This is a genomic window from uncultured Thiodictyon sp. (assembly GCF_903946935.1).
Lineage (GTDB): Bacteria > Pseudomonadota > Gammaproteobacteria > Chromatiales > Chromatiaceae > Thiodictyon.
This window is the reverse complement of the sequence record NZ_CAJAXH010000158.1, coordinates 1-57,671: the sequence shown is the minus strand read 5'-3', so window position 1 is coordinate 57,671 and position 57,671 is coordinate 1. Positions and strand designations below refer to the sequence as shown.

At 65.8% G+C, this 57,671-nt stretch carries 46 protein-coding genes and 1 tRNA gene (1 of these 47 running past the window's edge); 24 read left to right on the top strand and 23 right to left on the bottom strand.

Annotated elements, in window-relative coordinates:
* A protein-coding gene (locus tag QZX93_RS14425) for a VWA domain-containing protein (RefSeq protein ID WP_295390904.1) crosses the window boundary here: on the bottom strand, nucleotides 1-1,753 show its 5' portion. Its footprint begins 302 nt before the window's first position; the window shows 1,753 of its 2,055 coding nt (coding positions 1-1,753); its start codon is at nucleotides 1,751-1,753; its stop codon lies off the left edge, out of view.
* Nucleotides 1,754-2,222: 469 nt separating this feature from the next.
* Complete coding sequence (locus QZX93_RS14420) at nucleotides 2,223-3,830, bottom strand: alpha/beta-hydrolase family protein (protein WP_295390906.1); 1,608 nt, start codon at nucleotides 3,828-3,830, stop codon at nucleotides 2,223-2,225.
* Between the two features lie 432 nt (nucleotides 3,831-4,262).
* Here QZX93_RS14420 and QZX93_RS14415 point away from each other — a divergent pair, with 432 nt between their 5' ends.
* From QZX93_RS14415 to QZX93_RS14380, 8 genes are all read left to right on the top strand, one after another.
* Entirely contained in the window at nucleotides 4,263-4,850 is a 588-nt protein-coding gene (locus tag QZX93_RS14415; protein ID WP_295390907.1) for a biotin/lipoyl-binding protein, read from the top strand.
* Nucleotides 4,851-4,856: 6 nt separating this feature from the next.
* Nucleotides 4,857-5,876 (top strand): hypothetical protein, encoded by a 1,020-nt coding sequence (locus QZX93_RS14410; protein WP_295390908.1) that lies wholly within the window; start codon nucleotides 4,857-4,859, stop codon nucleotides 5,874-5,876.
* A 122-nt stretch (nucleotides 5,877-5,998) separates the two neighbouring features.
* Nucleotides 5,999-7,036, top strand: coding sequence for an SUMF1/EgtB/PvdO family nonheme iron enzyme (locus QZX93_RS14405; protein WP_295390910.1), 1,038 nt, complete (start codon nucleotides 5,999-6,001; stop codon nucleotides 7,034-7,036).
* A gap of 311 nt (nucleotides 7,037-7,347) precedes the next feature.
* On the top strand, nucleotides 7,348-7,512 hold the full coding sequence (locus QZX93_RS14400) for a hypothetical protein (protein ID WP_295393584.1): 165 nt from the start codon (nucleotides 7,348-7,350) through the stop codon (nucleotides 7,510-7,512).
* Nucleotides 7,513-7,552: 40 nt separating this feature from the next.
* Nucleotides 7,553-8,296 (top strand): hypothetical protein, encoded by a 744-nt coding sequence (locus tag QZX93_RS14395; protein WP_295393583.1) that lies wholly within the window; start codon nucleotides 7,553-7,555, stop codon nucleotides 8,294-8,296.
* Between the two features lie 569 nt (nucleotides 8,297-8,865).
* Nucleotides 8,866-9,243, top strand: coding sequence for a hypothetical protein (locus QZX93_RS14390; RefSeq protein ID WP_295393581.1), 378 nt, complete (start codon nucleotides 8,866-8,868; stop codon nucleotides 9,241-9,243).
* On the top strand, nucleotides 9,212-9,688 hold the full coding sequence (locus QZX93_RS14385) for a mechanosensitive ion channel domain-containing protein (RefSeq protein WP_295393579.1): 477 nt from the start codon (nucleotides 9,212-9,214) through the stop codon (nucleotides 9,686-9,688). The genes QZX93_RS14390 and QZX93_RS14385 overlap by 32 nt, the downstream gene beginning before the upstream one ends.
* Before the next feature lie 386 nt (nucleotides 9,689-10,074).
* Entirely contained in the window at nucleotides 10,075-12,750 is a 2,676-nt protein-coding gene (locus QZX93_RS14380; RefSeq protein WP_295393590.1) for an HAD-IC family P-type ATPase, read from the top strand.
* A 115-nt stretch (nucleotides 12,751-12,865) separates the two neighbouring features.
* Here the strand turns inward: QZX93_RS14380 and QZX93_RS14375 are convergent, their stop codons facing one another.
* Nucleotides 12,866-13,072 carry a hypothetical protein gene (locus QZX93_RS14375; protein WP_295393577.1) on the bottom strand — a complete coding sequence of 69 codons (207 nt, stop codon included), beginning with the start codon at nucleotides 13,070-13,072 and terminating at the stop codon, nucleotides 12,866-12,868.
* A 26-nt stretch (nucleotides 13,073-13,098) separates the two neighbouring features.
* Nucleotides 13,099-14,499, bottom strand: a complete 1,401-nt coding sequence (gene nhaD, locus QZX93_RS14370) for a sodium:proton antiporter NhaD (protein ID WP_295393576.1) — start codon at nucleotides 14,497-14,499, stop codon at nucleotides 13,099-13,101.
* A 186-nt stretch (nucleotides 14,500-14,685) separates the two neighbouring features.
* On the opposite strand from nhaD, the gene QZX93_RS14365 reads away from it, so the two are divergent.
* The 5 genes from QZX93_RS14365 to QZX93_RS14345 all read left to right on the top strand — a co-directional run bounded on the left by QZX93_RS14365 (nucleotide 14,686) and on the right by QZX93_RS14345 (nucleotide 22,103).
* A complete protein-coding gene (locus QZX93_RS14365) occupies nucleotides 14,686-16,707 on the top strand; it encodes an ABC transporter ATP-binding protein (RefSeq protein ID WP_295393574.1) in 2,022 nt (673 codons plus the stop codon).
* 6 nt (nucleotides 16,708-16,713) lie between these two features.
* Entirely contained in the window at nucleotides 16,714-16,908 is a 195-nt protein-coding gene (locus QZX93_RS14360; RefSeq protein ID WP_295393572.1) for a hypothetical protein, read from the top strand.
* Between the two features lie 166 nt (nucleotides 16,909-17,074).
* A complete protein-coding gene (locus QZX93_RS14355; protein WP_295393571.1) occupies nucleotides 17,075-18,496 on the top strand; it encodes a hypothetical protein in 1,422 nt (473 codons plus the stop codon).
* Complete coding sequence (locus QZX93_RS14350) at nucleotides 18,493-19,980, top strand: hypothetical protein (protein ID WP_295393569.1); 1,488 nt, start codon at nucleotides 18,493-18,495, stop codon at nucleotides 19,978-19,980. The genes QZX93_RS14355 and QZX93_RS14350 overlap by 4 nt, the downstream gene beginning before the upstream one ends.
* Before the next feature lie 107 nt (nucleotides 19,981-20,087).
* Nucleotides 20,088-22,103 (top strand): vWA domain-containing protein, encoded by a 2,016-nt coding sequence (locus QZX93_RS14345; protein ID WP_295393567.1) that lies wholly within the window; start codon nucleotides 20,088-20,090, stop codon nucleotides 22,101-22,103.
* Between the two features lie 66 nt (nucleotides 22,104-22,169).
* On the opposite strand, the gene QZX93_RS14340 is transcribed toward QZX93_RS14345, so the two are convergent.
* The 7 genes from QZX93_RS14340 to rnr form a co-directional block, all read right to left on the bottom strand.
* Nucleotides 22,170-25,055, bottom strand: a complete 2,886-nt coding sequence (locus QZX93_RS14340; RefSeq protein WP_295393565.1) for a BPTD_3080 family restriction endonuclease — start codon at nucleotides 25,053-25,055, stop codon at nucleotides 22,170-22,172.
* A complete protein-coding gene (locus QZX93_RS14335) occupies nucleotides 25,052-25,258 on the bottom strand; it encodes a hypothetical protein (protein ID WP_295393563.1) in 207 nt (68 codons plus the stop codon). The genes QZX93_RS14340 and QZX93_RS14335 overlap by 4 nt, the downstream gene beginning before the upstream one ends.
* The gene (locus QZX93_RS14330; protein WP_295393561.1) at nucleotides 25,255-26,448 is read right to left on the bottom strand and encodes an AAA family ATPase; all 1,194 of its coding nucleotides are present in this window, start codon (nucleotides 26,446-26,448) and stop codon (nucleotides 25,255-25,257) included. Before QZX93_RS14330 ends, QZX93_RS14335 begins: the two co-directional genes overlap by 4 nt.
* Nucleotides 26,449-26,451: 3 nt before the next feature.
* On the bottom strand, nucleotides 26,452-29,700 hold the full coding sequence (locus QZX93_RS14325) for a DNA methyltransferase (protein WP_295393559.1): 3,249 nt from the start codon (nucleotides 29,698-29,700) through the stop codon (nucleotides 26,452-26,454).
* Entirely contained in the window at nucleotides 29,684-30,349 is a 666-nt protein-coding gene (locus tag QZX93_RS14320) for a DUF4276 family protein (RefSeq protein ID WP_295393557.1), read from the bottom strand. Before QZX93_RS14320 ends, QZX93_RS14325 begins: the two co-directional genes overlap by 17 nt.
* Nucleotides 30,346-31,416 carry an AAA family ATPase gene (locus QZX93_RS14315; RefSeq protein ID WP_295393555.1) on the bottom strand — a complete coding sequence of 357 codons (1,071 nt, stop codon included), beginning with the start codon at nucleotides 31,414-31,416 and terminating at the stop codon, nucleotides 30,346-30,348. The genes QZX93_RS14320 and QZX93_RS14315 overlap by 4 nt, the downstream gene beginning before the upstream one ends.
* A 313-nt stretch (nucleotides 31,417-31,729) precedes the next feature.
* Nucleotides 31,730-34,093, bottom strand: coding sequence for a ribonuclease R (gene rnr, locus QZX93_RS14310; protein ID WP_295393553.1), 2,364 nt, complete (start codon nucleotides 34,091-34,093; stop codon nucleotides 31,730-31,732).
* Between the two features lie 135 nt (nucleotides 34,094-34,228).
* On the opposite strand from rnr, the gene QZX93_RS14305 reads away from it, so the two are divergent.
* Nucleotides 34,229-34,313 (top strand) — tRNA-Leu (locus QZX93_RS14305).
* 1 nt (nucleotide 34,314) lies between these two features.
* On the top strand, nucleotides 34,315-34,857 hold the full coding sequence (locus QZX93_RS14300) for an integrase core domain-containing protein (RefSeq protein ID WP_366760411.1): 543 nt from the start codon (nucleotides 34,315-34,317) through the stop codon (nucleotides 34,855-34,857).
* Between the two features lie 374 nt (nucleotides 34,858-35,231).
* Here the strand turns inward: QZX93_RS14300 and QZX93_RS14295 are convergent, their stop codons facing one another.
* Nucleotides 35,232-35,987, bottom strand: a complete 756-nt coding sequence (locus QZX93_RS14295) for a carbonic anhydrase (RefSeq protein ID WP_295393551.1) — start codon at nucleotides 35,985-35,987, stop codon at nucleotides 35,232-35,234.
* A 177-nt stretch (nucleotides 35,988-36,164) separates the two neighbouring features.
* On the opposite strand from QZX93_RS14295, the gene QZX93_RS14290 reads away from it, so the two are divergent.
* The 3 genes from QZX93_RS14290 to QZX93_RS14280 all read left to right on the top strand — a co-directional run bounded on the left by QZX93_RS14290 (nucleotide 36,165) and on the right by QZX93_RS14280 (nucleotide 38,134).
* A complete protein-coding gene (locus QZX93_RS14290; protein ID WP_295393550.1) occupies nucleotides 36,165-36,797 on the top strand; it encodes a biliverdin-producing heme oxygenase in 633 nt (210 codons plus the stop codon).
* 48 nt (nucleotides 36,798-36,845) lie between these two features.
* A complete protein-coding gene (gene mtgA / locus QZX93_RS14285; protein WP_295393548.1) occupies nucleotides 36,846-37,607 on the top strand; it encodes a monofunctional biosynthetic peptidoglycan transglycosylase in 762 nt (253 codons plus the stop codon).
* Nucleotides 37,608-37,690: 83 nt separating this feature from the next.
* Nucleotides 37,691-38,134, top strand: coding sequence for a hypothetical protein (locus QZX93_RS14280; RefSeq protein ID WP_295394696.1), 444 nt, complete (start codon nucleotides 37,691-37,693; stop codon nucleotides 38,132-38,134).
* Here the strand turns inward: QZX93_RS14280 and QZX93_RS14275 are convergent.
* Both QZX93_RS14275 and QZX93_RS14270 read right to left on the bottom strand, forming a co-directional pair.
* On the bottom strand, nucleotides 38,131-38,601 hold the full coding sequence (locus tag QZX93_RS14275) for a hypothetical protein (RefSeq protein WP_295393544.1): 471 nt from the start codon (nucleotides 38,599-38,601) through the stop codon (nucleotides 38,131-38,133). The genes QZX93_RS14280 and QZX93_RS14275 overlap by 4 nt on opposite strands.
* Nucleotides 38,602-38,623: 22 nt before the next feature.
* Nucleotides 38,624-39,676, bottom strand: a complete 1,053-nt coding sequence (locus QZX93_RS14270) for a 3-deoxy-7-phosphoheptulonate synthase (protein WP_295393542.1) — start codon at nucleotides 39,674-39,676, stop codon at nucleotides 38,624-38,626.
* A gap of 250 nt (nucleotides 39,677-39,926) precedes the next feature.
* On the opposite strand from QZX93_RS14270, the gene QZX93_RS14265 reads away from it, so the two are divergent.
* The 4 genes from QZX93_RS14265 to QZX93_RS14250 all read left to right on the top strand — a co-directional run bounded on the left by QZX93_RS14265 (nucleotide 39,927) and on the right by QZX93_RS14250 (nucleotide 43,757).
* On the top strand, nucleotides 39,927-40,514 hold the full coding sequence (locus QZX93_RS14265; RefSeq protein ID WP_295393541.1) for a hemerythrin domain-containing protein: 588 nt from the start codon (nucleotides 39,927-39,929) through the stop codon (nucleotides 40,512-40,514).
* 83 nt (nucleotides 40,515-40,597) lie between these two features.
* Nucleotides 40,598-41,845: a hypothetical protein gene (locus QZX93_RS14260; RefSeq protein WP_295393539.1), complete on the top strand. Its 1,248-nt coding sequence runs from the start codon at nucleotides 40,598-40,600 to the stop codon at nucleotides 41,843-41,845.
* A gap of 174 nt (nucleotides 41,846-42,019) precedes the next feature.
* Nucleotides 42,020-42,694, top strand: coding sequence for an N-acetylmuramate alpha-1-phosphate uridylyltransferase MurU (gene murU / locus QZX93_RS14255; RefSeq protein ID WP_295393588.1), 675 nt, complete (start codon nucleotides 42,020-42,022; stop codon nucleotides 42,692-42,694).
* A gap of 25 nt (nucleotides 42,695-42,719) precedes the next feature.
* A complete protein-coding gene (locus QZX93_RS14250) occupies nucleotides 42,720-43,757 on the top strand; it encodes a M14 family metallopeptidase (RefSeq protein WP_295393538.1) in 1,038 nt (345 codons plus the stop codon).
* A 185-nt stretch (nucleotides 43,758-43,942) separates the two neighbouring features.
* On the opposite strand, the gene QZX93_RS14245 is transcribed toward QZX93_RS14250, so the two are convergent.
* The 8 genes from QZX93_RS14245 to QZX93_RS14210 all read right to left on the bottom strand — a co-directional run bounded on the left by QZX93_RS14245 (nucleotide 43,943) and on the right by QZX93_RS14210 (nucleotide 54,978).
* Nucleotides 43,943-47,698: a PAS domain S-box protein gene (locus tag QZX93_RS14245; RefSeq protein WP_295393536.1), complete on the bottom strand. Its 3,756-nt coding sequence runs from the start codon at nucleotides 47,696-47,698 to the stop codon at nucleotides 43,943-43,945.
* A 45-nt stretch (nucleotides 47,699-47,743) separates the two neighbouring features.
* Nucleotides 47,744-48,853 carry an HD domain-containing phosphohydrolase gene (locus tag QZX93_RS14240; RefSeq protein WP_295393534.1) on the bottom strand — a complete coding sequence of 370 codons (1,110 nt, stop codon included), beginning with the start codon at nucleotides 48,851-48,853 and terminating at the stop codon, nucleotides 47,744-47,746.
* Nucleotides 48,850-49,683 (bottom strand): YdcF family protein, encoded by an 834-nt coding sequence (locus tag QZX93_RS14235; RefSeq protein WP_295393533.1) that lies wholly within the window; start codon nucleotides 49,681-49,683, stop codon nucleotides 48,850-48,852. The genes QZX93_RS14240 and QZX93_RS14235 overlap by 4 nt, the downstream gene beginning before the upstream one ends.
* 57 nt (nucleotides 49,684-49,740) lie before the next feature.
* Entirely contained in the window at nucleotides 49,741-52,035 is a 2,295-nt protein-coding gene (locus QZX93_RS14230) for a type IV pilus secretin PilQ (RefSeq protein ID WP_295393586.1), read from the bottom strand.
* 101 nt (nucleotides 52,036-52,136) lie between these two features.
* Nucleotides 52,137-52,694, bottom strand: a complete 558-nt coding sequence (locus QZX93_RS14225; protein ID WP_295393531.1) for a pilus assembly protein PilP — start codon at nucleotides 52,692-52,694, stop codon at nucleotides 52,137-52,139.
* On the bottom strand, nucleotides 52,691-53,296 hold the full coding sequence (locus QZX93_RS14220) for a type 4a pilus biogenesis protein PilO (protein WP_295393529.1): 606 nt from the start codon (nucleotides 53,294-53,296) through the stop codon (nucleotides 52,691-52,693). Before QZX93_RS14220 ends, QZX93_RS14225 begins: the two co-directional genes overlap by 4 nt.
* A 30-nt stretch (nucleotides 53,297-53,326) precedes the next feature.
* Nucleotides 53,327-53,905: a PilN domain-containing protein gene (locus QZX93_RS14215; RefSeq protein WP_295393527.1), complete on the bottom strand. Its 579-nt coding sequence runs from the start codon at nucleotides 53,903-53,905 to the stop codon at nucleotides 53,327-53,329.
* Nucleotides 53,905-54,978 carry a pilus assembly protein PilM gene (locus tag QZX93_RS14210; RefSeq protein ID WP_295393525.1) on the bottom strand — a complete coding sequence of 358 codons (1,074 nt, stop codon included), beginning with the start codon at nucleotides 54,976-54,978 and terminating at the stop codon, nucleotides 53,905-53,907. The genes QZX93_RS14215 and QZX93_RS14210 overlap by 1 nt, the downstream gene beginning before the upstream one ends.
* A gap of 260 nt (nucleotides 54,979-55,238) precedes the next feature.
* Here QZX93_RS14210 and QZX93_RS14205 point away from each other — a divergent pair, with 260 nt between their 5' ends.
* Together QZX93_RS14205 and QZX93_RS14200 are read left to right on the top strand one after the other, a co-directional pair.
* A complete protein-coding gene (locus tag QZX93_RS14205; RefSeq protein WP_295393523.1) occupies nucleotides 55,239-55,853 on the top strand; it encodes a hypothetical protein in 615 nt (204 codons plus the stop codon).
* A 169-nt stretch (nucleotides 55,854-56,022) separates the two neighbouring features.
* The gene (locus QZX93_RS14200) at nucleotides 56,023-57,009 is read left to right on the top strand and encodes a malate dehydrogenase (protein WP_295393521.1); all 987 of its coding nucleotides are present in this window, start codon (nucleotides 56,023-56,025) and stop codon (nucleotides 57,007-57,009) included.
* Nucleotides 57,010-57,231: 222 nt separating this feature from the next.
* Here the strand turns inward: QZX93_RS14200 and rpmE are convergent, their stop codons facing one another.
* Complete coding sequence (rpmE, locus tag QZX93_RS14195) at nucleotides 57,232-57,432, bottom strand: 50S ribosomal protein L31 (RefSeq protein ID WP_295393519.1); 201 nt, start codon at nucleotides 57,430-57,432, stop codon at nucleotides 57,232-57,234.
* Between the last annotated feature and the right edge of the window lie 239 nt (nucleotides 57,433-57,671).

Below are 57,671 nucleotides of genomic sequence, written 5' to 3'. Positions count from 1 at the left end.
TGACCCTGATCGGCACGTCCACCAAGGGCGCCCGGTTTTCCGCCGCCCAGAGCACCCGGTAGTCCCCGGGGACGGCGGGCAGACGCAGGCGCGCGGGTTGGTAGCCGCCCTGCTTGGCCTGGCGGATCACGGCCGCCTCAATGGCCTTGTCCTTGCCCTGGGACACCAGCCGGACGTGACCGGTGAGCCCATCCGGACCTCGGGGCAACACCTCGATCTGGGTCCCCTTGGGCGCGCTGGCGGGGACCTCCAGCGATACCTCGGCCCCGTCGATACGCAGCGGCGACTCGGCCAGCACCTCCTTGCGGTCGCTGACCCACTTGAGTGTAAAGTCCCCGGGCTGGGTGGGCAGCCGCAGTTCCACCGGCTTGTAGCCCCCGACGGCGTCCGGATACACTCTGGCCTCGACGATGACGATGTCCTTGCCCTTGGCGAACAGCCGGACATAGCCCGCGAGGCCTTCGCTGGCCCGGATGCCCACCCGCAGCAGGGTCCCGGCCACCGCCGATTCCGGCACCGCGAGCCCCGCCTCGGCCGGGACCAGTGCCAGGGCCGCCTGCGCCAGCAGCTCCTTTCTGCCGCTCAACCATTTCAGGTCGTAATCGCCCGGGTCGGCCGGGAGTCGCAGCTCGCAGGGCTGGTAGCCCCCGGTACGGGCCGGACGGGCGCCGCAGAAGCCCAGGTCCTGGGTGCGACCCTTGGGGTAGAGATAGACATAGCCGTCCAGCCCCCCCGGGGCCTCAAGCCCCACCTTGAGCAGGGTGCCGGCGGTGGCGGATTCCGGGACGGAGAGGCGCACGTCCGACTCCACCACGGCCAGCGGCCGCTCCGTGTAGACCCGCTTGTCGTCTCCTATCCACTTGAGCACATAAGGACCCGGCTGGGCGGGCAGCCGGATCTCCACCGGCCGATAGCCGCCCATGGGCGCCGGCTTCACGCCACCGAACCCCAGGTCCCGGTCCCGCCCCTTGGGGAACAGATAGACATAGCCGGTGTGTCCCTCCTCGCCCTTGGGCTCCACCTTGACCAGGGTGCCCTTGAGGGCCGAGTCGGGGGCGACCAGTTCTACCATCGGCAGGGGCGGCGGCGCGGGCCTGGGCGGCGGCGGCGCGACGGGCTGGCTGACCTTGGCCGTCTCGCTCAACGCCTGGTTCAGCTCGGCCGCATCGGTGGCGGCGATGAAGCGCCCGCCGGTGGCCTGCGCCAGGCAGCGCAGGCCCTTCTGGTCCTCCAGCTTGGCCACGTCGAAGCCGATGACGTGGGCGGTAAAGTCCACACCCAGCTTTTCCAACTCGGCACCCAGCGCGCAGGGGTCCAGGTCGCAGGTCTCTTTGCCGTCGCTCAGGAGCACCACGGTCGCCTTGCGCTCGGTGAACTTGAGTGCCTCGGCGGCCTGCTTCACCGCCGCCGAGAGCGGGGTCATGCCCTTGGGCACCAAGCCGTCCACCCGCTGTCCCAGGGTGGTCGCATCCAGCGGTCCAACCGGTACCACCGTCTCGATGTCGTTGCAGTCCCCCTTGCTGCTGTGTCCATAGACCACCAGCCCCACCTCCCGATCCGCTGGCCAGTCCGCCAGTAGGTCCTTCAGGGCCTGTTTGGCGATGTCCATCTTGGACCGCCCATCCAGTCGGCCCCACATGCTGCCCGAGGCGTCCAGCACCAGCATGACCTGATCGGCGGCCTGGGCGATCTGGGCGGCCAGGGTGAGGGCGCAGAGCGCGACGGCCGCACGGTATTGGACTCCGAGCTTCATAGGGGACCTCGTCATCGGTTGGTCGGTTCTTTGGGGCGCGAGGATTTCAGCACCTTGCGGGTCGGAATGCCAGCCTGCACCGGGCCCGCAGAGAGCGGAGTGGCCGGATTTTTTGACTAAGAGCCGACGGACTGGACCCCCGCCAAGCACCCGTGTTAGGGCGGGGGCCTTGATCATAGCTCCGTCCGCCAGCGCTCCCGGCGCGGAGCGCCTGGGAGCGCCGACAGTCTGTCGGCCAACCGCCGCAGGCGGTTCGCGGTCTCGCAGTGAATCGCAAATGGCTTTGTTTTCGCTAGGATCCAACGGCGCTTCGCTCCGTCGCCGACAGAATGTCGGCGCTCCCAGGCGCGGCGATCACGCGCGGCTGGGTGGCCGGAGTTATGATCAACGCCAAGGCGGGATGCCGGCCTTCAATACGGCATACGCCTTGGTGCCTGAGCACCCGGGGTCCAACCTCGGGGTTCGCCGTTCATTTGAAGATCGTCTTTAGCCGGGCCACCTCGGCGTCATTCCAGCCGGGTGGTTCGGTCAGCGCCAGCCAGGCGTCGATGTAGTGGGCCGGCGCGAATTCGTGACCGAAGCCTTTCGGGCTGACGCCGGCTACCATGTCGGCAACCAATTGCAGCATCGTCACGAGCGGAAACCAGCGCAGGTCAGGCGATACGTCGGGGCCGCGGGGTGCCTTGAGCCAATCCGGCTCACGCCACGCCGACTGCGGACTGAAGAAGGTGATCGGATCGCTCGCGTATTGGAGGAAGGCGATCCGAAAGGCCCCCCAGGGTTGGTCGCCGCTGTCCAATCCGCCGTCCTGGTTCATGAACCGCACCACCGACCCGCCACGAAAGCGGGGCAGCCACGCGGGCGATCCAGGATCGCGCTGATCGGTCATCCGCCGCCAGGCGTCGTTGCGGAAGGGTGGGCCGCTCCAGAGTGCGCCGTTGAATGGGTCATCGATGATGTCGTACAGATCGAACGAGAGATCGGAGTTCAACGAACCCAAGCTCAATCCGTTGAGGTATAGCCGCGGCCGCGCGTCGCGGGGCAGGCTGCGCCAATAGCCATAGACCTCCGAGAACAGGGCGCGGGCCATCTCGGCGCCATACGCGCCCTCGGTCAGCAGTGCGAGCGGGCTGTTCAGATAGGAATATTGGGCCGCCACCGCGGCAATGTCGCCACGATGCAGGTACTCGACCGGGTCCTGCGCGGATGCATCGATCCAGCCGGTGCCGGTCGGTGTTACCAACAGCAGGACCGAGCGTTTGAAGCCGCCCACGCGCTTCAACTCATCCAGCGCCAACCGTGCCCGCTGCTCGGGACTGTCGGCGGAGTTCAAGCCGACATAGACGCGAATCGGCGCCGGCATCGGGGCCGAAAAAAAACGGCTCAGGTCGTCGGCGGTGGGCCCGCCGGCAACGAAACTGCGGCCCTGGTGGCCGAGGTCTTCCCAATTGATCAGGGACGCCTGACTTCCGGTCTGGTCGGGACGGGTCGGACGCGGTAAATCGTCCTGAATCAGCGCATCGAGTTGCTGAAACGAACGATCGGCCACACGCAGCAGACCGCTCACCAAGACGCCATCGATCACGGACCAGAACAGCGCCACGGCAGCAACGATACCCAGGAGATGTGACACCCGCGGCGGCACGAAACGCCGCAGTTTGACCGAAAGCATCCGCAACACCCAGCGGAACGCGCGCGCGAGCGCCAGCAGGACCACGAACACCAACACCGCGATCAGGCCGAGCATCACCGGTTGCAGGCCGGCGGACTCCTCCATGCCCATCAGCTCGCGAAGCGCGTTTTGCCAATGGGTTGCCTGCCACAGAAAACTCACCGCGACCAGTAGGCAGAGCAGCGCGGCGACGGACTTGATGACGATCGCGGTACGTTCGCGCCACACCGGCAATTGCAGCGAGTTCCATAGGGCGACCATGGCAACGCCCAGGCCATAGCCGGCCGAGAATGACAGGCCGGAAAGAATACCCTGAATGAAGAACGGTCGTGGCAGCAGCGAGGGCGCCAGAGAAAAGGCAAAGAAAACGGTCCCGACGAGTAGGCCCACAATGTTTAGATACATTTGCTTTGTCATCACCCTAAGTTATTCAAGACAGTTAAGCGGGACGGACACGCCATCCGCACCAACGTGGTTCGATGGCCGCCATGGGTTCCTCTTGCAAAGGATCGTCGCGAATGGCCCGGGGTTGGGTTGGTGGAGAAAGCCCCGACAACACTGTGCATGGTGCCACGACGGCGTTCCGGAGGGTGGTACCGACCGCATGTATGATGCCCCTTCGCAGGCGAAGACGCATCGAGTTGGCGCCGCTTCCAAGAGACTCAAGCGCGGTAGGCGCAGCGCTGCGCCCACCCGCCCCACGCAACGGAGAATCTCGATGGCTCAGGCCGAGGAAACGCAGAATACCAACCCGACCGCTGCGTGGCACGCCCAGGCCGTCACCGATCTTCACCCAGACGCCCCTGACGCCCCAGCCCCCCGAGTGACACGCCGCCCGTGGCGGATGCCGCACCCCCCGCCACGGCGGTCGAGGCGCCGGTCGCGAACGCGGCCGTGACCCCGCCGGCCCGCCGCCGCTTCACCGGCACGATCCTCTTCGGGCTACTCGTGGCGGCGATTGCCATGCACATCCTGGTCGATCAATTCACTCCCTATAGCTCCGAGGCGACGGTGCAGGCGCCCGTGATCGGCGTGGCCCCCAACATCTCGGGGACCATCGTCGAGGTGGCCGTCGAGGACAATCAAGTGGTGCGGGCCAACGATCCACTCTTCACCATCGACCCGGAGCGCTTTGCCGCGGCGGTCGCTGCCGCCCAGGCCGCGCTCGCCGACGCCGGCCAGCAGGTCGGGGCCAGCACCGCCGGCATCGGCACGGCCGAGGCGAAGCTCTCCGAGGCGCAGGCCCACCTCATCGACACGCGCGAGCAGTACGCCCGCACGCTGGAAATGGTGCGCCGCAACGTGCTGCCGAAGGCCCAGGGCGACACGGCCAAGTCCCAACTCGCCAGCGCCGAGGCGGGGCTGATGCGGCGGGTCGGCTGGGCCTGGATCCGCTTCGTCGCCTTCGCCCGCTTCGGCTACTAGGGTCCCATGTCCGATCGCCCGGCCCTGCGCATCGCCTTCGCCTTCGCCCTGGCGCTCACCATCGCCCAGGCCGCGGGCCTGGAGGCGACCTTCATCCGCCCCGCTGGTGGCGGGACCTTGGCCGCACTGCCGGCCCCGCCGCCGGCACTCCTGATCGGCCTGCCGCTCATCGCTTGGGGCATCATGATCGCCGTGGTGGCGGTCACCGGCCTGCTGGCCTCCTGGCCCCTGGCCCTGATGGTGGCGATGGTCGGCATCTTCCTGGTTGGATTCCGCCTGTCCAGGCGCCCGCCATTGGCGGTCATCACACTGCTGGTGCTCGTGCTGTTTGCCGTGGTCCCGGATCTCGTCATGCGCTACCCGGCGGCCGCGGGTGGCATGACGGATGCGGTCGTCCGCAACTGCCTGGCGGCCTCCGCGGCTGTCTTCCTCGCCACCCGTTTCTTTCCCACGCCGGCCACGGCGGTGCCCGCGCCCGCGCTGCCGACGGCCTTCGCGGCCCCGATCCCGCCGCTGGCCGCCGCCCTGGCGCTGACCGTCGCCGCCTGGGCCGTCTGGATCATCGGCCCGCCCGCCCCCGGGGCCGTGCTGGTCAGCGTGGTGATCGGGTTGCGTCCCGGCGGCGAGCCGCCGGAGCGCACGCTGCGCGACCGCTTCGATGCCGCCCTGCTTGGCGCCGGGCTCGCCATTGTCGGCACGGCGCTGATTGAGCTTGCGCACAGCCTGATCGTCCTGCCATTGGCGGTGATGGTGGCGACCTGGCCCTGGCCCGGCGCATCGCCGCGGGCGGCCCAAGCCGCGCCGTCGCCCAGAAGTCACTCAATGCGGTGGCGATCCTCTTGGGCCAGGGCTTGTCGACACTCTATGAGGACACCGACGAGCGCTTGGGCATCCGCATCGCCGGCGTCGTCATCGGCCTCATCTATGCGGCCCTGGTACTGCGGCTGGTGCGCGGGCGGTCTGTGGGGGCCGCTGCGTTGCCCGCGTCCAGGTAGCCGTGCGGCGGGCAGAGAAGAAATTCATTGAGCCTGGCCCATTGACTGCACCCTACGGCCCCGATTCCGCGTAGGGTGGATAAGCGTAGCGCATCCACCGCAGGTGCTGATGTATCCTCCCGGGTTTTCCTCGTCCGCAAGGAGTCCCCGCCCATGCCCCTGACCCCCGTTCCCACCCTGCGCGCAGCCCTCTGTGCGACGGTCCTGTTGATCGCCCTGCCCCTGCCCGCCCTGGCGGAGAAGGGCCTGCTGGAGGTCACTTCTAGCCCAGGCGGGGCGAAGATCTACCTGGACGGCCAGCGCAAAGGCAACACGCCCAAGCAACCGGGCAAGGCCCTGGTGCTGGAACTGGACGAAGGTGAATACCGCCTGGAGGCCAGGATCGACAACGGCGGCAAGGCCAGCGAGGAGGTCTTCGTCGCCGCTGGCGCCATCCAGCCGGTACACCTGGTGCCCTTTGCCGCGCCAGCGATGGTGCGCATCCCCGCCGGGCGCTTCCTGATGGGCTGCCAGCCCGGCGAGGCCGAATGCGAAGACGGCGAGAAGCCCGCCCACCAGGTCAGCGTGCCCGCCTTCGAGCTGGGCAAGACCGAGGTCACCTTCGCCGACTGGGACGCCTGCGTCGCCGACGGCGGCTGCAAGCAAGAGCCGGAAGACGCGGGCTGGGGCCGGGATGACCGCCCGGTCATCAACGTCTCCTGGGACGACGCCCAGGAATACCTCCGCTGGCTGAACCGCAAGACCGGCAAGGCCTATCGGTTGCCCACCGAGGCCGAGTGGGAATACGCCGCCCGCGCCGGCACTACCACCGCCTTCAGCACCGGGCGCTGCATCAGCACCCGCCAAGCCAACTACAACGGCAACTACGATTACAACAACTGCGGCGCCAAGACCGGCGTCTGGCTGGAGAAGACCCAACCCGTGGGCAGCTATCCGAGCAACCCCTGGGGGCTCTCTGACATGCACGGCAACGTCTGGGAATGGATCCAGGACTGCAGGAATCTCAGATACGGGGGCGCACCGACGAATGGCGATGCCTGGACTCGCGGAGACTGCACGATACGCTTGTCGCGGGGCGGTTCCTGGTACAGCGACCCGGCTTATCTGCGCTCGGGCTTCCGCAGCGGGGGCGGCACCGACTTCCGACACAGCGAACACGGTTTCCGCGTGGCCAGGACGCTTACACCTTGATGCTTTTCTTCTTTACCTCTTGGGGGTCCAGGGGGCGTAGGGTGGATAAGCGAAGCGCATCCACCAATCCCACCGGCCATGGCGCGGCCCCGGTGGATGCGGCGCGACCGAGGTCTGTGCCAAACCCCAGGCCCCGCGCCACGCGCCTTATCCACCCTACGCCCGTGACCTTGCGTAGGGTGGATAAGCGAAGCGCATCCACCAATCCCACCGGCCATGGCGCGGCCCCGGTGGATGCGGCGCGACCGAGGTCTGTGCCAATCCCCAAGCACCGCGCCACGCGCCTTATCCACCGAGAAGCTGGAACGTCGATGAGCAACTACCGTCGTGCTTTGATCCCGGGCGGGACCTATTTCTTCACGCTGGTGACCTGGCACCGCCAACCCCTGCTCGCCGGGGAGGAACGCATCGGGCACCTGCGCGAGTCATTCCGCCGTTGGAGCGCCTTATCCTGCGGGGTTGTAACGGACCTGTAGGGTGGATAAGCGCAGCGCATCCAGCATTTTCGAACCAGGTATGACGTTTATGAACTTACAGCGGATACAGTTGCTTGCCTTGTCGACTGGTGCAATCTATTGCGGCATTGCCGCCGCTGACACGGGGCTGCTACAGCGTTACCAGGGTTACAAGCAATACCAGGCACGCGGCCAGCAGGAGTTGCTGGAACAGATCCGGGAGGAGGCCAAGGACTGGAAGTTCGACCTGGCCGAGGAGCACCTGGCCGCGGCGCGCAACATGGCCTATGCGCCGGACGCGATCCGTGCCGTGGAGCGCCTGATCGCCGACAACCGCACGGCCAAGGCGGACAAGGAGCGGCGCGAGCGGGAAGAGGCGCAGCGCCAGCGCCGGGAGGCCGAGAAGCAGCGCCAGCGCGAGGAGCAGGAGCGGCAGGCGGCGCAGCGGTCCTATGCGTCATCGGGCGGCAGTTCGTCCGGGGGCGCAACGGTGGACTGGGTGAGTGTCGGGGCGAGTTGCACCGGCACCTGCGGCGGGCCGAGTACGCTGAGCATCGACCTGTCCGGTGGCCCCGGAATTGCCAATAAGCTGACCGGCGCCCATACAACCCTTTCACCCGGCTATGGTGGCATTGCCGGCACCTACCGCTACCAGGTGACGTTCGGCAGCGGCGGAGACGGCTGGTTCACCTCAGACAAGCGCGGCCTCGTCTGCGCCGGCGCGGTGCGAGTCTCGGGCACGAAGCGCAATCTACAGATTCGCGTGTACGATAATTGCAGCGACTCCGGGACCGGGGAGTTTTGACCAACGGCAGCGGGAGTCAATTAGGGACAGACCACGATATTCTGTTGTAACTGTTCAGATGCCCCAACCGAGCTACCCCCCATCCACGACGACTGGGGTCACCATTTAGCTGGCTCGCGCAAGTTGATCGTTCGGGTATAGCGACGATGCGCGTCCCCAGCGAGGCCTGTAAGCCGAATTCGTCTGTAGGCACCAAGACGAGGTGAACATGATTTGGCTTCAGGCAATCGGCAAGTGCTTGTGTCCCGCCGCCGCAGCAGGCGTCCGCCAGTAGGCCGCGATACTCCGCGTGGTCCTCGTCCTTGAAAAAGGTCCGCTGGCGGCGATTATCCCGTCTGTCACATGGTGGGGTAAGCCGGCCACGACCTTGCTAACGGCCCGGCGACTCGCGTAACCTTGCCGCTTCATGAGCAACAATCCGCACGCATCGGCCAGCACATGAGCAGTCTCAATTCCGGATCGCGCCGGCGCATGTCGGTCGCAACGCAGGTGTTGATACGGCCGAAGCGGGGCTGTTTCGCGCCCAGCGCCAACTCAGCGCCGCCGCCGCGGATGCCGATCGGGCCGTGTTGAGCGAGTGGGTCGCCGCCCGCCAAGCCGAGCTCGTCACCGCCCGCGCCAGCGCCGATAATCTGGCCCTTGCGCTGGATATCCTGGCGCGAATGGAAATGCTTTGGGACCTGCGCTATCGGGTGATGAACGACCCCGCATCGGTCGATATGACGGCTATCCCGCTACGGGTGATCAAGGATCTGGCAGAGGCGCGCAGGGAAAAGGAAAGCCTCGTCGAGCGGCTCAACGCGCTACGCTCCATCCAACTCGCTCAGGCGCGTCGCTTGCGCGATCCGGCCCTCAGCAACGGCGTGCGCGAGGCGATGTCGGTGCGCAGCGCCGCCCAAGATATGGCGGAGCGACATGGGCGCGAATTGCTCGAAACGTGTGATTGAGAACATCGGGGTCAAGACCACGCGCATCCGCAGTTTATCCGGTGAGCAGGTGGTGCTCTCCAACAGCGATTTGCTCAACAGCCGTATTCACAACTTCAAGCACTTCAAGGAACGTCGGGGCGTGTTCCGCCTAGGCGCCATCTATCAGACGCCGCGTGACCTGCTCGAGCAGATTCCCGGCATGCTCCGCGCGGCGGTGGACGATGCGCCGCTTATCTGGCTCCCACGCTCCCGCGTGGGAGCAAGTGCGGGCGCTCCGCGTCCATATCGGCGGGCCGGACGCGGAGCGCCCGCTCGACACTCCCACGCCGGAGCGTGGGAGCGAGAAGACGGCCGACCGCCCGATTGTGATGGCCGCAATGATGATCAAGGCCGGTCAGGCCGCGATCCGTGGGGTCCGCTGTGCGGACCAACGGCCTCGCCGTTAGCGCGGTGGCCGGGATGATGACCAAGGCCCTCAATGGGTTGTTGGTCGAGCAGCCGCCGGCCTTCGATGCCAGCGGTATTCGGGGACGAGGTATTCGGGCACGGACCACGGTTGCTCGCTGCCACGAAGTCTTGCCATGCCGCTGTGGCAACCCCCGGCCCCAGGTTACTCGCTCGCATATCCTCCTAACGCCGCCAGCCCCGCTCGGGGAATTAAGTAAACTATCCCGGGCATTGGCATTGCCGTTACCCTAGCCAAGCCAGGCCAATCGTTCTATCCTGGCCGCACCGATCCTGGATGGCGGCACGCCGGGCGTCCGGTTTACGGCCTCCATCCGCGGCCAGAGGAGTGCGCAGATGAACCGCCAACCAACCCGATCCACCCCCGACCCGCTGGACCACGCGATGGACGCCGCGGCGGTGCTGGACCGGCTCGCGTCCACGCCGAACGGGCTGGAGCCCGCGCCGGCGTTGGAGCGCCTGCGGCGCTGTGGCCCCAATCGCCTGACCGAGCGCAAGGGCCGCGGTCCGCTGGTGCGCTTACTGTTGCAGTTCCACAACGTGCTCATCTACACCCTGCTGGCGGCGGCCGCAGTGACCGCGGCCCTGGGCCATTGGGTGGATACCGGCGTGATCGTCGGCGTCGTGGTCATCAACGCCATCATCGGCTTTATCCAGGAGGGCAAGGCCGAGCAGGCCTTGGCGGCGATCCGGCGCATGCTGTCGCTTAAGGCGACTGTGGTGCGCGCCGGGCATCAGAGTGTCATCGCGGCCGAGGCCCTGGTGCCGGGCGATGTGGTGCTGATCCAGTCCGGCGATCGGGTACCCGCGGACCTGCGCCTGCTGCGGGTCAAGAACCTGCGGATCGAGGAGGCCTCACTCACCGGCGAATCCATGCCGGTGGAGAAGCAGACGCAACCGGTGGCCCCCGCGGCGTCGCTCGGCGACCGCACCTGCATGGCCTACTCCGGCACCCTGGTCGCCTTCGGTCAGGCGCATGGCCTGGTGGTCGCGACCGGCGATGCGACCGAGCTCGGACGCATCTCGCGGCTGATCGGGGAAGTCCAGCGCCTGGAGACGCCGCTGCTGCGCAAGATGGCGGTCTTCAGTCGCTGGCTCAGTCTCGCCATCGGGCTAGTCGCCGCCGCCGCCTTTGCCCTCGGGGCCCTCCTGTGGGCGCAGCCGGTGGCCGATATGTTCATGGCGGCCGTGGGGATCGCGGTGGCGGCCATCCCCGAAGGGCTGCCGGCGATCATCACCATCGCCCTCGCCATCGGGGTCCAGCGCATGGCGCAGCGCCACGCCATCGTGCGCGTACTGCCGGCCGTGGAGGCGCTCGGGAGTGTCACCGTCATCTGCTCGGACAAGACCGGGACCCTTACCCGCAACGAGATGACGGTGCAATCGGTCATCACCGCTGGGCAAATCGTTGCGGTGGGCGGCGCGGGTTACGCCCCGCACGGGGAGTTCTGCCACCACGACACCCCGATCGACCCGCTGGCGGAGGGTGACCTGCTGGAGCTGCTACGGGCCGGCCTGTTGTGCAACGATGCGCAGCTGCAACGCGATGAGGAGCAGTGGCACATCGTCGGCGACCCGACCGAGGGCGCCCTGACCGTGCTCGCCGCCAAGGCCGGGTTGGACCTGCCAAGCGAGTGCGGGATGCGCCCGCGGACCGACGTGATCCCGTTCGAGTCCGAGCACCGGTTCATGGCGACCCTGCACCACGATCACGCCGGTCATGGCTTCGTTTATCTCAAGGGCGCCCCCGAACAGGTGATGGCCATGTGTACCTGGGAGCGCCACGCCGGGGAGGACCGACCGCTGGCGCACGCCGCCTGGGAGGTACACATCGAGGCCTTGGCCGGACGTGGTCAGCGCGTGCTGGCCTGTGCCTTTCAGGCGGCCACCGCCGACCGGCGCGACCTGGCGTTTGCCGATGTGGCCAGCGGGCTCACCCTGCTGGGACTGTTCGGGATCATGGACCCGCCGCGCGAGGAGGCGATCCGCGCGGTTGCCGCGTGCCGCGCCGCCGGCATCCGCGTCAAGATGATCACCGGCGACCACCGGGCGACCGCGGCGGCGATTGCCGCGCAACTCGGGATCGGTGCCGCCGGTGGCGGCGGGGCCGCCATGACCGGTACCGAGATCGAGTCACTGAGCGATGCGCAACTGTCCGCGCGGGTGGGTGGCGTGGACATCTACGCGCGCGTCAGCCCGGAGCACAAGCTGCGCCTGGTGCAGGCGTTGCAGGCCGCCGGCGAGGTGGTGGCCATGACCGGCGACGGCGTCAACGATGCGCCGGCACTCAAACGCGCCGACATCGGCGTGGCCATGGGGATGACCGGGACCGAGGCGGCCAAAGAGGCGGCCGAGATCGTGCTGGCCGACGACAACTTCGCCTCCATCGCCAGTGCCGTGGAGGAGGGTCGCACCGTCTATGACAACCTGCGCAAGACCCTGCTGTTCATCCTGCCTACCAACGGCGGCGAGGCCGGCACCCTCCTGATGGCCATCGGCTTCGGCCTGGTGCTGCCGATCCTGCCGGTGCAGATCCTGTGGGTGAACATGATCACCGCGGTGACGCTCGCCCTGACCCTGGCCTTCGAGCCCGCCGAGAACCAGGTCATGCGCCGCCCGCCCCGCAACCCCCGGGCACCCATCTTCTCGGGCTATTTCCTCTGGCGAACCCTGCTGGTATCGCTGATCCTGGTGGCCGGCACCCTCGGCATCTTCCTCTGGGAATTGGCGCAAGGGACCAGCCTGGATGTGGCGCGCACCGCGGCCGTCAACACCCTGGTGCTGTTCGAGGCCTTCTATCTCCTGAACTGCCGCTTCCTGATCGCGCCGGCGTGGCACCCGCGCACCCTGCTCGGCAACCCCTATGTGCTGCCGGCGATCCTGCTGGTCATTGGCTTTCAGTTGCTCTACACCTACGCGCCCTTCATGCAGACCTGGTTCCAGTCGGCCGCGCTCGCCGGCGATACCTGGCTGCGTATTGTGGCGATCACGCTGTCGGGGTACGTCATCATCGAACTAGAGAAGGGCTTGGTGCGGTGGCTGAAGTTGCCCATCGATTAAGCGAGGCGGCGATGACTTGCGGGGGTTCGCCGCACTGAGGCTGTGAGGGTATTCGGCGCGTGCTCGGTGTACCCCGGATGGAGCGCAGCGGAATCCGGACGGCCTAAATTGCTGTTCATCGCAGGCCGGGGGAAGCGTCCACGAACTCAATTTTCACATCAGGGAAAGAATCAACAAACTCGATCGTGGTATCGGGAAAACCGGTCACAATTTCCCATTTCCCACACGTCGAAGGGAATGACTGAACCTTCTGCACCTTGAGATCAGGGAAAGACGATACCACTTTAACTTTTATGTCCGGAAAAGAGGTGACAATCTTCATTTTGCCGGCACCAGACTGGCGCCGGATCACCCGTTGATCAGCAGATGCACCCAGATACTCGCGAAATAGCCAAGGGCAATTGCCGGGGTCCATTTCAAATGGCCGAAGAAGGTATAGCGGCCGCGCGCCTGGCCCATGAGCCCCACGCCCGCCGCCGAGCCGATCGACAGGAGTGAGCCGCCGACCCCCGCGGTCAGAGTCACCAGCAGCCATTGCGTGTGACTCATATCGGGACTCATGGACAGTACCGCGAACATCACCGGGATATTGTCGACCACCGCCGAGATGAGCCCAACCCCGATATTGGCCGCGGTCGCCCCCCATTGCAGATACATGACATCCGAGACCAACGACAGATAGCCGACATAGCCCAGCCCCGCAACGCACAGCACAACGCCATAGAAAAAGAGCAGGGTATCCCATTCGGCGCGGGCGACCGGGGCAAAGACATCGAATGGCAGCATGTCGCCAACCTCGTTGGCCCGGTCACGATAGCGATGGTTCCACCGGGTGTGGGTCTGACGCAGAAAGAAACCGAAAAACTGGAGATAGGCCAGCCCGGTGAGCATGCCGATGACCGGCGGCAGGTGCAAAAACTGATGGAAACTCACGGCCGTCGCGATGGTGAGCAGGAACAGTACAGCGATGCGCCGCGCACCGCGCTTCATCGGCACCGCTGCCGACGACATCACGGGTTTGAGATCGGGCACCGCAAAGTGCATGAGGATGGCGGGGACCAGCCAATTCACCAGTGCGGGTATAAACAGGGCGAAGAAGCCGAAGAAGCCGATGAGGCCCTTCTGCCAGACCATCAGCGTGGTGATATCGCCGAATGGACTGAAGGCCCCGCCCGCGTTCGCGGCCACCACGATGTTGATGCAGGCGAGCATCACGAAGCGGTGATTGTCACCGCCCACCGCCAGCACCACGGCACACATCAGGAGTGCGGTGGTCAGATTATCCGCCACCGGCGAGATGACAAAGGCCAGCGCCCCGGTCATCCAGAACAGCGTGCGCAGCCCGAAGCCCTTGCGGATCAACCAGGCGCGCAGGGCCTCGAAGGCCTGCCGCTCGGTCAGCGCGTTGATGTAGGTCATGGCGACCAGCAGGAACAGCATCAGCTCGGCGAAGTCGAGGAAGGCGTGGCGTAACGCCTGCTCCGCCGCGTGGGGCGCCCCCTGCTGGGCGGAAACCCAGGCGAGCATGGCCCAGATCGCACCGGCGGCGAGCACCACCGGCTTGGACTTGCGCAGGTGCAGGAACTCCTCCGCCATCACCACCACATAGGCAACGATGAACACCGCCAGTGTCAGCAGCGCGACCGGGTGGTCGATCAGGTGGAGTTGGGGCGCGTCCTCGGCTGCCAGCAGGGCGCTGGGCAGCAACAAGGCCAGCGCCCCGACGAGGACGGCGGGTACGGCGAACATGGGGAGACCTCCGGGGACCTAAGACCAGGACACCATAACCCAAGCGGTCGCGTGGTCCAACCCTGGGGACCGGCCGCGACGCCGGTTCGCCTTGGTTCCGGCCTGCGTTGATTCGGTCACGTTGACTTCACCGCCACGGCACCGGCAAGCTTGCAGTCCACCACCAAGGCCCGAGGCCAGCATTCCATGACCGATATCCTGCTCGAGGTCCAGGGACTCACCACCCGCATCGGGACCGCCGTCGACGCCCCGCCGGCGGTGGTCGTGGACGATCTGAGCTTCACCCTGCGCCGCGCCGAGACCTTTGCACTGCTCGGGGAGTCCGGCTGCGGTAAGTCCATGACCGCGCTCTCCTTGATGCGCCTGCTGCCCCCCGGCGGGCGGATCGCCGCCGGGCGCGTGAAACTCTCCGGCACCGACCTGCTGCGCCTGACGGAGGCGCAGATGCGCGTCCGGCGCGGCGGGCGCATGGCGATGATCTTCCAGGAGCCCCAGACCTCGCTCAATCCGGTGCTGAGCGTGGGCGAGCAGATCGGCGAGGCGGTGCGGGTCCACGAGGGCCACCCGCGCCGACTGGTGGAGGACCGGGTGCTGGAGCTGTTGGACGCGGTGGGCATCCCGGACCCGGCGCGGCGCCTGCACGAGTACCCGCACCAACTCTCCGGCGGGATGAAGCAACGGGTGATGATCGCCATGGCCTTGGCCGGCGACCCGGAGCTGCTGATTGCCGACGAGCCCACCACGGCCTTGGACGTCACCATCCAGGCCCAGGTGCTGCGGCTGTTGAAGGACTTGCAGCGCACCACCGACATGGCGGTGCTGCTGATCACCCACGACCTGGGGGTGGTGGCCGAGACCGCCGACCGGCTGGCGGTGATGTATGCCGGTGAGATCGTCGAGACCGGGAGCGTCGCCGAGTTCTTCGCCGCCCCCGCCCACCCCTACAGTCGGCGCCTGATGGAGAGCCTGCCCGGGGCGGATAAGCGCCAAGGGCGGCTCGCGGCGATCCACGGACGGGTGCCGCCGCTCGACCAGCCCTTTGTCGGGTGCCGCTTCGCCCCGCGCTGTACCGAGGTGCTGCCGGTATGCCGCACCGACACCCCCGACTGGACCGACCTGGCCGCGGGGCGCGGGGTGCGCTGTCATCTCTGGATCGGGAGCGCGGGCGTCCCGCCCGCACGTGCTGCGGCGCAACCGATCCATCCGGAAGTACCGCCGCCGACCGGCCCGGCGACCGTCGGCGACCTGCTGAAGGTTCAGGACCTGGCCGTCCATTTCCCCATCCAGCGCGGCGTTTTCCGCCGGGTGGTCGGCCAGGTGCGCGCGGTGGACGGGGTGTCGCTGACCCTTTCAACCGGCCGCACCCTGGCCCTGGTCGGCGAGTCCGGCTGTGGCAAGACCACCGTCGGCAAGGGCATACTCCAGCTCATCGCCCCCACCGGCGGCTCGGTGCGCTATCTGGATCGGGAACTGCGCGGCCTGGGGCACCGGCGGATGCGGCCCTTCAGGAAGGACCTGCAGATCATCTTCCAGGACCCCTTCGCCTCCATGAACCCGCGCATGTTGGTCGGCGACATCATCGGCGAGGGCTTGCAGGCGCTGGGCATCAAACGCACCCGCGCCGGGCGAGTGACGCGCGTGGCGGAACTGCTGGACTTGGTCGGCATGAGCCCAGAGGCCGCCGAGCGTTACCCGCACGAGTTCTCCGGTGGCCAGCGCCAGCGTCTGTGCATCGCCCGCGCGCTCGCGGTGGAGCCCAAGCTGATCGTCTGCGACGAGCCGACCAGCGCGCTCGATGTCTCGGTCCAGGCGCAGATCCTCAATCTGCTGAAGGACCTGCAAGAGCGACTGGGGCTTGCCTATCTCTTCATCACCCACAACATCTCGGTGCTCGCCTATCTGGCACACGAGGTGGCGGTGATGTATTTGGGGCGCGTGGTCGAACGGGGGCCGGTGGATCGGGTGCTAGACGACCCCCGCCACCCCTACACCCGGGCGCTGCTGTCCGCGGTGCCGGTGGTGGACCCGGCCAACCGCCGCCAGATCATCCGCTTGGAGGGCGACATGCCCTCGCCGGCCAACCCGCCCACCGGCTGCTATTTCCATCCGCGCTGCCCGGATGCCATTGAGGCGTGCAGTCGCAACTATCCGGGCGAGACCAGGCTCGGGGACGGGCGGGCGGTGCATTGCCTGCGGCTGGATGAGTAGGCCGCGATGACGCACTACCAACTGATCGGTGATAAAGAGCGGCTGTGTCGAGCGGTCCAATGGATCTCTGACACCGGCAATCATACCGCCTGCGGCGTGGAGGAGGCCGCCAAGCAATTCGACCTGTCGCCGCTGGATGAAGAGTTCCTGCTGCGTTACTTGGCACAAACGGCCGCCGCCCGGTCCAAGCCGCCGGAATAGGCGATGCCAGGGTTGGGCGAGGACCGGGGCCGACTGCTGGACGATCAGGATCTTGCGCCCTGCGGCCCTGCCTGTCGCGCCCCGCTCCCTGGCACTCCCCGGCTGGCCGTGCGATCCTTAGCGGCCGCCATCGAGCCCCCTTGCCGGCCCCCGAGCCACCGCGACCATGCACATCACAACCTTCGCCAAGATCACGTTCGGCTACTGCCTGATGGAGGGTGCGACCTATCTGGTCTACCTGTCGACGGGCAGCCTGCCCTCGCTCAGCGCCATGTATACCGAGTCGCCGGTCGCGTTTTTCGTGTACGTGGCCATCGTGATCATGGCGGCCGCCTATGGCCGGCGGGGCTATCATCGGATCGCACGGCTGGCCCGCTCGGCACTGCCGGACACCCCCGGGAGCGATCGCGTGTCGGTCTTGTTTCCGGCTATCCGCGTCTTCTCCGATCCGATCCGTTATACCAATCGCAACCCACGCTACCTGAACCGGTACGCCTACGGGATGATGGCCTTTGCCTCCCTGATCCTGGGGCGCGCGCTGATTTTCCCGGCGTCCCTCCCGCTCGAAGGCGGGCACGCGATGGAGATGCTGACCATGCTCACCGTCCCCATCTTCTGCCTGATCCTGCTGTCCGAGGAATATTATCGCGGTTACCTCTTTCAACTGCGCTACCTGCGCCGCCTGCACGCCAAGAGCGAGATCGCCAAACGCGCACGCTATGACGCCGAGGTGCTGCGCATCAAGAACAAGGAGCAGGAGGACGTGATGGCCCTGGTGGCGCACAAATTCCGCGGATCGCTGGACCGTATTGTCTATAACACGGAACACGAGAACAGCCCCTGGGTCCACCGCGAGGCGGTCAACACCATGCGTGGTCTGCTTGATATCTTCGGCCTGATCTCCACTAATACCCAACTGCTGCGCCTTAAGCTCCATGAGGACCAGGACGGCACGGCCACCCTGGAGGAGATGGTGGTTCGCTCGCTGGGTCTCGCCCTGGGGCAACTGCTCACCCAGCGCGGGAGTGAGCGCATTCAACAGCATTTCCTGTGTTACGCGCGCCGCACCGCCCTGGTCCCGACCGGGACCCGTCTGCGGGATTGGCACGAGCGCCATCGACCGCTAGCGGAACGCCTGCGCGGGGAATGGGAGAGGTCGCTGATGGATTTACTGCCGCGGGCACGGCTCACCGACCTGTGCGACTGGGTCGCTGAACGCTTCTTCCCATTGCAGACGCAGGGCTTTACCGAGTCAGCGATCCGCTTTACCCCCTTCGGGACCACCGGGTCTTTCCTCACCATCCTCTTTACCGAGTCTTTCACCAACTTGTTCAAATATTACGCCTCCGAGGACTGCGCCCCGACCCAGGCGTCGTGGGTCAGCACCGGCGATCTGGTCGAACTCACACTCGACAATCCGACCACGCCCAGCGCCGCGGCGATGGTCAAGGGCAGCGGCCGCGGCCATGATTTTCTGCACCTGCTGATCGAGAAGCTCGATGGTCGGGTCAGCACCACCGCGGCCGGACGTTCGTTCAATCTGACGCTGCAATTGCCCGAGAACCTGTTCCTAGAGCAACACCCATGAGCCATTTTCTGTGGATCGAGGACTTTGAAGGCGACATCCGGGTGACCGTCGATCAGGTATTCGGGTTGCCCGAGTGCCCGACGGACCTGCCCGACCTCAAAGATTGGTTGAGCCCGCGCGGGATCACACTCAAGACGACCTTTTTCGAGGCCTACCACCTGGTGCGCGACCCGCAGCAACTGGCCGAAATCGACTATGTGGTCATCGACATCGACCTCAAGCCCTATGAGGATTACGACCTGGACGACCCGGAGTCGGTCGCCGAGATCGACCGCTTCCTGCGCGAAAAGAAGTACCTGAAGGAGACCGCCGAACCCCTGGGTGCAGGCTGGCGTGCGGCCGTCAGCGAGCTCAAGAAGGTCGCCGGCTATCACATCTTTACCGAACTGCTGATCGAGGCCGGCTTCCCGCGGCGGCATATCCTGTTCTGCTCCAATCACGGCGATCAGCTCACCTCCATTACACACGCCTTCGAGGCGGCCAAGCTGACGGCGCCGCTCATCTATACTAAGCACGATGAGGTCGTACGCCAGTGGATTGCCGAGAAACAGACCGACGCCTATTCCGTGCTGCGCCGCGGCGTACTCATGGGCTGCGCCGCGGCCGAGGAGCTGCTCGACCGGCGCGGCGATGACGGGCTCCTGTTCTCGCTCTTCTTCAAGCGCGAGGACGAACCGGAATGGCCCCCGGGCCCCGCCTCCCCCGACTATGTACGCGACTATCTGGCCAGCATGACGGCCCTGCTGCCGCTGTGCGCGCCGCCCAGCAGCGAGCAGCGCAAGCAGCGCTACCGCATCCTGCTGCACGCGCTCAGCCGGGAATGGGACAATCGCGCCAAGGTCAACCACCTGCCGGACAAGTCCACCTACATGGCGAGCTTCGGCACCATTCTCAAAGAGGTCCGCAATTGGACCTCTCACACCCAATTGCTCGACGACCTGAGCGAGGCCGACGTGGCCTTCATCTTCATGGCAGACCTGCGGGCCATGTTTGCCTTTCCACGCGAGTCGCAGCCCCATGAGGAACTGCTGCTCGGGCTGCTGAGTCGCACCTTCGGGGAGGTGACTGAGGACGCCGCCGCCGAAATGATCGGCGCCGATGCCGATGGGCGCAAGCTGCCCCTGGATCGGGTCTATTTCGAGACCAAACGCATGCTCAGCGAGCAGCGCCGGAGCGACGACAACGATCCCTATTATGACCAACTGATCCGGGAACTGGAGAAGGATACCCCCAACCGGGTGGATGAGCGCGACCGGCAGTTCTTCCTGCAGAGCCTGTATCGCATGTTCTGGTTTTACCCCAGCCGCATGCGCCGGGTGAGATACGGCTGGACGGCGGTCAGCGAATCCGGCGAGGCGACCCTGTTCCGCCATTGTGAGTTCTCGCGTACCCAGCGCGAGAGCTTTGCCTTCCAATTGGCACGGCGCATCCTGATCCGCGCCTTCCCCGAGTCCTTTGCGTCGCGCGACACCGCGAAGGCCTGAGCGCATGAAAACACAGCTCTCACGCCAAGGCGCCAAGCTCGCCAAGGTGTTTCGGTGCGATCTGCGCGCCGGCGACTTATCCGCCCGGTGACTGGGAGAGCGCTAGCATGGCCCGACCGACGCACCGGCTGTTGCTCATACTGCTGGCCTGTACCTTCGCCGTCGCGGCGGAACCCCTGCACCCACCCGGCAAGCGCGCACTCTATGAGCGGGTACTGACCCGACCGGGCGCCATGATTGCCGCGGCCCCGGGGGCGCCGGGGCAGTCTTCGATCAAGGCCCTGTCCAGACTCTATGTCTATGCCCGGGAGGGTGTCGACGGACAGGACTGGTTGCGGGTCGGCACCGGGACCCGCGACCACAGCATCTTGGGCTGGCTGGCGGCGGCACACACCATTCCCTGGAAGCAGCAACTCACCCTGGCCTTCACCAACCAGGGCGCCGGGCGCGCGCCCATGCTGTTCATGCGCAGTTGGGACGACCTGCGCGCGATCCTCGACAGCCCCAACCCGGGACAGGCCGCCGACGCCCTGCGGCGCACCGTCGCCGCCGGGCGACCGGACCCCGGTGTATTGGCCGTCGAGCCCGCCAACTTCATCGATTTCAGCCGGCACTTCTATCTGTTGCCGATCCTGGACTTCGCCGAAACCCGCGCCGCCAGCGGCGATAAGGTGAGGGCGCTCAAGGTCGCCTCGGTGACCCTGCCCAACCCCGCCCTCCGCCCGGGCGCCACGGCCACCGCCCCGGGCACGCCGGCAGTCGCCGCGGGTTATCGCGCCGCCGTGGTCTTCGTGATCGACTCCACGCGCTCCATGGGACCCTATATCGCCCAGACCAAGGCCGCCGTCGGGCGTTTCTACCAGCAGATCGCCAAGGCCGGGTTGCTCGATCGGGTCGCCTTCGGACTGGTCTCCTTCCGGGCCGCGGCGAGCGACCCGGACAAGGCGCGCGAGCTGCAATTCGTCGCCCGCACCTATGCCAATCCCGCCGAGGTCCAGGACGGGCGCGATTTTCTGCGGCGAGTCGGCACCTTGGACGAGGCGCGGGTCTCCACCGAGCACTTCGACGAGGACCCCTATGCCGGTATCCAGGCCGCGCTGGACACCCCCGACTGGCGGCAGCGCTTCGCCGAACGCCACATCATCCTGATCACCGATGCCGGCGCGCTCGACGGCACCCAGCGCGACGGCGCGACCGGGCAGCGGGTGCAATCCAGCACCGGGCTGGATGCGCAACGGTTGCGCGGGCTCGTCGGCGAGGCCGGGACCTCCATCGCCGTGCTGCACCTGCTCACCCCCGAGGCCCGGCGCCTGGGCGACACCGAGACCGCCGCCGGGCAGTACCAGACCCTCGCCACCAATGCGGTCAACCAACAGACCGCCTATTTCGCTATCGCCGACGGAAGTGTGGCCGCCTTCGGCACCGCCATCGACGCCTATGCCGGGCGGCTGATCGAGAACCTGGCGCGCCAGCCTGGAGGCCAACCCGCAGGCCAGCCCGGGCCCGCGCTGAACGCCGCCGCAGGCGACCAGTCGGCACAGATCCGGGCGATCGTCGACAGCCTGGGCCACGCCGCACGGCTCGCCTATCTGGGGCAGGTCCAGGGGACGCGGGCGCCGGAGGTCTTCGAGGCCTGGATCAGCGACAAGGACTTCGCCGACCCCTCCCGCGCCGCCGTGGATGTGCGGGTGTTGCTGACCAAGGACCAACTCTCCGACCTGCAACTGGTCTTGAAGGGCATCGTCGAGGCGGCCGAGACCGACCTGAACGCCGAGAACACGGCCCGCAGCTTCTTCAACCGCCTCGCCTCGGTCGCCGCGCGTTTCAGCGTCGACCCCCTGGCCGGCGGCATCGAGGAGTCCACCCGGCTGGCGGACCTGGGCCTGCTCGGGGAATACCTCCAGGGCCTGCCCTACAAGAGCGACGTATTGACCCTGACCCAGGACACCTGGACACGCTGGGGCACCATGCGGCAATACGAGTTCATCGACCAGCTCAACAAAAAGATCCGCCGCTATGGCCTCTATTATGCCGATCAGGACAAATGGGTGGACCTGGCCCAGAGCGGCAAGAGCGACCCGGCCGAGTTGGTGTATCCGATTCCGCTGACCGACCTTCCCTAAACCTCGAAGGCCTTGATCGTCGTCCCGGCCACCGCAGCGGGTCGGTTGGCCGCCGGCCGAGCCAAATCAGGCGTTGGGCGGCGCGACTGCCGTGGTGCCTTCGCCAATTGCTTCGCTATGCCCAGGACTGCCAGCGTGATGCGCGATCACGTCATTAACCCGTGACGGCTCGGCCTTCACGACATCCCAGCACCAGATACCGAAGCCGCCGCGTGCGTTCACCGCGCGCACCCAGGTGTCGAGGGCCAGACGTTTGGCGCGGTTCTGGTCGGAGTCCTCGCCCTTGATCTCAAGCACCAATTGCTTACGATTCGCGAACCGGATCACGAAATCGGGTACGAAGCGCCGCCGGCTGCCGCGCCACAGATAATAAATCTGTAAGCCCAGATGATCGTTCTTGGCATAAGCGGCTACCTCCGGATGAGTTTCCAATAGCGTAGCGGTGTAATGCTCCCAGGTGCTGTCGGCCACCGCGTGGCTGATCTGGGACTTGGTGGTCTCAAGGCAATGCCTGGTCGAGTACCAGGTGCGCATCAGGCGGGTCGAGCCGATGGGGAACTCTGCGTCGAATACCGGCTCCAGCCGCTCGCTGTTCTGCTGCTGAATCTGGGCGACCACATGCCCGACGAGTGTGTCGATGGACAACGCAATGAGAATCCGCTTGCGCAGCGGGTCCTGGTGAAACAGCGAGGGGATGTCCAGTCGGTCGGAGGCAAAGAACTGTTCGACCAGACGCACCAGCTGCTGAATGAGCCACTCCCGCCCGCCGGTAAACCCGTGCTCGACGGTGGCCAACGCCTTGCGCGCGGCCAGGAACAACAGCCGCTGCAGCCGGAATTCCTCGGGCAATGCCGCAAGATCGATAGCGACCGCCTTGGATAGATCGGCCGCACCACCCAATGCCGGTGCCAGGTCCGCGGCGATATGGATCTGCGCCGGATCGATCTTCAGCGGCGGCATGGTCGACCAATCCACCACCAACTCGGGCCGTACCACCACATCGACGCGCAGCACATTGGGCCAGGTAATCTCCAACTCGCTGCGCTCTGGGATGGATTCGATCTGGGTGCTCGGCTTGGGTGGTGGCGGCGGTTTGCCGTCGTCGTCGGTTTCCTGAAAAATCGACAGCGGTACCCCGAATATATTGACGTATTCCGCCTTGAACAGTGCCCGTGTCTGACCGTCCGGACAGATCACCGGTTCCGTCTCATAGGATACACGCCGCAGCCCGCGCCCGATCACCTGCTCGCACAGCAATTGGCTGGTGAAGGCGCGTAGCCCCATGATATGGGTTACATTCTTGGCATCCCAGCCCTCGGACAGCATGGCCACCGAGATGACATTCTGCAGGTCCTGACCGGCGCTGCCGCGCTTGCCAACGTTGTCGATGATGGCGCGCAGCAGCTCCTCCTTCTTCATCGCGCGCAGCGCTACCTTGCGCGTTTCCGGAATGCGCGCTGCTTCCACGATACCCCGCAGTACGTCCTCATAGGCCTTGTCGGCGCCGGCCACCTCGCCGATCTCGGCCTTGTCCAACACCTTGGAGTCGACACGTAAAGTGCGCTCGGGTGCGGTCAGTTCCGGCCAATACGCATCGCCCTGACTAAAATAGTGCTCGATGCGTGCAGCGGTTTCAGTCCGGTTGCAGACCGTCAGCATCACGGGCGGAGACAGGTGTCCCGCTTCCCGCCACGCATTCAATGTCTCACGCCAGTCGGCCCCGAGCAGCGTATAGGCCTCCTGCACGATCTGCGGCAGGGCCTCGTGCGGCTCCGCGCCGCGCCGGTTCAGGTCTTCCGCCACTTCCGGTTCCCGGTAGAGGTGATAGAGCTTACTGCGATAGGTCTGCGTATTCGCCAAGGCGTTGTCGCGGATCACCACGCGCGGGGTCTTGACCAACCCGGCCTCGATGGCGTCGTTCAGGCCGAAATCGGAGACCACCCACTCGAACAGCGCGGCCTCAGTGCTGGTCTTGCCGGTCGGTGCGAAGGGTGTCGCGGAGAGATCGAAACAGCGGGCAATGCGCCGCTTCTTGTGGATACGATCAAGCCCTTCGATCCAGCGGGTGGCCTCGTCGAGGTCGATGCCAAGGGCTTCCGCGTCCTTCTTGCTGATCTTCAGTTCGGCCGGTTTGCGGTAGGCATGATGGGCCTCGTCGTTGATGATGACCAGGTCCCTGGCGCCCGCGAGTCGGCCCAGCACCCGCCGCACAAAGGCCTCGTCGCTTTCCGCTCCCTTTTTGACCACCGAGCGGTCCCGATCTTTGAGCGGCATCAGGTTGTGCCAGTTGTCGATCAGCAGTTCGACCTGATTGAGCCGCTGGCGCAGGGCCTCGTTCGGACAGAGTGCGAAGGTATCGTAGTCGTTTTCCGGGTTTCCCGGTTGCAGCACCCGCAAGCGCTCCTTCACCGTCAGTCCGGGTGCAACGATAAAGATGGCGCGCGAGAAGTCCTTGTTGCGCTTCGGATAGGTCAGTGCATTGAGGACCTGCCAGGTGATGATCATCGCCATCACCGCGGTCTTACCGCTGCCGGTCGCCATCTTATTGCAGAGTCGCTCCCAGGCGCCGCCATCGCCAGGCACGGCGATACCCTGCTTGAAGTCGGGCGGTGCCTCCACATGCCAGATGAGTGTCTCGATGGCCTCGATCTGGCAGAAATAGAAGGCGTATTGCCGACTGGTCTGCGGGTCCTGCCAGTGTTCGAGCAATTGGCGCGTCACCGCGGTGACGCCCGGGTAGTCGGCTGCGCGCCAGGCGTCCACCCGCTCGCGGATACGGTTGACGCGCTCCAGCGGCACGGTGCGCACCGTGTTATTGCGGGTGTCGAAGACCTCGTAACCCGCCGGGCGGCGGCCTTCAAGCAATGCGAGTCGGCTGTCGCCGGCGCGGCGCCAATGATGGGTGGGCCGCTCGAAGGGGGAGCTGATAATGAGCGAGGTGGGATGTTTCATGAACTCGCCAGGCAGCTGAGTGACCGATACAACGCCTGAAAGCTGCTTGACCGATTGCGTTCCGGCAACAAGAGCGGGGCGATGCGCCGGGCGCCATCACGCTTCTGGTAGCTCTGGATCACTCGGCGAAGTTCCTGCGACGGGCTTCCCAAGGCATCCGGGTTGCGATACTTGGCTGAGCGGTCATGCACATGCTCGATCACGGATGCGCTCCCGCAAAGAGTCCTTGTTTCCAGAGGTACCCCATCTGGTCGCCATCTGCCATATAGGCACGCAACTGCTCATCGTCCGCGGCGCGGTGGACGGAGGTGTAGCCCTGATCCTTGACCAGCCAAAAGACTTCATCGAGTTGTACTGCGTTGAGAAAATCCGGCGAATGCGTTGTGACGAAGACCTGTCCGCCGCGCTCGGCATAGGCGCGAAACTCTTCTGCCAGGTCCCAAAGCAGCGATGGGTAAAGCTGATTTTCAGGTTCCTCGACACATAATAGCGGGTGGGGGCTGGGGTCATAGAGTAGAACCAGGTACGCCAGCATTTTGATCGTTCCGTCTGACACGTAGCGCGCGAGAAACGGGTCTTCGAATGATCCGTCTTGAAACTTCAGCAGGACGCGGCCCTCCTCGGTCGTTTTCGCCTCGACCTGCGTGATTCCCGGCACGCGTCGCTGCAGGCGGCTCAAGATCTCGGCAAAGGTCTTGGGATGGTGATTGAACAAATACTCGACGACGAGTGACAGGTTCTCACCCTCACGCGACAGATGCTCGGCGTACCCCGCCTCGGCCTCGGGTCGCGCCCGGCTGATATGGAAATCGGAGAGGTGCCAGTTCTCGATCAGGTTACCCAGGGCCACCACCGCCGGGAATCGCTCGAACTGCGCCAGTCCCTTGATGGCGAGGATGTCGGGGCTCTTGAGGGTTTGCTGTTCGCGTTTTAGCTGCTTTTCATCGGCGACCGAGTCCAGTTCATTGGTCACCGCCTCACCGACACCCTTGGAAAAATCCAAGAAGCGCCACGGCTGGCCGCGACTGCCACGGCGGTATTGCAGAATCTCGCGGACCACCGCCGGGCGGTGATTCAGCTCGTCGATATGCAGTTCATAGGTAATCAGGCGCGAACGGCCCTCGGACAGGGTCGTGCGCAACTTGATCTCGATTTCAATGGGACCGGTGGTTCCCCGGCTGCGTACCTCCGCCAGTCCCCGGCTGCCGCCCAGCCGGCCAAGCGCGGCCGTCACATTGGTCGTCATCGCGTCGCGCAGGAAGGCGAACACCGAAAACAAGGTGCTCTTCCCGGTGCCATTGGCGCCGACCATGACACAAAAGCGCGGAATACTTTTCAGGTTGACATCCCTGAATGCCCGAAAATTCTTTAGCCGGATCGATTCGATCTGCATGGTTCAGCCCTCCAGATTCATCACCTTCAGCGACTCGATCCCGCGGTCATCGACGATCTTCACCGCGATCTTGCGGTTCTCGCCCGGCTCGAAGGGCAGGCTGACGGTGCCGCGGAACTGGTCCAGCAGGGATTCATCCAATTCGGCACGGATGTTCTTCTTTAACTTTTCCCAGCCCTCGCCCTTGCCGGCCATTGGGAAGAACACCTGACGCGGGAACAGGCTGCGCTCGTCATAGTCGGTATCCAGCGCCCACATCGCAATCTTGCTCTTGCCACCGGAGATCAGCTCGCCTTTGACGGTGTCGAAATAGTCGAAACCATGCACCTCGACTTCAAAACGGCCATCGTTGCGCGGGCGGACCTCAACCTCCGGCTGACCCATCAACCAGAAGCTCTGGTTGCCGGCGCGGGCCTTTTTCAGGTCTTCGGTCAGCAGGTCGGTGTTCATTTGGGCCTTGAGTGCCGTGACGCCTTTGATAGAGTCGATGTCCTTGGCCGCCTCCGGGTCGAAGGCGAAGGCGCAGAATAGGATCATCTTCGGCAGCGGAAAGAGATTACCCGCCTCATTGAACGCATGGGCCACCTGGCGTTGCTCCAGCGCAGCATGCTCGGGGCCGAAGCTCACCACCACCCGCTCGCCGCTATCCAGATGACCGCTGGCGTGCAGGTGACGCAGATCGGGATCGGTGGGCAGGGTCTCCAGATCGGCAAGTTTGAGCATCTGACCGCCCTTGCCGCGCACGCCGGTCTTGAGTAGTTCGTCACGCCATTGGTGCTGACGGCCGGACTCGCCGGTGCGGGCAATGCTGGCGTCTGCCTCATCGGGACCGCCGGGCTCGTCCATCGACTGCACGCTCGGGAAGGGGACTGCCTCCATGGTGAATGGGCCGCTGATCCGCAGCTTGTTCTTCGCTACCGCGGGCTGGTCGTACAGGACCTCCTGATCGGCATGGGCGGCGATCGACAGATCCATCTGCCGCTGCATCGCCTGGCGGGCACTGTGATACGCATCAAAAACCGGGCGGGCGGCCTCCGGCCAGCCCTCTGGAAAATCGAATGGCACCTCCCATTCATCAAGGGCGGTGCCCTTGCCGACCGCGAGCCGTTGACCTTTGCGCCCGCCCTCGGTCACGAGAAGACTGTCGGTCGGTGGGTGCGACTTCAAGGCCGTATTCAAGTCGACGAGTGCCGCCATGATGGCGGGGTGCATCCGCTCGTGGATGTTGTCGATCTCCGGATTGTTGGCGATCGATTTCAGCGTGACGTGCGGCACCGTCTTATAGATAAAGCCGCCTTTCAGTCCCTCGTGCGCGTATTTGAGTTCGTAATAGTCGAAGCTGGCGGTCATCAGCCGCTGCTTGGCGAGCGTGGTTGCCACCCGCGAGGTATCGCAGGTGATCCAGCGGCGGCCCCATTTTTCGGCCACAAAGGCGGTGGTGCCGGAGCCGCAGGTGGGGTCGAGTACCAGGTCGCCGGGGTCGGTGGTCATCAGGAGGCAGCGCTGCACAACTGCCATCGCGGTCTGAACGACATAGACTTTATCCGAAGTCCCTGCGACGTCAGTCCATACGTTTGAAACCTGATAAGCGGGAAAATCCTCTAGGAACCGTTTGTACTGAAGCGTTTTTCTGCCGCCACTTATGCGCCCCGCTCTGATCAAGCGGGTAAAGCCCAATTCGCCCGTTTTCCAAAAACCACCGCTTGGCTTCCATGCGGCACCGCGAAACTCGACCGGAAATGAGCCCGGAGGCCGATTCGAGACCAAGGCGGTCCATCTATAGCTATGACCATTCTCGTCGCATAAGTTATATCGCTCCCCTGATCCATGACCTTGGCCAAGAACTTTTTCAAAATAGACCTGATGATATTTTAGCCGCGCCTTGTCCTTGGCAAACCAAATACAGTAATCAGCAATATTTGCAAGTAGCTCTGATGCTTGACCTCCGGTTTTTTGCACTACGATGACGCTGACAAAATTATCCGATCCAAGAACTTCATCCATAATCTCCCGCACATGGTGCAGGTTCTCATCCGAAATCTGCACAAACACGCTGCCCGACTCGTGCAACAGTTCCCGCGCCAGCAACAGCCGATCACGTAGATAGGTGAGATACGAATGGATGCCCAACTCCCAGGTATCGCGGAACGCCTTGATCATCTCCGGTTCCTGCGTCAGGTCCGCATCGTTGCGGTCCTTCACGTCGCGCTTGCCGACGAAGGGCTGGAAATTGCTGCCGTATTTGATGCCATAAGGCGGGTCGATATAGATCATCTGCACCCGGCCGGCCATGCCCTCCTTTTGCAGCAGGCTGTTCATCACCAGCAGGCTGTCGCCGGCGATCAGGCGGTTGGCCCAGCCGCGCTCGTGGCGGTAGAAGTCGATGGCGTCGCGCAGCGGGAGGTTCTCGAAGGGGGCGTCGAACAGGCCAAGCTGTATCCTCTTTTCTGCCCCCTTGGACTGGCCTTCGCCCTTCATCCGTTTGCGCACGGCCGAGAGGATGCTGGCGGGGTCGATACGCTCATGCACATGCAGGCTGACGGTATCGATCTCAAAGTTGGTGCGCTCGGCCTTGCCGGCCCAGTTCAGATAGGGCGATTGCAGGCGCTTCAATTCCTCTAGCGCGGCGCGCATCCGCTCCGGCTCGCCGGACGCCAGGGCATCGTCGATCAGTGACTCGATGTGGGCGCGCTGCGGGTCGAAGGTGAGCGCGGGGTCGAGGTGGGGATCGTAGGCCCAAGTGGTCTTGCCGGCATCCGGGTCGGTGGCCGGCGTGACCATGCCGACCTCCGGATTGTTCTTGCGTTTGTCCAGGTGGCGGTAGGCGATGACCTGGGCCGCCTCGTCGGCCGCCGGGCGGCTCTTGGGCTTGGGCGTTGCTATGGCCTTGGGTGACTTCGCCTTGTTGGGCAACGCGGCAGCGGGTGGGGCCAGTTGGGTCTGAAGCGCAAAGCCATCGGCACCGTCGGCCAGGTCGTCTACGGTGTTGCTCCCGGTCGCACTGGCCCGCCGGACCGTGCCGCCGCGCCCCTGACCCTTGATCAGCACCCCCTGGGCAATCAGCGCGGCCTGCGCTTGCCAATAGTCGGCTTCCGCGAGTGTCAGACCCTCGGGTGCCAGGTGCGCCTCGATCTGCCGCCGCAACGCGGTATTGCCGATCGTGGTGCCATCGGCCGGCACCAGGGACAGCAGCAGGTCTGTCAGTTGTTGCGGGTGGTCGGACGGGGTCTGCGAGTTATGGTCGACGAACATTTTTACTCCCTAATCCTTCGAGTCGCGACAACCAACCGTGAAAACGCGGGCAGGCGGCGCGGATGGCCGGTAGGCCGATTTCCAGCGCGAGGAGCGGACCATGGAAGGTCTTATCGTAGCGTTGGTTCAGGTGATCGTGAAACAACGCGCTCAGACGCTTCGACGGCGCGGTCTGCGGGCTGTCATTGACCTGCTCCGCACCACCGCAGCCGGCGACGGCGGCCTCGATCGCGGTGCCGATTGCTTCTTTAGCGAGATACCGTGCCAGCACAGAAGGTGCCGAGAACAGCAGTGCCTCGAATTCGTAGACCTGGACGTAGGGTATCAGTCGATGGGGCGCGTCAAGACTGAGGCTCATTCGGTGGCATAGCGCATCGGGCGCTTCGTTCGGCTCCCGGTCTTTGAAGCCGTAGAAATCGTACAGGGTTGTCACGAAGTCGAACGACGGCAGGAGGCGACGGACCTCGTTGCGAAAACGATCAATGCCGATGGCGCCCCCGATGGCGTTCGGTCCACGCAGGTTGCGCTTGGTCACGGCGATCTTGGGTTCGACATGGATAGAGAATGCCTCCAGATGCCCCCGGAGGACCTCGCGGCAGAATTCGTACTCGGTCTGACCCTCCACGGAGATCGCCGGCCGCAGGGTCATGGTGTTCCCCCGAAGATGTTTTTCTCCCACAATTCACCGATGGCGTAGTCGTCAAGCCACTGATCCAGTTCTTCGGCGCTCAGGCGGCGGAAGCGGGAGGCGTTATCTATCAAGTCGACGACGATCAGGTCTTCCCAGGAAAATTGATTGGCCAGCGTGACCGACTGGGTGGAGGCGATGATCTGGGTCTGGCTGGATGCCGTGCGCATCATTCCGGCAAGCAATTGTAGCGCATAGGGGTGTAGACCAAGTTCCGGCTCATCGAGAAGGATGATCGTTGGGAGCCGGGGTTGCAGCAGCAGGGTGGTGAGACAGATGAATCGCAGGGTGCCGTCGGAGAGGTCGCCGGCATCGAAGGTATCGTCGCTTCCGCGGTGCCGCCAGCGCAACCGGATCTGTCTGGCGTTGGCCGGCTCTGGTTCCAGAACGAAGTCGAGAAAGAACGGCGCCACGCGTTGAATGGTTCGGACAATCAGGGCGTAGGCCGGGGTTTCGCGCAGTGCGCGCAGAAAGGCTGCCAAGTTGTCCGCTTGGGGGAGGAGGACCGCCGTCTCGTCGATGCGGCCGGGCTGCTTGACTCTTGCGGATTCGCTCGTGTCATGGAAGTGGTAGACCTTCCAATCTCGCAGGTAGCCGACGATATGGCCGGTCGCATCTTTGGTGTGTGGCTGGTCGGGCAGTGCGGATTCTCTGGCGCCGGGGGTTCCCAAGTGATAATGCTTGATGCCTCCGGAATAGCCGATGGAGTGGCCGAAGAATTTGCATATTTCCTTTTGGAATAGCAGCCCTCCCGCCGCGTCTGGAGCCAATGTGACACTGTAGGCGTTCGGCGTAAAGTGCAGGTCGATCGTTAGCGCACTGGTCCGCTTACGTCCAAAGAACAGCAGCTTGTCCGCACCAAGCTGCTGGGCGACATGAAATTGCAGGTTCTTATTGACCAGTTGGTTGACGAATCTGAACAGGCCGATGAAGTTGGACTTACCGGCGCCATTGGCGCCGAGTAGGATGTTAAGCTGCTTCAGGCGCAAGTCGAGATGCTCGATGGACTTGTAGCCCTCGACCTTCATTCGATTAAGTCTTCCGAGAACGCCCATAGTCAGTTCTTCATTTCCGACGGTTAGCGTCTTGCGCTGTGCTCCCTGGAACCAAGGCTAACGGCCATGGCAGGACACCAGCCACCCCGGCCAATGAAATTCCCCGTGGGAGCGGGCTGCGACCGCGATGTCATGCGAACCGGCACGCCGAGGTTGCGTCGCGGCCAGAGGCCGCTCCCACAGAACCTCACGCGGTCTTCACGGCCCAGGGCCGGGCAAGTCATTTGCCCCGCCAAGCCCCCCATGCGACCTTTTCGTAGGCGCACCGCCCTCTTGGGTCACTCGCTCACCCCTTGCGCCGCCGCCCCGCCGGTCTGGTCCCCGCGGCCGGCGCATCGGTCGGCGCCAGCACGAAGTCGATCTTGCGATCGTCCAGGTTCACCGCGGCCACCTGGATGCGCAGGCGGTCGCCCAGGCGGTAGATGTTGCCGCTGCGCTCGCCCTGGAGGCGGTGGCCGATGGGGTCGAAGTGGTAGTAGTCGTTGTCCAGGGCGGTGATGTGGACCAGGCCGTCGACATGGACGGTGTCCAACTGCACAAAGATGCCGAAGGAGGTGACGCTGGTGATGGTGCCCTCGAACTCCTCGCCCAGCTTGTCCTGCATGAACTCGCACTTGAGCCAGTCGTTGGCATCGCGGGTCGCCTCGTCGGCGCGCCGTTCGGTGCCGGAGCAGTGCTCGCCGATCTGCTGGAGGTCGGACTTGGAATAGTCCAAATCCTCCGCGGTGCCGTCCGCCAGCAGGTGCTTGATGATGCGATGCACCACGAGATCCGGGTAGCGGCGGATGGGCGAGGTGAAGTGGGTGTAGGCGGGGAAGGCGAGGCCGAAGTGCCCCACGTTCTCGGCGCTGTACATGGCCTGCTGCATGGAGCGCAGCAGCACGGTCTGGATCAGTGCGCGGTCGGGCCGGTCCTGGACCTCGCGCAGCAACTGGGCATAGTCCGCCGCGACCGGCTTCTCCCCGCCCGGGAGCTTGAGCGCGAGCTGGCCCAAGAATTCGCGCAGGTCGCTCAGCTTCTCCTGGCTCGGCAGGTCGTGGATGCGGTAGAGGGCCGGGACCTTCTTGCGCTCAAAGTGCCGGGCGGCGGCCACGTTGGCGGCCAACATGCATTCCTCGATCAGGCGGTGCGCGTCGTTGCGGATCACCGGGACCACGGCGCTGATGCGCCCCTGTGCATTGAAGACGAACTTGGTCTCGGTCGTGTCGAAGTCGATGGCACCGCGCTCCACGCGGGCGGCGTGCAGCACCTGATAGAGCCCGTGCAGGTCTTGCAGATGCGGCAGGACGGCGGCGAAGCGTTCGCACAGGGTGGGGTCGCGGTCCACGATCATGGCCGCCACCTGGTCATAGGTCAGGCGCGCCTTGGAGCGCATCACCGCCTGGAAGAAGCGGGTGCGGGTGACCTTGCCCTCGGTGTCGATGTAGAGCTCGGCGGTCATGCACAGCCGATCGACGTCCGGATTCAGCGAGCACAGCCCGTTGGACAGGACCTCCGGCAGCATCGGGATGACGCGGTCCGGGAAATAGACCGAGTTGCCGCGCTCCAGGGCCTCGGTATCCAGGGCGGTGCCGGGGACCACATAGGCCGAGACGTCGGCAATGGACACCAGGAGCTTCCAGCCCTTGGGCTTGCGCTCGCAGTAGACGGCGTCGTCGAAATCGCGGGCGTCGGCCCCGTCGATGGTCACCAGGGCCAGCTTGCGGAGATCCGTGCGGCCCGCCTTGGCGGATTCGGGCACCTCTGGGGTGAGCCCGGCGACCTCGGCCACGACCTCGGCCGGCCACTCCACCGGCAGGGCGTGGGCGCGGATGGCGATGTCGGTCTCCATCCCCGGGGCCATGTGATCGCCCAGGACCTGCGACACCCGCCCGATCGGCTGGGTGCGGCTGGTCGGCTGGTCGGTGATCTCGGCCACCACGATCTGACCATGGGTGGCGCCGTTTAAGCGGTCGCTGGGGATGATGACGTCGTGGGAGATGCGCTTGTTGTCAGGCGCCACGAAGCCCACGCCGCTCTCCTGATAGAGCCGGCCGACCACCGTGTGGGTGTTGCGCTCCAGGGTCTCGACCAGTGAGCCCTCCAGGCGCCCGCGCCGGTCGCGCCCGCTGACGCGCACCACCACCCGGTCCCCATGGAACAGCGACTTCATGTCCTTGGGGTAGAGATAGATGTCGTCACCGCCCTCGTCCGGCCGCACGAAGCCGAAACCGTCCTGATGCCCGATCACCCGCCCGGCGATGAGGTCCCGGTGGTTGACGATGCAGAAGGCGTCCTTGCGGTTGCGCAGCAGTTGGCCGTCGCGGACCATGGCGCCCAGGCGGCGCTCCAGCGCGATCAGGTCGGGCTCGGTGGTCAATTGCAGGGCGACTGCCACCTCGCCGAAACCGAGCGGGGCGCCGTTGGCGGTCAGGGTGTCGAGGATGAACTCCCGGCTCGGGATGGGATTCTCGTACTTCTTCGCCTCGCGCTGACGGTTGGGGTCGCGGTCGCGGGCGGTCGGCGCTGGGGAAGCGGCCTGTCCAGATTCTGGGGCAGGCTTGGCGCTGGCCTTGCGGGTGGGCCGCTTGGGGGCCGGGGGTGCGGCCTCCTGGGTCGGGGCCGGGGCCTGATCTTCTGGGGGGGTGTCGGTCGATTTGCGTCTAGTCACGTGGTGTTACTGAGTCTATCTGGGGGCTTGGGCGAATATAGCCTAGTGTAGCGTTGACAAGCCCGCCCTGTCTCACTAAGATGCGCGCTCCTTACCGGCCTTGTCTCTCACAAGCTGGCCTGGCAGGGAATCTAAGCCGAGGTGGCGGAATTGGTAGACGCGCTAGTTTCAGGTATTAGTGGGGCAACCCGTGGAGGTTCGAGTCCTCTTCTCGGCACCAAATCCTGATCGGGCTCCGACCCGATCAAAAAAAAGCACTGTTTAAGCAGTGCTTTTTTTTTGCGTCTATTTGCGGTCCAGACCGGTACCCATCCTCCTCACCTAAGTCCAACACGCTGGAGGCGGGCTTCTGCGTGGACTGCCTGGAGGAGGCCCTGCGGGTCCATGGCCGGCCCGCGGTGTTCAACACCGACCAGGGGTCGCAGTTCACCAGCGCGGCCTTCACGGGAGCGCTCCTGGACGCCGGCATCGCCATCAGTATGGACGGGCGGGGTCGGGCGCTGGACAACATCTTCGTGGAGCGTCTGTGGCGCACCGTGAAGTACGAAGACGTGTACATCAAGGGCTACGCCAGCCTGCCCGAACTGTTGCTCGGGCTGACCGAGTACTTCGCCTTCTACAACGGCGAACGCCCGCATCAATCCTTGGGTTACCGCACGCCCGATGACGTGTATCGGTCGGGGGACGGCGGTGGGGCTTGCATCGTCGATCGTTTCGGCGGCCCAGCGCCCGCGGCGGCGGCGCCAGTGCGGGAGGCGGCCTAGTGCTGGCGGACTCCGTGTGGACAAAGCGTGAATGTCGCAGTAGCGAGCGTGTGGACAAGCCGGGGACAACGCGCCGCGGGCGCGTTGTCCCCACCTTGCCCACACTCATTCACCCTTTGCCCACACTGCGCCGCACGAGCCCCGGCGCTGGCTGAGGACGCCGGCGGCGCAACAACAACAGATTTTTTCTCCGAATCGCTGCGCGGACGCGGTCGTAACGACCGCTGCGCGGCGGCTGGGGCAGCGCCAAACCGCTGCGATGAACGTGGGCACGATAGCTGCAATTCGGGGGAAAACTGTCCTGGACATGGGGCCCACTTTACTGGCGCTTTTCTGATCGCGGGTGTGGGCCGGGGCTCCCCCGGCCCCGGACCTCAGCGGACGATCACGCGGGCATTCACCGGCTGCACCGGGCGGCTGTTGGCGCCGTGCATGGCGGCCGTCAGGCGGTCCACCTGGGACTGGGAGACGGTCATCGGCGCCTTCAGCACGATCCAGCGCACCCCCTCGGTACAGGGCGGAGTGGTCAGTGAACCGTCGAAGCGGAAATAGCCCTTGTCCGTCGGCAGCAGCGCGGCCGGATCTATGGGGGCGGGCGGGGCCGCTGGCGTGTCGGTGCGCTCCGGCATGGCGTTCCAGACCTGCGCGATCACGGGGTTCTCAGCCCCCAGTCGATACAGGACCGAGATCACCGCGAGGTGTCCCTCCGGATCGGCGTGGACCAGGTGCCCCTCCATGGCGAATGACTCGCCGTTCATCTTGTCCTCGCTAGGGGTGTGGAAGTGGAACTGCTTCAGGGTGAAGGTCCGGCCGTCCAGGGTCAGGGTGGAGCCGGGGGCCACGTTCACCTGGATGGTGTGCCCGTTGTTGACGACATCCTGCCCCAGACCCTGGTAATCGATGACCAGGGGCGGCAGGGTGGCGTCGAGGGCGCCGCTGACGTCCACCGGCGACTGCGCGAAGCCGGCGGCACAGGCGGCGTAGGCCGGGTCGAGATCGGCCCAGTGGGTCGGACCCTCAGCGCCGCTATAGGACCAGTGGGCATGGTGGCCCGCCTCGGCGGCGACGGTGGGGTGTACCCAGGGGGCGAGGGCCAGACACAGGGTCAGGCCGGGGATCAACTTTGGCATCGGAAACTCCTTCTCAATAGTCACTATTAAAGAGGTTGCCAGCATAGCAAAATTACGGTTTGTTCGGTATCTGGGCTGACAGCTGGGTCGAGCGCTGGCGCTGGTCCAGTTGCGACCGCCGGGACCGGCCCGCGAGTGCTAGACTGAGCGCCCGTCGTTTGATCGTTGTGCTGATCGATGCCAAGCCTCACACCGCTCCAACCCCCGGAGCCCGCCCCGCGTCTGATCGTCGCCCTGCGTCTCGCCACCGCGCCCATCCATGCGGCCGTCGAGCGGTTGCCGGCCATGGTGCGGCTCACCGGGCCGGGCGTGAGCCGCGTGGATTATTGCCGCTATCTCAGTACCATGGCGCAGGTCTACGGCACCCTGGAGCCGCCCCTGTATGCCGCGTTGGGCGCGCTGCGCGCGGCCGTGCCGCCGCTGGGTCTGCGCCCCAAGTTTCCGATCCTCTGCGCCGATCTTGCGGCCTACGGCCTGGCGCCGCCGCGCCTGGCGCGGGCTGAACAAGCCACCCCCGATCTCAGCACGGCCGTCGGCGGACTTTATGTCCTGGAGGGTTCGACCATCGGCGGCCGGGTGGTGGCCCGGCACCTGCGCCAATGCTTGGGCGATCCACTGCTTGGTGGGGGCTTCCTGGACTTCCACGGCGAGGGGGCGTCGGCCGCCTGGAAGGGGTTTGGGCTCGCCCTGGAGGGCCTGCGGGCGCAACGATTGGTGGACCCAGAGCAGGTGATTGACGGTGCCCTCAGGGTCTTTCGGCAGGTTTGCACCCTGTTGGCGACCATGGACCAGGCGGGGGCCGACGCCTGACCCTGGCGGCTCCGAGCCGAGGGCGCGCGAGTGTATGGACGCATCGGGATGAACGAGCAGTCGGCGGTGGCGGCGGAGGGGCCGCCCGTGGTGGCGCCGGGTTGGCCGCGGCGGTCTTGGCGCGCGCTGCGGTTGCTGGTGCTGCGCGTCTTGGTGGGCCTGGCGCTCGGCAGCGCGCTGGTGGTCGGTGTCCTGCGCTGGGTCGATCCGCCGACCTCATCCTTCATGGTGCGCCAGTCATTCGTGGCCTGGCGCATTGGCCGGCCGCCGCCCTATCTCTATCACGCCTGGGTGCCCTGGGAGCGTATCCCGCCGGTCCTGGTCCTGGCCGTCATCGCCGGGGAGGATCAGCGCTTCGCCGATCACCATGGCTTCGACCCGGTGGAGCTGCGTCGGGTACTGGCCACCTGGCAGCGGGGCGGGCGGCTGCGCGGTGCCAGCACCATCACCCAGCAGACCGCCAAGAACCTGTTTCTGTGGCCTGGGCGTAGCTGGTTACGCAAGGGCCTGGAGGCCTGGTTCGCGGGGCTGATCGAGTTCATGTGGCCCAAGCAACGGATACTGGAGGTCTATCTCAACATCGTGCAGTTCAGCCCCAGCACCTATGGGGTGGCGGCGGCCAGCGAACGGTATTTTCAGCGCCCGGTGGAGGCGGTCGGGTTGCGCGAGGCGGTCCTGCTCGCCGCGGTCCTGCCCGCCCCTTCCGTGTACCATCTGAATCGTCCCTCGCTGCGCCTGCTGCGGCGCGCCGCCTGGATCGCCGATCAGATCCAACGCATCGGCGGGCGGCGGTATATCGATCGACTGTAAACAAGATAAAATCGCCGCGAATGACGCCCGCGGGTGGTGCCGGCGCCATGGCCTTTAACTTGATTCAATTTTTTGTGAGGGGGATGTCAGTGTCCGAAGAGCAAGAAACCGCGGCGCAGCCCGCCATCGTCCAGGCGTTGCTGCGCGCCCCGCCGGCCGAGGCGCAGTTGCTGCTGGCCTGGGCGCGGGGGCTCGGCGTCATTCGTCACGGTGAACTGCGCGGGGGCAAGAAGATGGCCGCCATGTTCGCGCTCACCCGCGACCACAAGGCGACCTGGCCGATCCTCAAGGTGATGTCCCGGGCCGTGAAGATCATCGCCTGGGACGCCCGCTCCTGGAAGCTGCGACTGGGTGTCGTGGCCGTCGTGGGTACCTTTGTGGCGGTCGGCAATGAGGGGGCCGCCATCGTGGCCTTGGGGGGCGGTATCGGGCTCCCGCTGTGGGTCTTGATGGGGGCCGGCGGCGTCGTGCTCGGCCTGCTGGCCGACCTGGTCAAGCGGCAATTGCAGAAACCCCGCGCTGCTTAGTCCGGCGGACAATACTGCTCGACCAGGGCCTCGTAATACTCCAGCTTCCGCTCACGGTAATCGCGCTCGTCCGTGTTCTTGTAGGTGCCGCGGGTCTTTTCGCGCCAGCGGGCGGCCTCGGCGCGATTCTTGGCACACTTGGCCCGGTCATTGCCGGGCTGTTTTTTGGTCTTCGGCCGGGTCGCCCGCGCCGCCCGGTCCCGCTGCCGTTGGGCCTGCTTGCGCTCGGCCTCGAACGCCTTGAGTTGCCCTTCGATCGAGTAGTCCTTGGCCTTTCCCTTGCCCGCGTGGTCGGATGGGGCCGGGTCCAGCGTCAGTTGTTCAGATGCCGCGGCCCCGAGTGCGCATTGGGTCTCCTGGTAGACGATGCTGCCATCGGATTGCAGGCACTTGTAGGGCCCGGCCCAGAGTACACCGGACCAGACACCGATCAGGAGCAGCCGGATGGCGAGGGTGCGCGGGTTCATGGCGGTAGGACCGGTGCCGCCCTCAGCCGCGCCGGCGCGCCGCGGCCGCGGCCAGTTCACGCAGCATGGGCTCGGTGTCGTCCCAACTGACACAGGCATCGGTGACGCTCTGGCCGTAGACCAGCCCGGTGGCGGCGCCTAAATTCTGCTTGCCACCCACCAGGTGGCTTTCGATCATGGCGCCGATGATGCGCGGGTCGCCGCGGGCGATCTGACCGGCCACGTCCTGGCACACCCGGATCTGCTTTTCGGGTTTTTTGCGGCTGTTGGCGTGACTGAAATCGATCATGATCTTAGGCGTCAGGCCCGCCTCGACGATTTGCTCCGCGGCGATGTTGACGCTCTCGGTGTCATAGTTGGGCCGATGCCCGCCGCGCAGGATGATGTGGGTGTCGGCATTGCCGGCGGTGGAGAAGATGGCCGATTGCCCCTCCTTGGTGACCGACATGAAGACATGCGGTCGGGCCGCCGAATGGATGGCGTCGATGGCCACCTTCACCTCGCCGTCGGTGCCGTTCTTGAAGCCCACCGGGCAGGACAGGCCGGAGGCGAGTTCGCGGTGTCCCTGACTCTCGGTGGTGCGGGCTCCGATCGCGCCCCAGCTCACCAGGTCCGCGATGTACTGCGGGCTGATCAGGTCCAGGTACTCGGTCCCCGCCGGCATGCCCATCTCGGCCAGATCGAGCAGCAGCTTGCGGGCGAGCGACAGGCCCTTGTTGATCTCGAAGCTTTCGTCCAGGTCCGGGTCGTTGATCAGACCCTTCCAGCCGACGGTGGTGCGCGGCTTCTCGAAATAGACGCGCATCACCACCACCAGGTCGGCGCTCATCGCTTGGCGCACCGGCAGGAGGCGCCCGGCATACTCCAGGGCGGCCTGGGGGTCGTGGACTGAGCAGGGACCCACCACCACCAGCAGTCGGTCGTCCTCCCCATGGAGGATGCGCTGGATCGCCCGGCGGGTCTCGAAGACCGTGTCGGCGGCGCGCTCGGAGACAGGGAAGCGCTCGTGCAGCGCCCGTGGGGGTTGCACTTGAGTGATGGCGCGGATGCGCAGGTCGTCGGTCTGATGGGGCATGGCAGGGCAGCCGGGTCCGGGTCCAAGGCGAAGAGTGAGAAGTATAGTTCAAGACCTGCCGCGAACGGGTGGAGGGGGAGTGGCCGGGGTGTCGATTGACTTGGCTTATGCACTGCATTGCTTTTCTTCGTATCGGTGCGTCTTGGCTGGCGCACTTCGCCGGTCTTGAGCGCGTTGGTCCGCCAGCAATTGCATCCCGGCCTGACAGCGTCCACCATTGGGGGAACCGCGCTGCCGATGGGAGCCCCCGATGACGATACTTTTGGCCTGGCGTAATGAATGGTCTTTGGGCATCGATGCCTTGGATGACGACCACCGTGCGTTGGTCGAGTCACTCACCGACATCTGTCTGCGCTACTGCCCCCAGGCGAGCGTGTTGGCCCCCCTCGGGGGTGCGCTGCGCGGCGCTCCCGCGCGGCTGTCTCTGGTGGATGCGTTGAGCGACTTCGGCGATAAAGTGCGCATGCATTGCCGCCGCGAGGAGGCCTTTTTGCGCGCCATCGGCTACCACGAGTCGGCAGAACACGAGGCGCAACATGCCGCCCTCATGGTGCAATTCGATGCCATGCTCAGCGATTACCGCGCGCGGGGCGTCCAGGTCTTCGACTCCCCGACCCGCGAGTGGGTGCGCGATTGGCTGCTCGTCCACATCGTCGACGGCGACCGGGAGTTCGTGCGGTCCTATTTCGCGCTCTGTGGTTTGGAGGGTGTCGGTGCCGCGCCTCGGGCAGATGCCACCAGAGACGCCCGCGGGCGCTGCACGGGCGCGCGGTGCAGTCCCTGGAATGCCTCCCGGGATAGCGCCATCGCCATCGGGATCGCTGTGCCCAAGCCCTGATCGTTGGCCTCGCCGTGCTTGGCCAGCGTGGCGAGGTTGCCGGCGATGCTGTCGCACTTTCGCCCCTTGTCGATGCCCCGGACATGACCGAACCACTCTCCAAGCAAGACCTCGCGGCCCTGGTGGACCAACTAATCCTGGAGCAGGGCCGGCTGGACCCGCTGGAACTCCTGATGGCCTGCGACTACCTGGCCTATGCGGACTACGAGTCCTGGCGGCTCGGCGGGGTGCCCGACCTGGAGGGGGTGTTGCGCGTGCCAGCGGAGCAGGCGGCCGAACTCCTGGCCCGGGCGGGTCGTTATGCGGCGGCCCAACGATTGGCGGCGGTGCCCCTGGAGCATCGTGCCTGGGGTGCGAGCGACCGGCCCATCCCGATCGGCCCCGCGCGCGGTCCCCATCCGGGGTTGGTACGCGGTTGCGCCAAGGCCTTCGCCCCGCCCGCCGGTCGGGTGCAACTCGACCTCTTTCACGACAGCCAGGACCAGATTTTGGAGGAGGCGGTCCGGGCCGCCCTGACGGCGCGCCGCATCGACGCGGCTCATGCCGCCCTGACCCGGCTCATGAGCCTGGACCCCCGACACCCCCGGCTGCGCCGCTATCTGCGACTCATGCAGGCGGTGGAGGACCTGCCTGGACTGGCGGTGGCAGAGCAACTGCAAACCCTCGAATCGCTTGAGCCAGAGGTCCGGGACCTACTCGGCCACCGGGCGCGGGACCTGCTCGCCCCCCTCTGGGTCGGTCTGGCCGAGGCGCTCGCTGGCCAGCCATTCGACCCCGGTGCCCCGCAGCGCCACGCGGGCTACGCCTGGGCACGCGCCGGGCGCTACCCGGCAGCCCGTGAAGCCATCGAGGCGCTGCCCGACTGGCGGCGCTGGCCGGCACTCATTCTGGCCCATGCGGAGCTCTGCCGACGCCTGGTCGACCCGTCCGCCGCCCGCCGTGACTGGGCGGTGCTGTGCTGGGAGGACCCCGTCCAGGCACGCCTGGCGCTGGCGGCCAACGACCTCGCGGACCCCCGGCTGCGGCGGCTCTGGCGCGACTTTAGCGATGTCGACCTGGACCCGTCGGGGCTGGAGTCTGGCCTGGATCAGGACATCCAGGACTTCCCGGCCTGGCTCCTGCTCGCCGACCCCGGCACCGCTGCCGCCGTGCCGCCCGACCTGGCCCCGCCCGGGGCGATCGGTGAGGCCTACCGGCTGCTGCATGGGTTGGTGAGCGGTGCGGACGGCATCCCGCAGCGCGCGGCGCTGGCGCTGGCGCTGGTGCGACCTGGACTCTTGAGGCTCTATCTGGAGACTCGCGAGACCGGTCGCGGTGCGGCGCACCCTTGATCCTGGAAAGAGCAGATCTCACGCGAAGCCGCGAAGAACGCGAAGTTATTCTTTGTGATCTTTGTGTCTCCGTGTGAGGATTGTTCTTTCTATCGCCCGCCGCAGCGCGCGCCGAGCGCACGCGGTACACTTCCGCCACCACGGACCCCGAGCACCACGCCCCCGATGCACCAGATGCGCGCCATGATCCTCGCCGCCGGCCGCGGCGAGCGTATGCGTCCACTGACCGACACGGTTCCCAAGCCGTTGTTGATGGTCGGCGGCAAGCCACTGATCCAGTACCACATCGAGCGCCTGGCCCAGGCCGGGGTGCGCGACATCGTGATCAACCACGCCCATCTGGGCGCGCAACTCGAGGCCGCCTTGGGCGACGGCTCCCGGCTGGGGGTGCGGCTGCGCTATTCCCCAGAGGGTGAAGGCCAGGCACTGGAGACCGGCGGCGGTATCTTCAAGGCCCTGCCCCTGCTCGGCCCCGCCCCCTTTTTGGTCGTCAACGGGGACATCTGGACCGACTGCCCCTTTGCGGGTCTGGGACTGACCGACGGCGACCTGGTCCACTTGGTGCTGGTGCAGAACCCGCCCCAACACCCGCTCGGTGACTTTGCCTTGGACGGGGACCGGGTCCGCCGGGACGGCGAGCCCCGCTATACCTTCAGCGGCATCGGCGTCTACCGCCCGGAACTGTTCGCGGGCTGCACCCCCGGGGCCTTTCCACTCGCCCCGCTGCTGCGCCGGGCGATGGATTCAGAGCAGGCGGGCGGACGGCTCTATCGCGGTCACTGGTATGACATCGGCACACCGCAGCGGCTGGCGCAGTTGGATCGGTGGCTCCTGGCGGGCGGCGCCTAGACCGTCGATCAACCAAGAGAGGCCCATGCTCCAAGAACTCGACCACCTCCCCGCCGGCCTGCTTGAGGCCGACAGCCGCGACCTGTGCCGCTGCCTGGGCGGCCCGACCCTGATCCACCTGCCCGGGGCGCGCCAGCCGCCGCTCTTCGTCTGCGTGTTGCTGCACGGCAACGAGACCGTGGGCTGGGATGCCATCCGCGGACTGCTGCGCGAGCGCCTCGCCCGCGACGGCGAGCTGCGGTTGCCGCGCGCCTTGAGCCTCTTCATCGGCAACGTGGCGGCGGCCGCGCAGGGCGTCCGCCACCTGCCGGACCAACCGGACTATAACCGGGTGTGGCCGGGGGGCGACTTGCCCCACATGCCGGAAACCGAGCTGATGGCGGCGGTGGTGGAGCGCATGACCAGGCGTGGGGTTTTTGCCAGTATCGACCTGCACAACAACACGGGCACCAACCCCCATTACGCCTGTGTCGAACGGCTGGACAGCCGGACCCTGCAACTGGCCACCCTGTTCGCGCGCACCCTAGTCTATTTCACCGGTGCCAGCGGGGTGCAGTCCGATGCCTTCGCGGACCTGTGCCCGGCGGTCACCCTGGAGTGCGGCAAGGTCGGCGAGACGGCCGGGTTGAACCACGCGCGCACCCTGCTGGACGCCGCGCTGCATCTGGTCGCGGTGCCGGACCACCCGGTGGCGCCCCACGACATCGACCTGTTTCATACCGTTGCCCGGGTCCTGGTCCCGCCGGGCGTGAGTCTCGCTTTCGCACCGGCCGAGGCCGACCTGCTGCTCGATCCCGAAATCGAGCGCTGGAATTTTCGCGAAGTCCCGCGCGGGACCGCCGTTGCGCGCGTGCGCGACCCGGCCTTAGGGGTCGGCTTTGAGGTGTTCAACGAAGGCGGCAAGGACATCGCGGAGCGGTTCTTTCACCTCGAGGACGGCGAGGTGCGGTTGCGCCGCCCCGCGATTCCCGCGATGTTCACCCGAGATCTCGCGATCATCCGCCAGGACTGCCTGTGCTACCTGCTGGAGCGCTACAACGACCACGTACCAGGGCGGGGCTGAGTAACCGATAACCCTAAACCCGGGAATTGCTCACGCCAAGGCGCCAAGCTCGCCAAGGTTTTTCAATGCGTCGTCGGCGTTCGGCGACTAACCCGCAGGGCGATGCCGATGCTGGGCGCATCTCTTTGTCTCTTCTTGGCGTCTTGGCGCCTTGGCGTGAGAACTTCTTGTTCGAGGTTCCATGGTCACGCAGCCGTCTGCGGCCATGCGATGGCGTTCAGAGTTTGGCGGGCTTGGTCGTAATCGAATGATTCGATCTGCCGCGCCAGCCGTGCCGCCGTCTCGCCCGGCAGCGCCCGGAGCGCCCCCTCTGACTCGCGAAACAGATGCGCGGCGGCGATGTCCCCGACCGCCAGCAGGGCCTCAAGGCGTTGCACCAAGGCCTTGAGTTCCAAAGCGTTGGTGGTCTCGGCCGGCGGTGCGGCCGGGAGCGGCGGCAAGCGCTCCAGGATGGCGCCGGATACCTGCGCGTACGCTGCCTCCACGGCCGCGATCAGGGGCTCGCAGTCGCCGGTGTCGGCATCGGCGCGTAGCGCCGTCTCCAGGTCCGCGGCGGCCCGCTGGACCGCGGTGGCCCCCAGGGTGCCCGACACGCCCTTGAGCGTATGGACGATAAACCGGGCCGGTTCGCGTTCGCCGGCGGCGAGCCGCTGGCGTAACTGCACCATGTCCTGACCGTGTCCTTCGGCGTAGGTGCGCAGGTGGCGTCGCTCGTCCGCGCTCCAGGCACGCCCCCCCAGTGGGCCGAGCGGCATGTCGAGTTCGGCCAGTGGCCGCGGCGCTCCGTCCACCGGCGGCCAGCTCAGGGTTGGCGCGGGCAGCGTGGCCAGCGGGTCGTCGGACAGCCACTTTAACAGGGCGGCAAAGAGCGCCTCGGGGTCGACCGGCTTGGACACATAGTCGTCCATGCCGGCGGTGAGGCACGCCTCCCGATCCTCGTCGAAGGCGTTGGCGGTCATGGCCAGGATGGGGGTGGCGGCGCACCCCGGCAGGGCGCGGATGGCACGGGTGGCCGCCAGGCCGTCCATGATCGGCATCTGCACATCCATCAGGATCAGGTCATAGGGGGTGGCCGCGGCCAGCGCGACCGCTTCCCGCCCGTCCGCGGCGGTGTCCACCGCGAGCCCGGCCGCCCGCAGCAGCTCCAGTGCGACCTCCAGGTTGATGGCGTTGTCCTCCGCCAGCAAGATGCGGGCCCCGGCGTGGCGATGGCGCAATTCACCCTCAATATCGCGCGGGAGTGCGGCCCGCGGGTCTACGGTCGTGACCGGGTCGCCGTGGCCGCGCCCCAGCCGCACCGTGAACCAGAAGGTGCTGCCCTCCCCGGGCGCACTCGCGGCCCCGGCCTCGCCGCCCATCAACCGCGCCAAGTGGCGAGTAATGGCCAGCCCCAGACCGGTGCCGCCGTAGCGGCGGGTGATGGAGGCGTCGGCCTGCTCGAAGGCACCGAAGAGCCGCGGCAATTGGTCTGCGCCGATACCGATGCCGGTGTCCTGCACCTCGAAGCGCACCAGCAGCCCCGCGGGCGACTCCTCGATAAGCTGTGCGCGCAGCCGGACCCGGCCGCGCTCGGTGAACTTGACTGCATTGGCGGCCAAGTTGAGCAGGGCCTGGCGCAGGCGCGTCGGGTCGCCATACAGCCAGCGTGGCACCGCGTCCGCATCGACCTCCACGCGCAGCCCCTTGGCGGCGGCTTGGTCTGCGACCAGTGAGCACACCTGATCCAGAACGCTGCCCAGGACAAAATCGCCCGGCTCCAGTTCCAGGCGGCCCGCCTCGATCTTGGAGAAGTCCAGGATATCGTTGAGGATGGCCAGCAGGTGCCGGGCGGCGCCGTCGATGCGCCGCAGCCGCTCGGCCTGGGCTGGCGTGACCTGGCTGCGGGCGAGCAAGTGGGTGAGCCCGACGATGGCGTTCATGGGCGTGCGGATCTCGTGGCTCATGTTGGCCAGGAAGGCGCTCTTGGCCCGGTTGGCCGCCTCCGCCCGGGTGCGGGCACTGGTGAGCTCCAGGGTGCGGCGCTCCACCAACTCCTCCAGGTGGTGGCGGTAGCCGTCCAGCTCGTCGGCCACGCGCTGCTTCTCGGTGATGTCCTCCTTGACCGCGACATAGTGGGTGACCGCCCCATCGGGTTGACGCAGCGGGGTGATGATGGCGTGTTCGGTATATTCGCTGCCGTCACGCCGCCGGTTGATGAACTCGCCCTGCCAGGCATGGGCCTCGCCCAAGGCCTTCCAGAGTGCGCGGTGGGTGGTCGGCGGGGTCTTGCCGGATTGAAGGATGCGCGGATTCTGGCCGATGGCCTCGGCCCGCGCGTAACCGGTGGCCCGCACGAAGGCCTCGTTGACATACTCGATCTGCCCCGCCAAATTGGTGATGACGATACTCTCCGGGCTCTGCTCCACCGCCTGGGCGAGCTTGCGCAATTGCACCTCGTCGCGGCGCTGGCGCACGATGCGCCACACCTCGTTGGCCAGGAGTTGGACGGTCTCCACGTCCAGGTCGGTATAGGGTTCGGCCTTGTTGCCCACCGTGGCGATCATGCGCACCAGGCCGGATTCGAGCACCGGCACGCTGATCAGGCGCATCAGGGCCGCGTCGCCGGCGGGCAGTCCCGGGCGCCCAATTTCATCCTGGGGGGCGGCGACAGCGTCGTTGCCGACGACCGGGGCGCGTTGGCTCAGGGCCTCGGCCCAGATGCCTGCGTGAGTGCCGGGGTCAGGCCGATCGTCGGTCGCCCGGCAATCGTGTTCCAGGGTGTCCCGGGACCAGGCGGCCATCTCGATGGTCTGCTGATCGTCGTGGACGAAGTGGGTGAAGCCGATGCGGCTGCCGGTGAGTTGCTCGGCCAACGCCAGCGCGTATTGCATGAAGGCGGATTCAGTGAGGCGCTCGGCGGCCCCCGGCAGGTCCAACAGGGCGGTGGCGCGGCGCGCCTGGAGGGCCAAGGTCTGCTCCGTCTGACGGCGATCGGTGATGTCCAGGAGGCTGCCGAAGACCCGTATCACCCGGCCGTCACGCACCTCGGCCGTCGCGCGGGTGCGCACCCAGCGGCGCTCCCCGTGGGCGGTATCCAGTCGCAGATCCAGGTCATAGGGCTCGCCGAACTGAATCGCGCGCTGAAAGGCTGCGGCCAGCCGGGGGCGGTCTTCCGGGGCATAGAAGCCGAGGACGCGCTCGGTGTCGGTCGGGTCGTAGTCCTTGGCGACCCCGAAGATGCGGTAGACCTCTGCCGTCCAGTGCCGCTGACCGTTCGCCACGTCATACTCCCAGCCGCCGAGCCTGGCCATTTCCTGGGTATGCCCCAGCAGTGCCTGCTCCTTGAGCAACGAGGACTCCCGTTGTTGACGACGCACCCGGGCGGCCATCAGGGCGGCCAGGAGCAGGGTGGCCACCGGGTAGACCCCGAGTACCCCCAGACCGACCCGTTGTAATACCAGCACCGCGGTCGGCGTCGGCAAGATGATCAGCATCAGTACCAGCATGACGACATGCACCAGGACCCCGAACAGGTACAGTTCCAGTAGGGCTAGGCGCTCCGGTGCCGGGCGCAGGCGCCGCCAGAGGATACCGATGGTACCTGCGGCGAGGATCACGGCGACCCCGACCGGGGCGCCGAGGCCGCCCTGGAACAGGCGCAGGGCTGCGGTCATGGTCATCGCCACGAGGGTGGGCAGGGCGCCGAAATACAGCCCGCTGACCGCCAGCAGCACCGAGCGGGTATCGAAGAAGAGCCCGGGAATCAGTGACCAGGGCGCCAGCATGAGCGCCGTCCCGAGGGCCCCGATCAAGACGCCCGCCAGCAACCGGGCCGGCACCGACCCGCGATCGCCGGCACCGCCGATAAACAGGTCCAGGACCAGGGCCAGGGCGAGTAGCAGTGCGGCGTTATGGATCAGGGCGAGCAAGGCCGGCCCGGTCAGTGCGGTATCAAGCATCATGCCGACAGGTAGAAAATAGACAGGATCAATAGAACGTTTCAGGAGTCACTGGGGCGGCGCCGCTGCCAGGTCCCGATGCCCTTCGGCGATGGCGGCGAAGGCGGTGAAGTCGGCCAGGAAGGCGTCGGTCACGTCCGGGTCGAACTGGGTCCCGCGCCCGGCGGCAATGATCGCGCGGGCCTCCGCCAGGGACAGTGCCGGTTTGTAGACCCGCGGCGAGACCAGGGCGTCGAAGACATCGGCCAGGCTCATGATGCGGGCACAGATGGGGATCGCCTCACCGGCCAACCCGTCCGGATAACCGCGGCCGTCCCAGCGCTCGTGGTGCCAGCGGGCGACCTCTTGGGCCAGGGTCAGGAAGGCGAGCGGGCGCTCCAGGTCCTGCTGGGCGAGCGCGATGGCGTCCGCACCGATGTGGGCGTGGGTCTGCATGATGCGCCGTTCCTCCGCGCTCAGTGCCCCCGGCTTACGCAGGATGGCGTCGGGGACGCCCACCTTGCCGATATCGTGCAGTGGGGCGGAGCGGGTCAGCAGGTCGATATAGCCTTGATCCAGGGTGGCGGCGAAGCGCGGATCGGCGCGCAGCCGATTGGCCAGCAGGGACACGAAGGCCTGGGTGCGCCGGATGTGGTTACCGGTCTCCCCGTCGCGGGTCTCCGCCAGATGCGCCAGGGCGCGGATCGCGACCGCCTGGGTAGCCTCGTTCTCCATCATGCGCCGGGCGATCTCCGCCTCCAGAAAGGCGTTCTGGTCTTTGAGCCAATCGCGCGCCAGCTTCACCTCCAGTTGGGTGCGTACCCGCGCCAAGACCAGATTGGGCCGGATCGGCTTGGTGAGATAGTCCGCCGCGCCAGCCGTCAGACCGTGCAACTCCGCCTCGGGGCTATCCAGGGCGGTGAGGAAGATCACCGGGATGTCGCGGGTCAGTGGGTCGGCCCGCAGTCGCTCGAAGACCTCGTAGCCCCCCATCTGCGGCATCATCACGTCGAGCAGGATCAGGTCCGGGCGCGGCGTGCCGCTGGCCATGCGCAGGGCCCTGGCACCCGAGTTGGCCGCCAGCACGCGATAGGTGGGATACAGCAGGTCCCCCAGCAGGGCGAGGTTCTCGGCGGCATCGTCGACGATGAGCAGGGTGGCTTGGGGCGGCGCGATCACGTTGCGTCACCGCCGCCCGGTCCCTTGATCGGCGTGCCAGGCGGCTCGAACGGCGGCGCCGACGTGCCTGACGCCCAGCGCCGCAGTTGATACCAGGCCCGCCCCAGATGCTCATGCAGGGCGTAAGCGCTGATGGTCAACGCGCCCGCCCTGGGCACCCAATCCGACCACGCCAGATCGTCGCGCCAGTGCGGACCGGCGATCAGCCCGGTCGGGGCCGGGATCACGGCAAGCCCGACCCGTTCGCAGGCGGCCACCGCGCGCGGCAGGTGCCAGGCATCGCTCACCAGCAATACCTGGGAGACCCCGTCGCGCGCAAGCATGGCTCTTGAATAGGCGGCGTTCTCCCAGGTGGTGCGGCTCACATTCTCCACGCCGGCGACCGGCACCGCGAACTCCTCCCTCAGGATCCGCGCCATCAGGTCGCCCACCGCCGGCCGGCGTGCCGTGGTGAAGCCGCCGCTCACATAGAGCGGCAGGCCGGTGGAGCGCTGCAGCCAGGCCCCATAGCGCACCCGCTGCAGGGTGAAGTTATCCAGGGTCGGCCCCCCGTATTCGGGCGCGTCGCGCCTAAATCCCCCGCCAAGGACCAGGATGCCCTTGATTGGCGGTTCCAGCGGCGCCCGGAGATCCAGGGGTGGATAGGGCTCCAGCGGCACCATCAGCAGGATCGATACCACCGGCAGAGAGAGCAGGGTGAGGCCAGCGGTGGCGGTACACAGGAGCGCTCGCCCCGCCCCCCCCGGCACCCCCAGGGTCGCTCCCACGAGCATCAGGATGATGATCCCCGGGGGTAACAGCAGGGTCTTGAGGGCTTGGTAGGCCGTCATCCTAACCGCTGCGCGCTTGGGACGTATCCGAAAAACATGAATGGCGATCGTTCAAGTCTACTTGGACACCATTTCAGCCTTCATGATCTTGGGCGTGACGAAGATCAGGAGTTCGGAGTTATCGTCAGTGTGCGCATTCTTTTTGAACAGGCGCCCGAGCACGGGGACGTCTCCTAACCAGGGCACCTGCTCCTTGCTGTTACCCTTGGTGCGTTCATAAACGCCGCCCAGGATTACGGTGTCGCCATTGTCGACCAGCACCGTCGTCTTGACTGAGCGCGTATCGATTGAGATACCGGCGGACGTCGCCTGGGCATAGTTCGGCGCATCCTTTTGGACCACGAGGTCCATGACTACGCGGTCGTCGGGGGTGATCTGCGGCGTCACATCGAGTTTGAGCACTGCGGCCTTGAAGGCCGTTTGGGTCCCGTTGTTTGAGACGGTTGAGTAGGGAATCTCCTGGCCCATCGCGATGGTGGCCTGTTTGCCATCGGAGGTAATGACCCGCGGGCTGGAAATGATCTCGCCACGCCCCTCCGTTTGCATCGCCGTGAGTTCCAACTGGAGCAGATAGGACCCCACCTTGCCGATCAGGAAGTTGATGGCGCCGGACGGGGCGGCGGCGGGCAGGTTGACCATCAGGCCTTGTGCCGTCGCTGACGCCACATTCGTGACAATGGGGTTGAAGGGTGCGGCGGGGACGGTGGTGATGTCCTGTCCGAACTTGCCGGCGTTATAGTTCGCGGTGTTCGTTAGACCCCCCGGCTGACTGCCGCCGATCAGCATCTGGGTACCACTCAGGCTCCCCGTCGCCCCCGAGGCCCCGAAGCGCACGCCCAGGTCGCGCGCGAAGCTATTGCTCGCGATCACAATGCGGGACTCGATCATCACCTGACGCACGGGCACATCGAGCTTGGTGATCAGCGCCCGAATATCCTCAAGCTTGGCCGCTGTATCCTTGATCAACAGTTGGTTGGTACGTGCGTCGGAGGTCACTGAGCCACGCTCAGAGAGCATGCTTGGCCCCTGTTGAACAGAATTGGACCTATCTTGTCTGTTACCACCCTGTGCTTGCGAGGGGTTGGAAGCATTGGAGTCCGAATTGGGGGCGGTTTGGGTGGGTGCTGCGCTACCCTGACCGGTCAGTACGGCAGCGATTTCGGCCGCCTTGGCATAGTTGATCTGGAAGATTTCCAGGCGCAGCGGCGCCAGTTCCTCGATCGCTTGATTGGATTGCAGCTCCAGCTTTTCCTGGGCGGCCAACTCCGCGCTGGGGGCGACCATGATCACATTGCCGGTCTGGCGCATCCCCAGCCCCTTGCTCTTCAGGATGATGTCCAGGGCCTGGTCCCAGGGGACATTTTTCAGACGCAACGTGATGCTGCCCCGCACCGCATCGCTGGCGATCAGGTTGAGGCCGGTGAAGTCCGCCAGCAACTGCAGCACCGCGCGCACCTCGATATCCTGAAAGTTGAGCGAGAGCCGATCGCCGGTATAGGTGATCTTTTTCTTCGCGTCCTGTTCCTTCTCCGCCGCGGTCAGTGCGCGAAACTCCAGGGTAAAAATGTCATCGGTCTGATACGCGAGGTAGTCGTATTCCCCAGCGGTCTGGATATCGAGCAACACATTGCGTCCGCTCGGTTTGGACTCGACGGCGGTTACTGGGGTGGCGAAATCGGTCACGTCGAGCCGTCGGAACAGGCGAGGGGGGAGCGTGCTGTCATAGAGGTCGACGAACACGTGCCCAGCCTGTTCACGCACTGCCGCGCGGGTCTGGGCGCTGGGTAGCTTGATGACCACCCGTCCTTCCCCGCCGTTGCCGCGTCGAAAATCGATGTCGCGAACCGGGCCTCCCGCCGCCGCCGCCGCTGCGCGCGCGGGAGCGGCCTGTTGGGTCGCCACATGAGCCCCGCCCCGGGCGATCGGTGCGCTTGCGGCCGCCGCCGCTGCCGGGGGGAGCGGCGGCGGCGGGGCGCTGGGCGCGCCGCCCTGGGTGCTGATCTTGAGCGTGACCTGGTTGCCGTTACTGCTCACCTCATAGGGGACGGGTTCGTTCAGATTGACCACGACGCGGGTGCGATTGCTGGCCTCCACGGCGACCAGGCTGTGAATGGCTCCCACGCCGATGGGTACGGCCTTGTGCTCGAGCTTGTTGGTGACGCCAGCGAAGTCCAGGGCGATGCGCGCCGGGGAGTCGGTGGCGAATGACGTCGGTTTGGCGACCGCTCCGGAGAAGGTCAAGGTCACCTCGACCTGATTGCCGGGCAAAGCGGCCGATGAGACGCTCTGAAGATCGACGCCCCAGCTCGGGGTGGCGCCGAGTGTGCCGACGAGCAACAGCCAGCAAGTCATCCATCCGGCGAGCGATAGGCGCCCCTCGGGTCGGGGCTGGTGCGCCCAGGGGCGCGGATTGTGTTGACTTGGGCTCATCATTGCGGCGTGCCCTCCAAAGGTTATTGAGTGAGTGCGACCGTCGCCTGGCGCTCGCGCCACTCGCCGGGGTTTTCCGATACGATCTCGGTCAATTGGATCGCCGTGTCGCTGATGCCGACGATCTGACCATTGTTCATCCCCAAATAGTTGCCGACGCGCACCCGGTGGAGGATACCGTCGGGGGTGCGGATCAGTGCCCACATGGTTTGGTTCTGCTCCAGGGTACCGACCATCCGCAGGGAGTCCAAGGCGAATCCCTCCAGCTCTTCCTTGCGCCTCAGGGGGTCGGGGGCCAGGTTGTTCCCGGCGACGGCCGCTGGCGTGGCCGCGCCCCGATTGTCCATCACAAAGGGGTCCCGCCGCTCGCCCGGTTCGTAAATAAATGTATCGATCTGCTTGATTTCTGGTAGCGGGCCGATCGGTGCAGGGTCACGGGCCTTGACCTTCTTCGCATAATCCTCGAGATCGCTCTGGTCGGGATTGCCGCAAGCGGTGAGCTGCAACGACAGGAGCGCCGCGACGAGCCAGGGTAAGCGCCGTGAGGGGCCGCGGCGCAGCGGATTCTCGGGCCGTCTCATTTGGTTGCGGTCTCATCCAGATAGCGATAGGTCTTTACCTGCGCCTGGAGCTGCAGTTTGGCGTCCTCTCCGCCACGCTCGCCCGCGGGGCTGGCGATCTTCACGTTGTGGATCGTCACGATCCGCGGCAGGGCCGCGAGCCCGCTGATAAAGCTGCCGAACTCGTGATAACGGCCGGTCACTTTGATGTTGATCGGCAGCTCCGCGTAGAAGTCCTTCAGCTTCTCCCCCTCGGGTTGGAACAGCTCGAACTCGAGTCCTGCCGCCAGCCCGGTCTGGGAGACGTCCACCAGCAGTGCCGCCACTTCGGTCTTGTCCGGGAGTTGGCGCAGCATGGCCCCGAAGGACTCTTTCATCTCGGCGAGCTGCTGGCGGAAGGCATTCAGACTGGCCGCCTTTTTTTGCTTGGTCTCAAAGGTCTTGCGTAGTTCCAGTTCTTTTGCTTGGGCCGTATCGAGTCGCTCCAATTGGGCAGCCGTGTCCAGGTAATAGATGGCCGCACCGGCCACACTGCAGAGCAAGACGATGGCTATTGCCTTGACCGGCACCGGCCATTCGCCGATGTTATTCAGGTCGAGTTCATTGAGTTCGCTCAGTTCCATGGGGTTTGGGTCCCGGGGGGCGGTCTGCTCTCAGGTGGATGGGCGTGGCGGCTGCGCATTGTCGCCGGTGGGCTGCGTCTGCTCGAAGGACATCCGGAAATGACTGAAGCCGGTCCCGGTTTTGTCTTTGTTTTCGATTAGCAACAGGTGCGGATTGCCGAGCCAGGCGGAGGCCTCGATGTTGCGCATGAAGGCTGAGACGCGCGCGTTGGATTGGGCGCGCCCCTCCAGCACGATTTTGTTGCCCGTCTGCTCCAGATTGACCAAAAAGACGCCCTCGGGGATGGTCGTCACCAACTGGTCGAAGAGCCTGACCACCTCCGGACGGCTTTGCTGAAGTTGCTGGATGATGTTCATGCGGGCCAGCAACTTGGCCTTGGTCTCCTCCAACTGCTGGATTTCCTTGAGCTGCCGGTTGAGCTGACTGATCTCGTTGTCGAGGAAGCGGTTGCGTCCCTCCTGGATGTCGATCCTGGTTTCCATCCAAAAATGGACCCCAATGGCGCCCAGCAGAACGACACCCAGGGCGATGCCGCCGGCGATCGCGAATTCCTGGCGTCGGCGGTGACGCTCGGCCTCACGCCAAGGGAGTAGATTGATCCGGGCCATCAGTCGAATCCGCGCAGGGCGAGCCCTACGGCGACCATCATCCCCGAGGCATTACGCAGCAACTCCTTGGCATCGACCCGGGGGGAAAAAGACATTTGGGCGAAGGGATTCGCCGCCGTGGTCGGCAGCTCCAGGCGATCCTCGACAAGTTCATCGATCTTGACAATGCTGGCGGTGCCGCCGGCCAGGATCAGTTGATCGACCCGGTTGAAGGTACTGCCGGAATAGAAGAACTGGAGTGCCCGGCCGATCTGTTGGGCCAGGGCCTCCTTAAAGGGGCCCAAGACCTCGGCGTCGTAGTCCTCCGCGACGTCGCCTTCGACGACCTTCTGGGCGGCCAGGTCGCGCGGCAGGCTATAGCGTCGCTGGACCTCGTCGATCAGCTGCTGGCCGCCGAAATTTTGCTCGCGGGTGTACACGACCTGCCCCTCGTGAAGTACATGCAGGGTGGTCGTGGCGGAGCCCACGTCGGCTACGGCCACCGTCCGCGCCGTGACGGCCTCGCCGTGGCCCCCCAAGATCAGGCTACAGGCATTCTCCATCGCATAGGCCTCGACGTCGACCACCCCGGCGGTCAGGCCGGCGACCTCCAGCGCGCTCACATGGTCATCCACATTTTCCCGGCGCGACGCCGCCAGCAGGACATCCACCATGTCGGGACTCGTCTGCGAGGTACCCAGCACATCGAAATCGATATTGACCTCCTCCAGTGGGTACGGGATGTATTGGTCGGCCTCCAACTGGATCTGGTTTTCCATCTCCGCGTCGGTCAGCCCGGCGGACATGGAGATGACCTTGGTGATGACCGCGGACCCGGACACCGCCACCGCGGCCCGTTTGGTCTTGGTGCCGCAGCGCTGCACGGCCCGTTGGATGCACTGGCCGACCGCCTCGGGGTCGGCAATCCGCTGCTCCACCACCGCGTTTGTCGGCAGTGGTTCAACGGCAAAGGACTCGACCCGGTAGAGGTCGGTCGGCGAGCCGGACCCCTGCGACAGCTCGATCAGCTTGACCGCCGTCGCGCTGATGTCGATGCCTAGCATGGCCTTGTTCTTGCGGAGGAGTCCGAACATCGGAGGTGCTTAAACCCTATCAATCTTCATGTAAAATCGGCAGCAGGCGGTGCGATTGTGGGCTCACTATATCAAACCGCGAACCGTTTGCGGGGGGCCGCGTGTCGTACCGGGCGCGGAGCCCACTCGCCGGGGTATGCGCGGACCAGACGCGCGTGTTACCGTTCGGCCGTCAGGCGCCACCCGTCACTATGCCTGTAACCTGGCGCCGCCGCGAGTGCTATGTGAGTTGGGCAAACTGAGCGAACCGGAGGTGCTGGATGTCGCGACGCGACCGCGGCAACGCGGCACAGTGGCGCCTCGCCTACGAGGCGGCCCGCATCATGGCGGAGCAGGGCGAGTCGGACTTCGACCGGGCGCGCCGTAAGGCGGCCGCGCGAACCGGGGTGCTGGATCGGCGCAGATGGCCGACCAACGAGGCGATCCACGAGGCGCTGCTGACCCAGCGCCGCCTCTTTGTCGATGACGCCTCGGCCGACGACCTGCGGCGGTTGCGGCGCGACGCGCTGGCGGCCATGCACAGCTTCCGGGCCTTCGGTCCGCGCCTGATCGGCCCGGTCTTGCACGGGTCTGGCCAGGCCGAGCAGGGCGTGCAGCTGTGTCTGTATGCCGAGCGCCCGGAGGAGGTGGTGTTCGCACTCATGGACCAGCACATCCCCTGGCACGAACGCGAGCGCAGTTTTCGCTACGGCGACGGTGAGCGGCGCACCCACCCGGTCTTCCGCTTCCTCGCTGGCGGGACCCCCATCGAACTGGTCGTCCTGCCGCGCCATGCCCTGCGCCATCCACCATTGGACCCCCTCACCGAGCGCCCCGTGCGGGGTGCCGATCGCGCCGAACTGGAGCGCCTGATGAGTCAGGGCAATGACCAATAGAGAGCATTAATACAATGGTGCGGGATACGCCGGCTGACGGAGAATTGACACCCCCGGTCAGACCTCCTACCATCTTTGGTTTGTGGCGCTTATTCTCGGCAATGACAAGGCATCGCAGGCGCTGCTGCGGCGCATCATGCCAACCGCGCTCTTAATCCCGGAGTGATCTATGTCCAAAGCCCCCATGCGTATTGCAGTGACCGGCGCCGCCGGCCAGATTTGTTATAGCCTGCTGTTCCGTATCGCCGCCGGCGACATGCTCGGCAAAGACCAGCCGGTCATCCTGCAGTTACTCGACCTGCCGCAGGCCCAACAGGCCGTGCAGGGCGTGATGATGGAGCTGCAGGATTGCGCCTTCCCGCTGCTCGCCGACATGGTGGCCACCGATGACCCGAACGTCGCCTTCAAGGACGCCGACATCTGCTTGCTGGTCGGGGCCCGCCCGCGTACCAAGGGGATGGAGCGGGCCGACCTGTTGAGCGCCAACGGCGCCATCTTCACCGTGCAGGGTAAGGCCATTGCCGAGCATGCAAAGGAGACCGTGCGGGTGCTGGTCGTCGGCAATCCTGCCAACACCAACGCCTACATCGCCGCGGCGGCCGCCCGCAAGGTGGGGCGTACCGACCCGAACAACTACCACGGCATGCTGCGTCTGGACCACAACCGCGCCCTCTCGCAACTCGCCGCCAAGATCGGCCGGCCGGTGACCTCGCTGGAGAAGTTGATCGTCTGGGGCAATCACTCCCCGACGATGTATGCCGATTACCGTTACACCACCTCCAACGGCGACAGCGTCAAGGACCTGATCAACGATCACGCCTGGAATAACGACGTCTTCCTGCCCACCGTCGGCAAGCGCGGCGCGGCCATCATTGAGGCCCGCGGCCTGTCCTCCGCCGCCTCCGCCGCCAATGCGGCCATCGACCACGTCCATGACTGGGTGCTTGGTTCGGACGAGTGGGTCACGATGGGCGTGCCGTCCGATGGTTCATACGGCATCCCGGCCGGGATCGTATGCGGCCAGCCCTGCGAGTGCCAGGGCGGTGGCTACAAGGTCATTGCGGGTCTTGAGATCGATGCCTACAGCCGCGAGAAGATCGACATCACGCTGAAGGAATTGACTGACGAGGCGGAAGCCGTCAAGGGTATGCTGTAGCAGCGACGGGCTGAGGGTGTCGGATGGGGCAGGGATGGCCCCGAGTACCGCGCGACATGGGAGGTTCGTGCGGCCCGTCGCTTTGTAAAATGTACGGGTAAAGCAGGAAACGGCCCGACGGCTATTTCTCGCCCAAGAATCACGGGGGATGCCAAGCAGATTGGCATCCCCCGTTCATTTTCTGCTTTACCAAACAGGGCGCGAGCGGGAGCGAGCGCCCTGTTAGCGACCGTACTTGCGACGGAAGCGGTCGACGCGGCCGCCGGTATCGACGATCTTCTGCTTGCCGGTGTAAAACGGATGGCAGGCGGAGCAGACCTCGACATGCACGTCCTTACCCAGCGTGGAGCGGGTCTGGAACTCGTTGCCGCAACTGCACGCCACCTTCACGTCGCCATAGGCGGGGTGGATTCCTTCTTTCATGATGACCCTTCTCGCCCTGCGCGGGCAGACTGTAAACCTGGAAAAACGGGGTACGATATCACTGTGCGTTGGGTGATGCAACCCTACTTGAGGTTTCCTCCACGGCAAATCCGTTCTAGCCCGCCGTGGCTGGCCGTCCCCGCCGACGGCGGGAATTTTCGGTCATGCCCAGGTAGTCGAACACCAGGCGGACGTTGCGTGCCAGGCGCTGGATGGTGGCGGCGACGGTGTCGCGGGAT

Bases quoted from the DNA above. Each gene is read 5' to 3' on its own strand.
- QZX93_RS14395 (WP_295393583.1), top strand. From the start codon at position 7,553: ATGACGTTTATGAACTTACAGCGGATACAGTTGCTTGCCTTGTCGACT.
- nhaD (WP_295393576.1), bottom strand. From the start codon at position 14,499: ATGTTCGCCGTACCCGCCGTCCTCGTCGGGGCGCTGGCCTTGTTGCTG.
- QZX93_RS14205 (WP_295393523.1), top strand. From the start codon at position 55,239: ATGTCGCGACGCGACCGCGGCAACGCGGCACAGTGGCGCCTCGCCTAC.
- QZX93_RS14295 (WP_295393551.1), bottom strand. From the start codon at position 35,987: ATGCCAAAGTTGATCCCCGGCCTGACCCTGTGTCTGGCCCTCGCCCCC.
- QZX93_RS14260 (WP_295393539.1), top strand. From the start codon at position 40,598: ATGACCGAACCACTCTCCAAGCAAGACCTCGCGGCCCTGGTGGACCAA.
- QZX93_RS14420 (WP_295390906.1), bottom strand. From the start codon at position 3,830: ATGTATCTAAACATTGTGGGCCTACTCGTCGGGACCGTTTTCTTTGCC.
- murU (WP_295393588.1), top strand. From the start codon at position 42,020: ATGCGCGCCATGATCCTCGCCGCCGGCCGCGGCGAGCGTATGCGTCCA.
- QZX93_RS14400 (WP_295393584.1), top strand. From the start codon at position 7,348: ATGAGCAACTACCGTCGTGCTTTGATCCCGGGCGGGACCTATTTCTTC.
- QZX93_RS14385 (WP_295393579.1), top strand. From the start codon at position 9,212: ATGGGCGCGAATTGCTCGAAACGTGTGATTGAGAACATCGGGGTCAAG.
- QZX93_RS14210 (WP_295393525.1), bottom strand. From the start codon at position 54,978: ATGTTCGGACTCCTCCGCAAGAACAAGGCCATGCTAGGCATCGACATC.
- QZX93_RS14320 (WP_295393557.1), bottom strand. From the start codon at position 30,349: ATGACCCTGCGGCCGGCGATCTCCGTGGAGGGTCAGACCGAGTACGAA.
- QZX93_RS14325 (WP_295393559.1), bottom strand. From the start codon at position 29,700: ATGTTCGTCGACCATAACTCGCAGACCCCGTCCGACCACCCGCAACAA.
- QZX93_RS14330 (WP_295393561.1), bottom strand. From the start codon at position 26,448: ATGCAGATCGAATCGATCCGGCTAAAGAATTTTCGGGCATTCAGGGAT.
- QZX93_RS14355 (WP_295393571.1), top strand. From the start codon at position 17,075: ATGCACATCACAACCTTCGCCAAGATCACGTTCGGCTACTGCCTGATG.
- QZX93_RS14235 (WP_295393533.1), bottom strand. From the start codon at position 49,683: ATGACGGCCTACCAAGCCCTCAAGACCCTGCTGTTACCCCCGGGGATC.
- QZX93_RS14380 (WP_295393590.1), top strand. From the start codon at position 10,075: ATGGACGCCGCGGCGGTGCTGGACCGGCTCGCGTCCACGCCGAACGGG.
- QZX93_RS14350 (WP_295393569.1), top strand. From the start codon at position 18,493: ATGAGCCATTTTCTGTGGATCGAGGACTTTGAAGGCGACATCCGGGTG.
- QZX93_RS14245 (WP_295393536.1), bottom strand. From the start codon at position 47,698: ATGATGCTTGATACCGCACTGACCGGGCCGGCCTTGCTCGCCCTGATC.
- QZX93_RS14345 (WP_295393567.1), top strand. From the start codon at position 20,088: ATGGCCCGACCGACGCACCGGCTGTTGCTCATACTGCTGGCCTGTACC.
- rpmE (WP_295393519.1), bottom strand. From the start codon at position 57,432: ATGAAAGAAGGAATCCACCCCGCCTATGGCGACGTGAAGGTGGCGTGC.
- mtgA (WP_295393548.1), top strand. From the start codon at position 36,846: ATGAACGAGCAGTCGGCGGTGGCGGCGGAGGGGCCGCCCGTGGTGGCG.
- QZX93_RS14265 (WP_295393541.1), top strand. From the start codon at position 39,927: ATGACGATACTTTTGGCCTGGCGTAATGAATGGTCTTTGGGCATCGAT.
- QZX93_RS14215 (WP_295393527.1), bottom strand. From the start codon at position 53,905: ATGGCCCGGATCAATCTACTCCCTTGGCGTGAGGCCGAGCGTCACCGC.
- QZX93_RS14230 (WP_295393586.1), bottom strand. From the start codon at position 52,035: ATGACTTGCTGGCTGTTGCTCGTCGGCACACTCGGCGCCACCCCGAGC.
- QZX93_RS14290 (WP_295393550.1), top strand. From the start codon at position 36,165: ATGCCAAGCCTCACACCGCTCCAACCCCCGGAGCCCGCCCCGCGTCTG.
- QZX93_RS14360 (WP_295393572.1), top strand. From the start codon at position 16,714: ATGACGCACTACCAACTGATCGGTGATAAAGAGCGGCTGTGTCGAGCG.
- QZX93_RS14405 (WP_295390910.1), top strand. From the start codon at position 5,999: ATGCCCCTGACCCCCGTTCCCACCCTGCGCGCAGCCCTCTGTGCGACG.
- QZX93_RS14270 (WP_295393542.1), bottom strand. From the start codon at position 39,676: ATGCCCCATCAGACCGACGACCTGCGCATCCGCGCCATCACTCAAGTG.
- QZX93_RS14365 (WP_295393574.1), top strand. From the start codon at position 14,686: ATGACCGATATCCTGCTCGAGGTCCAGGGACTCACCACCCGCATCGGG.
- QZX93_RS14375 (WP_295393577.1), bottom strand. From the start codon at position 13,072: ATGAAGATTGTCACCTCTTTTCCGGACATAAAAGTTAAAGTGGTATCG.
- QZX93_RS14220 (WP_295393529.1), bottom strand. From the start codon at position 53,296: ATGGAACTGAGCGAACTCAATGAACTCGACCTGAATAACATCGGCGAA.
- QZX93_RS14340 (WP_295393565.1), bottom strand. From the start codon at position 25,055: ATGAAACATCCCACCTCGCTCATTATCAGCTCCCCCTTCGAGCGGCCC.
- QZX93_RS14225 (WP_295393531.1), bottom strand. From the start codon at position 52,694: ATGAGACGGCCCGAGAATCCGCTGCGCCGCGGCCCCTCACGGCGCTTA.
- QZX93_RS14410 (WP_295390908.1), top strand. From the start codon at position 4,857: ATGTCCGATCGCCCGGCCCTGCGCATCGCCTTCGCCTTCGCCCTGGCG.
- QZX93_RS14200 (WP_295393521.1), top strand. From the start codon at position 56,023: ATGTCCAAAGCCCCCATGCGTATTGCAGTGACCGGCGCCGCCGGCCAG.
- QZX93_RS14280 (WP_295394696.1), top strand. From the start codon at position 37,691: ATGTCAGTGTCCGAAGAGCAAGAAACCGCGGCGCAGCCCGCCATCGTC.
- QZX93_RS14315 (WP_295393555.1), bottom strand. From the start codon at position 31,416: ATGAAGGTCGAGGGCTACAAGTCCATCGAGCATCTCGACTTGCGCCTG.
- QZX93_RS14275 (WP_295393544.1), bottom strand. From the start codon at position 38,601: ATGAACCCGCGCACCCTCGCCATCCGGCTGCTCCTGATCGGTGTCTGG.
- QZX93_RS14250 (WP_295393538.1), top strand. From the start codon at position 42,720: ATGCTCCAAGAACTCGACCACCTCCCCGCCGGCCTGCTTGAGGCCGAC.